Origin of the sequence: Streptomyces sp. NPDC048484, assembly GCF_040651415.1 — a bacterium.
GTDB lineage: Bacteria > Actinomycetota > Actinomycetes > Streptomycetales > Streptomycetaceae > Streptomyces.
The window spans coordinates 115343-173013 of sequence record NZ_JBEZJY010000009.1; the positions used below are offsets into that span (position 1 = coordinate 115343).

The following is a 57671-nucleotide window of genomic DNA, read 5'->3' on the forward strand; positions in this document are numbered from 1 at the left end:
GCGCGGTGATGTGTCCGGAGACGCCGTCCTCGAATCCGAGCCGCCCGAAGAGCCGCAGCGCGCCCGCGAGACGTTCCTTGCGGTGCCGGCGCTCGTCGTCGAGCGATTCGTGCATGGGCGGCATGGCGAACCGCAGCCTGTCGGTGGGAAGCGGCAGGGGCGGCGTGGGCCCGTGCATATGTCCTCCAGTCCTGAGATAGGACTCCGTACGGTGGTTACGGGCGGGAAGTTACCGGCGGTCAGCGCAGGAAAACAGAGATGTCGAGGAAGAGAGTGCACAACCGTTGTACGGGGCTACTGGTCTGCCTGACCGGAGCCAACACACCCGTCGGGCACCTGCGCCGACGCCCCTTGGAGGGACCCCCCGTGCACCGCCTTCCCCACAAGCTGCGCGGACCGCGCCCCGCGACCGCATCCCCGTCCCCAATTCCGTCCCCGTTTCCGTCCCCATTCCAGTCCCCGTCGCCGTCCCTGTTCTCGCCCCTGTCCTTGTCCCCTTCCCCTTCCCCTTCCCCTTCCCCTTCCCCGTTCCGCCCATGAAAAGAACCGAGCGCCTCATCACGGACATGCTCAGGCAGATCGCCACGCGCGATGTGGTCGTCCTGGACGACCTCGGCGGATCCCCACGCCGCCTCGCCGCACTCACCTACATCGCCGTGCAGTACGGCTTCCGGTACGAGAAGACGAGCAGACTCGGCCAGACTCTCCAGGTCCGGCTGGTCCGCGACCCCCGCCCCGAGGCCCGCGAGCGCAGTACGGCGGCGCTCGGCCGGCTCGCCGCGGGCCGCGCCCCCGGCATGCGTCCCGGCACGCTGAAGCCTCTGCCGGACGTGGCGCCGGCGGTGAATCTGCTCAAGGCCCGCATCGAGTTCGACGCCCTGGACGACGACCTCGACTGGCGCCGCAAAGCCGTCTTCATGACCGCGAGCGCGGCCTTGATGGCACTGCTTCTGATCCCCGCGGGCTGGAGGGCCTCGCTCGCCGCGAGCGCCACGATGGCCGCGGTGTTCGCGCTCTTCCTGCGCCTGGAGGTGCTACGGAAGGACCGGCTCGCCCGGCGGCTGCGCTCGGCGGGACTGGTCCTCAGCGGGAGCCGGCCGCGGAACTCCCCGCCGAAAAGGCGCCACTAGACGTCGGCTATCGGGGCCAGACTCGGCGTATGACTCACACGACGTCGAACTGGGCGGCTCTCGTCGCTGCGGAACCCGACCTCGCCAAGATCGTGGAGGAACGGTTCGCCGCCTTCACACACCATGTCGTGGCGACCCTCCGTAAGGACGGGTCGCCCCGCACCTCCGGCCTGGAGGTCCGTTTTCTGCACGGGGAGTTGTGGCTCGGCATGATGCCGGACTCCCTCAAGGCGCTGGACCTGCGCCGGGACCCGCGTTTCGCCCTGCAGGCCAATCCGGGTTCCGGCACCGGGCCGGCCGGCGGCGACGTACGGATCGCCGGGCGGGCGGTCGAGATCCACGACTCGGCGGAAAAGGCCCGGTACACCGAAGAGGTGGAACCGCCGGAGCCGTTCCACCTCTTCCGCACCGAGTTGACGGAGGTCGTACGGACCTACGTCGAGGACGACACGTATCTGGTCGTCGAAATCTGGAAACCCGGAGTGCCGGTGCGCACTCTCAGGCGGACCTGAAAGCCCGTGTCACATCCCCGGGGACACCCGGGGCGCGGGGCCTCAGGGCGCAGGGACTACTCCCACTCGATGGTGCCCGGCGGCTTCGACGTCACGTCGAGGACCACTCGGTTGACGTCCGCGACCTCGTTCGTGATCCGCGTCGAGATCTTCGCGAGGACGTCGTACGGCAGACGGGACCAGTCGGCGGTCATCGCGTCCTCGGAGGAGACGGGACGCAGCACGATCGGGTGGCCGTACGTGCGGCCGTCGCCCTGGACCCCGACGGAGCGGACGTCGGCGAGGAGCACGACCGGGCACTGCCAGATGTCGCGGTCGAGGCCGGCGGCCGTCAGCTCCTCGCGGGCGATGGCGTCGGCGTCGCGGAGCAGGTCGAGCCGCTCCTTGGTGACCTCGCCGACGATCCGGATCCCGAGACCCGGGCCGGGGAACGGCTGGCGCTGGACGATCTCGTCCGGCAGGCCCAGCTCTTGGCCGACCATCCGGACCTCGTCCTTGAAGAGCTGGCGCAGCGGCTCGATCAGCTGGAACTCAAGGTCCTCGGGGAGCCCGCCGACATTGTGGTGGGACTTGATGTTGGCGGTGCCCGTGCCGCCGCCGGACTCGACCACGTCGGGGTAGAGCGTGCCCTGGACCAGGAAAGCCACCTCCGGGCCCGAGTCAGCGATGATCTCCGCCTGTGCCTGCTCGAAGACCCGGATGAACTCGCGGCCGATGATCTTCCGCTTCTCCTCGGGGTCCGAGACGCCCTTGAGGGCCGTGAGGAAGCGCTCCTGCGCGTCCACGACCTTCAGCTGGACGCCGGTCGCCGCCACGAAGTCCTTCTCGACCTGCTCGGTCTCGCCCTTGCGCATCAGACCGTGGTCGACGTACACGCAGGTCAGCTGCGTGCCGATGGCCTTCTGCACGAGGGCGGCGGCGACCGCGGAGTCCACACCGCCGGACAGGCCGCAGATGGCACGCTTGTCGCCCACCTGCTCCTGGATCAGCGCCACCTGCTCCTCGATGACGCTGCCGGTGGTCCAGGACGGGGTCAGGCCCGCGCCCCGGTACAGGAAGTGTTCGAGCACCTGCTGGCCATGTGTGGAGTGCATGACCTCGGGGTGGTACTGGACCCCGTACAGCTTCTTCTCGTCGTTCTCGAAGGCCGCGACCGGGACGACATCCGTGGAGGCCGTCACGGAGAAGCCTTCGGGGGCCGCGCTGCACGCGTCGCCGTGCGACATCCAGACGGACTGCTCGTCCGGGGTGCCCTCGAACAGGGTCGAGCCCGACTTCGAGACGTGCAGCTGCGTACGGCCGTACTCGCGGGCGCCCGTGTTGTCGACCGTGCCACCGAGGGTGGTCGCCATCAGCTGGAAGCCGTAGCACATGCCGAAGACGGGGACGTCGGCCTCGAAGAGCGCGCGGTCCAGGCGGGGCGCGCCTTCCGCGTACACCGACGAGGGGCCGCCGGAGAGGATGATCGCCGCCGGGTTCTTGGCGAGCATCTCCTCGACCGGCATGGTGCTCGGCACGATCTCGCTGTAGACCCGGGCCTCACGGACTCGGCGGGCGATGAGCTGGGCGTACTGCGCGCCGAAGTCGACGACCAGGACGGTGTCGGGGGCGACGGGGGACACTTCTGGCACGGTTTGCCTTCCGGCGGTTCAGCAGGGATGTGCTCCCGAGTCTAACCGGGCGCCCGGAGCCGACGTCCCGTCCCTGGGGGCTCCGCCCCGGCCCCGTGCTACACCGGGGCTCCGCCCCAGACCGCGTGGGGTGCGATTTCGGGTGCGGGTCCGGCTGTGGCTTGTCGCGCAGTTCCCCGCGCCCCTTGGGTAGCTCGGCCCTGAGGTATTTCAGCCTCTCCGGCGTTTGCGTCTCAGCATCCGAGCGCGCTTGGCGGGCGGCCCGCGGCCGGGCATACTGCTCCCATGCTTACGCACGAGACCTTCGTCTTTACCTATGGCAACCGGCCCACCGGCTGCCATGGTCGTGCTGCTTGAGCAACTGACAAGCGACTTCCCAGGCGCCCCGGGCCGACAAGGCCCGGGGCGCCTGCGTTTTCCGGACCTTGCCGCTCCGGGGCACCCCATCCGAAGAGGAGCCCACGAGATGAGCACAGCAACGCCGGGTACCGCCGCCACGACGGACAGGGCCAGCGCCGACAGGACCGGCGCTCGCACCGAAGAGGCCGCCGATGTGATCACCGGCGCCCGCGAACGCATCGACGCCCTCGACGACCGCATCATCGGCCTCGTCCAGGAACGCATGGCCGTCTCGGCCGTCATCCAGGAGGCCCGGATCACCTCCGGCGGCCGCCGCGTCAACCTGTCACGCGAGATGGAGGTGCTGGGCCACTACAGGGAAGCCCTGGACAGGCCGGGCACCGCGCTCGCGATGACGCTGCTGGAACTGTGCCGGGGCCGCGTCTGAGCACGTGTGCAGCTGCGCGGAGGGCGGTGTGTGCAGCTGCTGCAGGGAGGGCTGTGCGTACGGCGGCGCGCACGGCCGTGTGTACGGCGGCGCGTACGACATCACGTACGACCTCCGGCTACGACGTGCGTCCGGTGCACGCACGTACGCATGCCCCCTCACCCGTACGGCACGTGACCGTCCCGCGGCGGACTCCGTTGTCCCGGTGTCCGTGTCGGCCAGGGGCGGGCCCGAAGAACCACGCGTGGCTCCACTGGAACAAGAGGCGTACGGATGTGTGCCGTGGGACCTCATTCCGGGGAAGTGACCGGACTGCAGGGGACAGCAGCCCGGTCACCCAACAGAAGGTCGGCTCCGGGGACGCCCGGAGCCGACCGGTGGAATCTGCGCGAGGGCCGTCGAAACGCTTGCGGAGGCCGCGGCCCATCGAGCACGATGCTGGAACAACCCCGAGCCCCACAGCAGACATTCGCATTGCACCGTCCTACCGCCAATGGTCTACACCATATGCACTCCCCCGGTGCGCCGGGCGCGGACCGGCGGACAAGCCAATAAGCGGCGCTACCCCCCCCCAGCGCCGTCCCAAAGCACCGGCGCTGCCCTGACGTCGGTGCTGATGACGAAGGGCCCCGCGGTTCGCCCCGCGGGGCCCTTCGCTCTTCTCCTGCCTTTCGCTCCGTGCTCTTCGCTCCGTGCTCTTCGCTCCGTGCTCTTCACTCCGCCTGCCGCGGCCTGCTGGGCCTGCTGCGGCCGGCCGAGGCGGGTCAGCCCGTCGTCTTCGCCAGCTTGGTGAGCTGCGCCTCGACGAGCTTGGCCGGAACCTTGACCTTGTCCGCGTCGAGCATGTTCATCGAGCTGAGGGCCACCAGCGTCGTACCGGCGCGGACGACCGTGTACGCGACGGGGACCTTCGCCCCCTCGATCGAGGCGAGCAGCCTGAACGCGACGGATTCGTCACCCAGGTCCGGGTCGGCCAGCGCCTTCACGTTCTTGTAGTCGTAACCGGCGTGCCGATAGGCGGTGCAGGTCTTCGTCGCCGAACGCAGACCCTCGATCACTTCTTCGGTCTCGCCCGACTCGTACGACAGGAGGGTAAGCGTGGTCACCGAGGCGTCCAGTTCGTCCTTCGCGCTGACACCACGGCTGACTCCGGCCTCCGAGGCCGGGTCGGTGGTGAACAGGAACATGTCGGCGATCGGCCGGCACTTCGACGGTGCCGCCGGGACCGACTGTCCCAGGAGGTCCGCGGCTCCCGACTTGTTGACCTCGAAGCCCTTGACGTCACCCGTCACGAGCGCGGCCTTCTTCAATTGCGCCTCGTCCAGGGGCCCGGCCCCTTTCCGAGCGTCCGGGCTCTTCTCAACGTCCGGGCTCTTCTCAGCATCGGGGCTCTTCTGCGCGGGTGTCTTCGCCTTCGCCCCGTCGGCCGTCCGTTCGCTCACCGTCGGACGCGACGACTTCCCGTCCTGTCCGCTGCCGCCCGAGCCGCACGCCGCGACACTGCCGAGGGCAGCCACGGCCGATACGGCCACGAGAGGCCGCGAGATCCTTGCCTTCACCCTTGCGTTCGCCCTCGTGCCCACCCTTGCGCTCATCGTTGCCATCATATCCGCGACGCCGTCCCACACGGCTCCGTACCGGAGTCGTCGCCGAGGTCCCGGCTGCGGTCGTACGGGTCGACCGCGGGCCCGCTCGGGGGCGCACCCGTGGGATCGGCCGAGGCCAACAGCGGGTGCAGGAAGCCGTCGTAGACGAAGCAGGCGGAGTTGGCGACGTCGTCGTCGTAGCGGATCACCGCGAGCTTGCCGGGCGTGACCCGGATCTTCGCCGGATCGCCCATCCGCAGGTCGATGACGCGGCGGACGATGGTGCGGGCCACCTCGGTGGAGTCCGGGTCGGCGGGGGCCAGCGCGTAGACGAAGGTGTAGTCGGTGTGGATGTCCACCGCCCCGTCCGGGCCCGCCTTGAACGTCGTACGGCCACGGGTCTTGACCACGTCACCGACGAGCCGCACCTCGTCCGGGTCGAAGCGGCTGAAGAAGCGCAGCGGATCACGGTCCTTGCCGGGCTTGCGCAGCGAGGACTCCAGGTCGTCGACCAGGTCGGGCTGCTTGGGGTCGAGCACGGAGTCGAGCACGGTCTCGGGGGTGCCGCCGAGCAGCGTCCCGCGGTCGAGGTTCGCGTCGACGAGCAGGGTCTTGGTCTGCTCCAGGGCCAGGGCGACCTGCTCCTTCGAGAACACGCCGACCGCCTTCGCGTCCGGCGGCACGATTCCGGCGGCGCCGTCGGCGTACCGCGCGGCCGGGGAGCCGGCGAAGGGCTCCTCCAGGGTGGGCGTCCCGGACACGGAGCCCGGAGCCGTCGTCTCGGGCGCGGTCTCCACGGGCAGCGGGGCCGCGGACCGCGCGCCCGCGCCGGAGCCCGAGCCCCAGCCGGAGTCCATGCCGAAGGGGTCGCCCGGCAGCAGGGACGGTTTCATGGCCACCACGGCGACGGAGACCGCGACCACGATGCCGATGACCGTCCACACCTTGCGGCGCCGTGCTCTGCGCCCGTACGCCTCCGGGCCGACCGGGTGCGCACGCCAGCCCGGGGGCAGTTCACCGCGGGCCTCCTGCTGTCGCAGCCGCTCGGTCACCATGCGGGCGCGCGCGGACGGCTCCTTGGGTGCCTCTGAGGCTCGGATGTCCCGCTCGCTGTCCTGGACGAACCGCGCCCAAACGGCGTCCGGTATGGACTCCCCGGACTCCCCGGACTCCCCAGGCCTCTCGGGTGATTTGTCGGACGGCTTCTCGGTCACGGCGCTTGCGCCTCTCCCCCATCGTCGGCCTGCCGGCCGGCTCACTCCGCAACTCGCGATCGAATTCTGATCGAATTGCTGATCGACTTGCTCGACAGCCGACCGAGAGTCAGTTCTAAGGCGTGGGCACAGGAGTTCACAAGTCGATCCCACGTGTGACCCAGGCCACATAAAAATTCTGTGAGTTCCAGGACAACCCTTCACAGGGGTCACCGGTCTCACTCACGCAACCAACGGCCACACCCGCGCCCGCCACGCGGAGGCCTCACCCACATCTCGTGCCGCGACGTCGCGGCGCGCCGGACTTTCCGAGGTCTTCATGAAGCTTCGCCGTGTCATGGCCGCTGCGGCCACGACGGCTGTCATAGCCCCGCTCGCGCTGCTGTCGGCTCCCGCCGCGTTCGCCGAGCCCACGCCCACCGGGACCGAGAGCTCGGCCACGACGCCGGCCCCGGCTCCGACCACTCCCGAGGCCACGCCGCCCAGCGAGACGCCTCCGACGACGCCCGGCACCGAGATCCCCTCGGACACGCCGCCTGCGACGCCACCCGCCAGCACGACGCCCCCCGGGACTCCGACGGCGACGCCGCCCGAGCCGAGCGAGGAGCCGGGCGACCCGGACGCTCCGTTCTGCGAGGACCTCGACGAGAACTACGGCGCCGCCAAGGTCTCCGCGGACATCAAGGGTCTGCCCGGCAAGATCGTCGCGGGCGACGGCAGCCACGACTTCGAGTTGGTCGTCACCAACGAGTCGAAGGAAGCGATCAAGGGCGTCGCTTTCTACGCCGAGATCGAGAACTTCGAGATCGACGAGTCGAAGTACCTGAGCCCGTACGTCACGCTGGAGTTCAAGAACACCGAGTCCGGCAAGTGGGAGCGGATCGGCGACGAGAACTGGGCCGGTGACTACTTCTTCTACGTCGAGGAGCTGAAGGCCAAGGCGAGCCAGGAGGTCGACCTGCGCTTCAGCGTCGACAAGGGCGCCCCGGCCGGCGACTCGTACTCCTTCGGCTCCGGTGCCTACGTCGACAACGTCGACGGCCAGGACTGCATCGCCGAAGGCTGGGCGCAGTACGACTTCGAGGTTCTGAAGGCCGGCGCGGCCAACCCGAAGCCGGGCACCGCCACGCCGAACGACGACGACGGCAAGGACCCGGTGAAGAAGCCGCAGGGCAACGTCGCCGCGCTGCCGACCGGCAACCTCGCCGAGACCGGTTCCAACTCCGCGCTGCCGACCATCGGTCTCGTCGGCGGTGCCGCTCTCGTCGCCGGTGCGGGTGCGGTGTTCGTCGCTCGTCGCCGTAAGGCCGGCTCCGACGCGTAGCTCCACAAAGCGCTCCACTGGAGTGCGGTGATCGACTGCGGGCCGGCAGAGCCGGTCGCGCAACAGACGTAAGGACCTGCGCTCGGAGGGGGGCGCAGGTCCTTCGTCTTTTCTGACGCCCACGTTTCCCGGCGTCGCGTTACCTGGCATCGCGGGCAGCGTGCGGTTACTTCTTCGGTTTCGGTGGCACCGTCGGCATGCCCAGGAACGGCAGCTTCAGAGCGCCGAAGGCGTCCGCCGGGACCGCGGGCGCGAGCGGCTCGACCGGCTTCAGGCGCTCGTACGCGGCTCCCTGCGCCGGACGCGGGTCCGCCTCCCCGTTGTTGGGCCAGTACGACATCGCGCGCTCGGCCTGTGCGGTGATGGTCAGGGACGGGTTCACGCCCAGGTTCGCCGAGACCGCGGCTCCGTCGACGACGGAGATGCCCGGGTGCCCGTACAGCCGGTGGTAGGGGTCGATGACGCCCTCGTCCGCGGACGCGCCGATCGGGCAGCCGCCCAGGAAGTGGGCGGTCAGCGGCATGCCCATCAGCTCGCCGACGTTCGAACCCGCGAAGCCGTTGATCTCGGCCGCGATCGCGGAGGCACCCTCCGAAGCGGTCTTGATCTGCTTAGGGTTGGGGGCGCCATGGCCCTGCCGTGCCGTCAGCAGGCCCTTGCCCGCGCCCTTCGGCTTCAGGTACGTCGTCAGGGAGTTGTCGAGGGACTGCATCACCAGGCCGATGATGGTCCGCTCCGACCAGCGGCGGTTGGAGAGCGAGCGGGCCACGAGGGTGGGGTGCCTCACCGCGTTCACCAGCCAGGCGAGAACCCTCGACGAACCTTCCGTGTACGGGACCTGGAGGATCGACAGGCTGCCCATCGAGTTCGAGCCCCGGCCGTAGCGGACGGGCTCGATGTGCGTGTTGGCGTCCGGATGGATCGAGGACGTGATGGCGACACCGCGGGTGAAGTCGACCTTCGCCTCGCCGGTGGCCTTGCGGTAGCGGCGGTTGTCGGTCTGCGCACCGACCAGCGCCTCGGAGTTCGTACGGGTCAGCTCCCCGAGCCTCTTCGACAGGTACGGGAGCTGACCGCCCGCCCTCATCCGGTGCAGCAGGGTCTGCGTGCCGTACGTACCGGCCGCGAGAACGACCCGGCGGGCCTTGAAGACGCGTCCCTCGCCCTTGCGCCCGCGGTCCGTCGGGAGCGTCGAGACGGCGTACCCGCCCTGCGAGTCGTCCGTGACGGACACGACGGTCGTCAGCGGATGGACCACCGCGCCCGCCTTCTCGGCGAGGTACAGATAGTTCTCGTTGAGGGTGTTCTTCGCGCCGTGCCGGCAGCCCGTCATGCACTCGCCGCACTCGGCGCACGCGCTGCGGGCGGGGCCCGCTCCACCGAAGTACGGGTCGTCGGCCTGCTGTCCCGGCTGCGCCTTCGTGGTCCCGTCGGCGTCCTCACCGTCACCGAAGAAGACGCCGACCGGCGCCATGTGGAAGGTGTCGCCCACACCCATCCGCTGGGCGGCCGCCTTGAGATGGACGTCCGACGGGGTCATGGTCGGATTGAGCCGTACGCCGAGCATGCGCTGCGCCTGGTCGTAGTACGGCTTCAACTCCTCCTGCCAGTCGGTGATGTCCTTCCACTGCGGGTCCTGGAAGAACGGCTTCGGCGGTACGTAGAGGGTGTTGGCGTAGTTGAGGGAACCGCCGCCCACACCCGCGCCCGCGAGCACCATGACGTTGCCGAGCAGGTGGATGCGCTGGATGCCGTACATGCCGAGTTTCGGCGCCCAGAGGTAGTTCTTGAGGTCCCAGGAGTTCTTGGGCAGCGTGCCTCGGGTGAAACGGCGGCCCGCTTCCAGGACGGCGACGTTGTAGCCCTTCTCCGTCAGACGGAGGGCTGTCACCGAGCCGCCGAAGCCGGAGCCCACGACGATGACGTCGTAGTCGTATGTGTCCTGAGGCACGTGTGCTCCTCGTTGAGTGTCCGTGCGGGTGGTGTGGCGCCCCTCCGGGGCACGGGGCGCTGTCAGCGGAACCGGAGTGTCTTCATCAGGCGGAGGCTGCGGCTCATGAAAGCCGCGTACTTCTCGTCGTCCATGCCCAGGGAGGGGGCCATCGGCAGCAGGCGCTGCTGGGCGACCGTCTGGGCCTCCGTGTACTTGAGGATGCCCTCGGAGCCGTGGCGGCGGCCGAGGCCGGAGTCCTTCATGCCGCCCATCGGCGACTGGACGCTGCCGTACGCGGGAACGTACCCCTCGTTGATGTTGACCGTTCCGGTGCGCAGCCGGGCCGCGACCTCGGCACCACGGCGGCCGTCCTTCGTCCAGACCGACGAGTTGAGGCCGTACGCCGTGGCGTTGGCGGACTCGATCACCTCGTCCTCGTCCTTGAACCGGTAGATCGAGACGACCGGCCCGAAGGTCTCCTCGCCGCAGACCGCCATGGGCGCCTCGACGCCGTCGAGGATGGTCGGTTCGAAGAAGTACGGGCCGATGTCCGGGCGCGCGACACCGCCCGCGACGACGGTCGCGCCCTTGGCGACGGCCTCCTCGACGTGGCGGGTCACGGTCTCCAGCTGGCGTTCGCCGACCAGGGAGCCCATGTCGGCGCTGTACGCGAGGGAGGTGCCGAGCCGCATCGCCCTGGTCCGCGCGGCGAACCGCTCCAGGAACGTGTCCGCGACCGACTCGTGGACGTACAGCCGCTCGATGGAGATGCACAGCTGGCCGGCCGACGAGAAGCAGGCGCGGACCGCGCCGGCCGCCGCTTTGTCGATGTCGGCGTCCTGGAGGACCAGCATGGCGTTCTTGCCGCCGAGTTCGAGGGACACGCCGACCAGCCGGGCCGCCGCGCTCTGGGCGACCTCGCGGCCCGTGCGGGTGGAGCCGGTGAAGGAGACGTAGTCGGCGTGCTTGACGACCTCGGGGCCGATGACAGGGCCCTCGCCGAGGACGACCTGGAAGACGTCGGCCGGCAGGCCCGCCTCGATCAGCAGGTCACGGGCCCACAGGGCGGTGAGGCAGGTCTCGGTGTCGGGCTTCATCACGACGGCGTTGCCCGCGACGAAGGCGGGCAGCGCGTCGCCGACGGAGAGCTCCAGCGGGTAGTTCCAGGGAGCGATCTGGCCGACGACGCCTCGCGGGTGGCGCAGCTCGGTGACCTTGGTGAGGGTCGGCATGGCGCCCGCGTGCCGCTTGGGGCGCAGGTAGAAGGGGGCCCGGCGGCCGTAGTGGCGGGCCGCGACGGCGACCGCCTGGACCTCCTCGTGGGCGTGCAGGCGGGCTTTGCCGGTCTCCAGCTGTATGAGGTCCAGCACCTCGGCCTGGCGGGCGAGCATCAGGTCGTGGAAGCGGAGGAGGACGGCCGCGCGCTGCCTGACGGGGATCTGGGCCCAGACGGACTGGGCCGCGCGGGCCCGCTCGTAGGCCTGTTCCACGTCCTGCGGGGTGGACTCGGGCAGGTCGGCCAGCTTCTCGCCGGTGAACGGCGTGTGGTTGGCGGTGCGGCCCGAACCGACCACGCCACGGGTGAGCTGAGCGATCAGCTCCGGCGTGACCACGTCAGCGGCCGTGCGGGCGCCTTCGGGGGCGGGCGCGAGAGGGTTGGTACCGGTCTTTTCCGGGGCCTGTGCCGGGGCCTGCGAGTCCGTCATGAGCCGCAGGGTATGCCCGCCCGCGCTCTTTGGGTACCCGTCGGTAACAGGGTTTCACCGACTACACACACAGCGCCAGTGACCACTGGCGGCAAATGGCCTGATCAGGGGGTTGTCCGTCACGGCTCGATCCGACGCGGGCCGTGTCAGGGAGCGTCAGGCCGTGGGAGGTGTCCGATTCTCGGGCAGGGTCTCCTGCCGGGGCGGGGTCCGGTGTCTGGGCAGGGCCGTACGTCCCACCGCCGCCGCGAGCTTGCGCAGCCGGCGCCAGTCCAGCGGAGGCTTGGTCTCCGGAACGCCCGGCCGGTTCCCCGGGACGCGCACGCGCAGGGCACCGGGTTCGATCCGGCACCGTACCGGCGTGGGAAGCATGAGGGCCTCGCCGTCCACGCCGACCTCGATCTCGGGGCGGTCGGCGTCGACGACCACCTCGCGGGCGGTCAGCACGGTGAGCCCGGTGGAGTGCCGGCCCAGCAGCAGCCCGGCGGCCTCGGCGGCGTTCGCGACCCTGATGCCGAGGACGCCCAGCACACCGGACTCCAGCCGCTCGCGATAGCCGAGCCCCGCCGGATCGTCCATGCGGTAGGGGTTGTTGCTCACGAGGAGGGCCTGGGGCGCGTCGATGACGGCGGCCGCTTCGGCGCCGCCCTCCCCCTCCGCACGGGCGGTCCCGTCGGCCTTCTCCGCACGGGCGGTCCCGTCGATGTCCTCCAGGCGGGCGGTCAGCCGCGGCCCCCGCTGGTGCGTGAGCAGCTCGGGCAGCAGCTCCAGCGTCGTACGGACCTTGTCGTCCCGATACTCGGGGCTCTGCACGACCACCGCGTACGCCCCGAACGAGGCGTTGTTGACGAAGGGATACGTGTCGGCGAAGCCGAGGTCGACATGGAGTTCGACTCCGTCGTCGGTGAGCGCGTCGAGGCTCGCCGCCGGGTCGCCCCGGTCGAGCCCGAGGTCCATGGCGAAGTGGTTGCGGGTTCCGGCGCAGACGACGAGGAACGGTATGCCGTGCTCCGCGGCGACGGCGGCGACGAGCGCCTGCGTACCGTCACCGCCCGCGACGCCGAGCAGATCGGCGCCGTCCACGACGGCCTGCCGGGCGAGTTCGGTCACGTCCTCCCGCCGCTCGGGGTCGAGCAGATGGACCCGCGCCCCGAGTCTCTCGGCCTTCTCCTTCAGCCCGAACCGCTCGACCTTCCCGCCACCGGACCGCGGATTCATGATGAGGAAGGGCCTCGTGGGGGCGGGAGTCCGGTGCTCCCGCACGCTGACGGCATGCGATCTGGTGCTGCTGAGTGCGAACTTGCCCGCCCAGACGGCGAATCCCCACAGGACCAGGGACATGACAACGACCCACAGCAGGTTCGCGGCGGCGAAGAGCCAGACGACGACGGCCGGCGTCACGACGGCCAGCGCCCCGGCCGCCGCGCGGGCCGTCCCCCGGAGGGTCAGCACCCACCACAGCGCGGCCACGGTCACCGCCGTGCCGAACACTCCGACCGCGACCAGCAGCAGACTCGCGACCCTCGCGTACCCGAGCGGCAACAGCACCGCGACGCCGCCGGCGGCCAGGGCGACGCGCGCCGCCCAGCGCTGGCGGGCGTGCGCCCGCCCGTCAAGATCCAGGCCCATGCCTGCCGCCCTTCTTAAGGTGTGAGGCAGCAGTATGCGCCAAGGACCGGCAGGGGCAGCGAGCCTGTTCGGGGGAGGGGAAGGGGACGGGAGGGGGGGGCGGCCCGGGTTCAGTGGCTGCCCTCCCGCCGCTTCACAGCTTGTCGATGTCCAGATTCGCGATGGCCGTCTTTGCCACCTCGCGCCCCCGCTCGGTGAAGTCGCCCTTGCCCGGGTAGCCGATCATGAGCTTGTACATGTCGCCGGACTGGGTCTTGTAGTACAGGACCTGCAACTCGCGCGGACGCGGGTTCTCGGTGTCCGTGCTGGAGTAGACGACGGTGTTCCGGGCGGCCTTGCGGTCCTTGTACTTGGCGTCGTTGGGGTCGCTCTCGGGCACGGGATCGGAGTCCATGTCCAGGCCGTAGGCGCCGCTCTGCTTGTAGGCGGCGTCGTCCTCGTACATCTCCGCCGAAGCCGTCCCGGCGATCTCGTCCGAGGTGCCCTCGCTCTTCCTGTCCAGCGACAGGCTGATCCAGAGGGTGCCGCTCGGGTCGGTGAACTGGACCCAGTGTTCGTCCTTGGCCACGGCGGGCTTCGGCACGGTCTTCTGGTAGCCCTTCGGTATCGCCACCGTCGCACCGAGGGCCTTCAGGTCCGCCTTCCTCCAGCTGTCCGGCAGGGGGGCCGCGAACGGGTTCGCGACCGTCAGGTACGCCGCCACCGCCGCCGCGACGACCACGGCACCGATGCCGATCCATCCCCTGCGGCCGACACTGATCGCCCTGCCGCCGGTGCTGAGGGTGCCGCCGGTTCCGCCGGGCACCGGCGTCTGAACGACCTGTGTCGGCTCCTGCTGGGGCGGCCGCGCGGTCTGCTCCAGGAGCGCGCGCACCCGCGCGGCGTTCGGGCGGCGGTTCGGGTCCTTGTCGAGGAGTCCGTTGATGGCCTCGGCGAGCGGCCCCGTGGCCGCGTTGGGCGCGGCCGGCGTGGCGTTGAGGACGGACTGGAGCGTCGCGGGCGTGTTGCTGCGGCGGAACGGCGAGACGCCCTCCGTGGCCGCGTACAGGACCACACCCAGCGACCAGAGGTCCGACGCCGGACCCGGACGCTGTCCCAGCACCCTCTCGGGCGCGATGAACTCGGGCGAGCCGACGAAGCCGCCCGTGTCGGTCAGATTCGTCTCGCCCTCGATCTGTGCGATGCCGAAGTCGGCGAGGACGACCCGGTCGCCCGTGCCGAGCAGGACGTTGTCCGGCTTGACGTCGCGGTGCAGGATGCCCTCCGCGTGCGCGGCCTCCAGCGCGCCGAGCACCTCGATGCCGATCCTCGCCGCTTCCCGTGCCCCGAGCGTGCCCTCCTGCAGCGCCGCGCCGAGCGAACGCCCCCGGACCAGCTCCATCACGATCCACGGCTGGCCGTCCACGACGGCGACGTCGTGGACGTTCACCACCGCCGGGTGGTCGAGCCGGGCCGCCGCACGTGCCTCGCGGCGCATCCGCTCGAAAACGTTGGCTCGTTCACGTTCGGGAAGGTGGTCGGGTACGCGCGGCTCCTTGACCGCGACCTCCCTGTCCACCGTCTCGTCCTTGGCCCGCCATACGGTGCCCATGCCACCGTGGCCGAGCTTGCCGAGCAGCCGGTACCGGCCCGCAATGAGCCGACCGGAGCCGGGGTCCTGCGGCGTCTGTGACACCGGGGAGGCCTGGGATGCCTGGGGCTGCTGAGGCATCTGCGGCTGCTGGGGCGTCTGCGGCTCGGGCACGACCTGGGTGGGCGTGGGCGCGGCGTACGGGTTCCCGGGGTGCGGCGACACGGCGGACGGCGGGCGCGGCGGTTGCAGGCCGAAACTGGTTGGTTCGTCGGGTCCGTAAGGGGCTCCCCCGTTGCTGCTCATGGGTCCATCCTTATCGCGGCAGCCGCTCCCGCTCCACCCTGGGCGCTTTCCAGTCACAGACCCGTGACGCGCGACGCGCCTTATACCCCTTTTGCGGCATGCGCCTGTTACGGCGCCGCGCGGCTCATGAGCCCTTGCGGACGAACGTGTCGACCGCGACGTCGAAGTACTCCCGCGCCTCCCGCGCCTGGCCGACCGGCGCCGACACCAGCACGTCGTACATCCGGCCGCCCTCCTCCCAGCACAGGTCGTAGGTGTGCCGCGCGCCCTCCGCCTTGCTGAAGCCGTTCCAGGTGAACTCCCAGAGCGCGGCCGTGCGCCCGGAGCGGGTGGTCTCGGTGACACGGCCGTCGCGGTACCCGGGGTTGCTGTCCGGTCCCTTGGCTGCCTCGCGTTTCAGCACCGCGAGCGGGCCGCCCGGTTCCGGGTCGGACACCTTGACGCCGATACGGAAGGTCTTTCCCGCCGACAGGTAGTAGATCCGCTCGCCCTGCGTCTCGCGGGTGAAGCCCACGGGGACCGCGAGGGAGAAACCCGCCGCGTCGTGGACGAGGCGGTACCCCGCGGGAACGGTACGGCTGGCGGAGGCCGACGGCCGGGAACCGGAAGCGGTGGCGGTGGGCGCGGGGCTCGCGGTCGTGGCGGTCGTACGGGGCGAGGAGGCCGATCTCGTGGGCAGTCCGGGCCCGCTGCCGCCGTCACCCATCAGCAGCGCGGCCGCCGACACGCCCGCCACGGCCACCGCCGCGACGAGGGCAGCCGCGATCAGCACGTTGCGCATCGACGAGGAGACGGCGAAGGAGGGGCGCAGCGGGAGCCGCACGGCGGGCTCCGGAGTCGGCGGCGCCGTCGTACCGGGGTCCCGCCCCGTAAGGTCCCGCTGTGCCGGCGGGTGGCCGGGCGAGACCGGCGGCATGCGGGCCGGCATACGGCCCGTGTCGAGGAACGCCCGCAGCAGCCGATCCGCCTCGGTCGCGTCGATCCGCCGTTCGGGGTCGCGTTCGAGGAGGCCCAGCACGACGGGGAGCAGGGGTTCGGCGGCCGCGGGCGGAGAGATGTCGTCGACGACGACCGCGTGCAGGATCCCGCCCAACGAGTCGCGGCGGAACGGCGACTCACCGCTCAGGGCCGTGCAGAGCAGCGCGCCGAGCGACCACAGGTCCGATTCGGGCCCGGTCCTGACGCCCGACATCCGCTCGGGTGCGGTGTACTCGGGCGACCCCACGAACGCCCCGCTCTCGGTGAGCGTCGTCGCGCCCGCGACCTGCGCCGTCCCGAAATCGGTGAGTACGACCCTGCCGTCCAGGTTGAGGAGCACGTTGCCTGGCTTCAGGTCGCGGTGCAGGACACCGGCGCCGTGCGCCTTGCTCAGCGCGCTGAGGAGGTCGATCCCCATCCGGGCCGCCTCCGCGGCGTCGACGGGGCCCTGCCGGGAGATCCGGTCGGCGAGGGAGCCGCCTTCCAGCAGGTCCATGACGATGTAAGGCCGTTCGTCCTGCTCGACGACGTCATGCACGACGATGATGTGCGGATGCCGCAGTTGCGCGATCGCGCGCGCCTCACGCAGGGTGCGCTCGCGCTGCAGCCGGGACTCCTCCGCCGAGAGCGAGGCGTCGACGGCGAGTTCCTTGACCGCGACCTGCCGGGCGAGCAGCTGGTCCGTGGCCTGCCACACGACACCCATGCCGCCCCGGCCGAGCCTGCTCCCCAGGCGGTAGCGGCCCGCGATGACACGGGCGTTGCCCTCCGGTCTCTCGCCCTCGGCACCCATGCGCCCCATCATGCCGCACCGGACTTGAGCCCTCCGGGGTCGCGCGACGGGGGTGGCCGACAACCGACGTACGCGAGCACGTACGCGTCACGCTGCGGCACGCCGCTGCGCGGAAACGAGCCACCGGGAGCCGGGGGCTGTCACCCGCTGAGGACCGCGGGGAGCTGGAGGGGCGTCACTGTGCGGGCGGGGGCTGCCAACCGCGCAGGACCGTGTCGAACTGCTCCCGGGCGGTGTCCCAGTCCGCGGCGGGCGCGGACATGTAGATCACGTACTCGACCCCGTCACGGCTGAAATACGACTGTTCGGTGGCCCGGCGCGGGCCCGGGAACTCCGTGTCCTTGGGCTGCGCGTTCCAGGTGAAGTCCCACAGCGCCCCCGGGCGGTCGCGGAAGGTGTTGGACTCCAGGCTGACCTGCTGGTAGTTGGTCAGCCGTTGCAACTGCGTTTCCAGGTCCAGGAGATGCCGGTACGGGGTGTCGAAGTCCGGGGAGTCGTCGATGGCGATGCGCACGAAGTGCTCGCCGCCGTCGGGCGTGTAGTCGATCTGCTCTCCCTCGACCTGTCGCTTCCAGCCCTCGGGCAGCACGAGGCTGAAACCCTTGACGTCGTTGACGCGCTCCCAGCCGTCGGGCACATCACCGGCCTCGGCCTCCCCGGTCTGTTTCCCGTCGTCCTCACCGGCCGAGGCGGGCGGGTCCGCGGGAGACCCGGAGGAACCCGAGGACGTCGACGTGTCATCGCTCCCTCCCCTGTCCGCCAGCAGCATCGCCGCGACGCCACCGCCGCCGAGGAGCGCGGCCGCGAGCACGACCATGACGAGGGTGCGGGCCCCGCGGCGCCGGGGCGGGCCGACCACCGCCGGCTGGTTCGTGGTGGCGCCGGCCGGGTCGGGCACGGGCCGGCCGCGGCTGCCGTAGGTGTCGTGGGCGTCCGGCCTGTCATAGGGGCCCTGCGGATACTGATGGCCCGGATATTGGTTCCCCGGTTGCTGATTGCCCGGATGCTGGTTGCCCGGAAGGTGGTTGCCCTGAGACACATGCGTTCCGTACGGCCCGGGAGAGCCGTACGCGCCGGCGGGGGTGCCCACCTCAGGACCAGGAGCCACAGTCTGCCCCGACCCGTACGTGCCCTGGGCCTCCTGTGTGTTGCCCACATGTTGCGTCGGCACATAGGCCTGCGCCGAGTTCGGTGTCCGCCCCTCCGCCGCCTCGGCGAGCATCTGCTCGGCCTCCTCCGGCCCGGGCCGCTCGGCGGGATCCTTGCGCAGCAGGGCGGTGATGACGGGCGTGAGCGGGCCCGCGTTCTCCGGGGCGTCGAGCTCCTCGGCGACCACGGCCTGCATGGTGGTCAGGGGTGTCGTGCGGCGGAACGGCGATCTGCCCTCGACCGCCGTGTAGAGCGTCGCGCCGAGCGCCCACAGGTCGGCGGACGGGCCGGGGTCCTGGCCGCGAATGCGCTCCGGCGCCAGATAGTCGACCGAGCCGACTATCTCGCCGGTGCGCGTGATCGTGGTGTCCCCCTCGACCTGCGCGATCCCGAAGTCCGTGAGCAGCACACGCCGGTCGCTGGAGACCAGTACGTTGCCCGGCTTGACGTCGCGGTGCAGTACACCGGCGGAGTGCGCGGCCCGCAGCGCGCGCAGGACCCACAGCCCGATCCGGGCCGCCTCCCTGGGCTCGATGCGTCCCTGCTCCTTGACGGCGTCGGCGAGCGAGCCGCCCTCGACGAGCTCCATCACGATCCACGGCCGGCCGTCGTGTTCCAGCACGTCGTGCACGGTGACCACGGCCGAGTGGTTGATACGCGCCGCCGCCCGGGCCTCGGCCCGTGTACGGGCGAGGAGGACGGCCTGTTCGCTCTCGGACACGTAGAGCGCGGCCGTCAGCTCCTTGATCGCGACGGCGCGGTGCAGCACTTCGTCGCGCGCACGCCACACCCGGCCCATGCCGCCGCTGCCGATGGAGTCGGCGAGCCGGTAGCGACCCGCCAGAAGCAGGCCCTGCATCTGATTCACGTTTCCCCGCAATGCTCTTGACAGGGCCAGACTATGGACCGGCACCCGCCCAGGGAACCGGCGGGGTCCCACGGAAACAGCACTGTGACGGTTGCCGCGCACCCGAATGAGCGGCTGTGGCCCGGTGATCAGGCGTCCAGCACCGATCCGGTGTCACAACCGTGCAGATACCTCGACGCAACCGATGTCAGTTCTTTACAAAGCCCCTGGCTGCACAGGGTCATGACGCCATATCAACCAGTGATCTGGTACATCGTCAACCAGTGGTCCAGTACGTCGTCAACCAGTGATCTGGTACGTCGACGACGCCTGCTCGTACAAGCGCGTCACCTCGTCCCGCTCGGCCTCCGGACCGCGCATCTGCACCACGTGGTACCGCCCACCGGCGATGATCACGAGGTTGCGTACGAAGACCTCACCGCCCGTGGAGTCCTGCCAGGTGAACTGTCCCTCGGCCATGGCCCGTCCGCCCACGTCGATCCGCCGCATCCCGCTGGACGTGGCCCATGTCGAGTCGCGGAACGGCTGCAGCTCGCGCTCGTCCTCGCGCTGGTAGTTCATCGGATCGCTGCCGTACTTCCCGGTCGTGTCGCGTCCGGGGACGACCAGCAGCTCGAAGGCACCGTGCGAGTAGACGACCTGGCCGCGTCCGTTCTTCCCGGTGCGCTCCCAGCCGTTGGCGACCGCCACGCGGAACCCTTCGGAGTCCTTGCGCAGTGTGAAGCCCTGGGGAAGCTCGGGGCCGGTGGTCTGGGTCGTGGAACTGGACGAGCTCGTCGGGCTGCTGTCCTTGCTCGGCGTCTTCTCGTTCTGCGGGTCGGTGCCCGCTTTCCCGTCCGGACCGGCGCCGGTGTCCGAGGAGTGTCCGGGGGCGGGACTGACGACATCGCCCGCGGAACCGGTGCGCTCACCGCCGGAGCCGTTCCTGGGCATGAACGCCACGGCGTACGCGACAGCGGCGGCCATGGCGAGCAGTATCAGCAGGAGCAGCGTGCGGCCGAGCCGGCGGGGCTTGACCTCCCTGCCCTGCTTGCCCCGCTTGTGACGGCCGTGGGGGCTGGTGGCGGGCAGCCCGGCGCGACGCCGGCGGACGATCTCGCCCCGACGACGTACGACAGGCAGCCGGGTGGGGTCCACGGGCGGCGCCGCGACGACGTACGTACCCGCCTCCGGCTCGGGCGCCGACCGCACCAGCGAACGCAGCCAGCCTCGAAGCTCCTCGAAGTCGAGCCGCTCTGTGGGGTCCTGACGCAGCAGGGATTCCACGACCGGCCTCAGCGGACCGCACTCCTCCGCGAAGGCGGGCGGCTCCGCGCACACCAGCTGCACCAGCTCGGCGGTGCTCTCCTCGGGGTAGGGCGCATGGCCCTGAACGGCGCGGAAGAGCAACGCGCCCAGCGCCCACAGGTCGGTCTCGGGAGCGATCGGCGCCGCCAACTGCCAGTTCTCGTGCACGGGCCCGGCCTGCTCGGGCGCCCAGCGCTCGGTGACGGGCCCCACAACGGCCATCCGCGCCTGCCGGGCCCGGTCCGCCGCCAGCGCGGTGGCCGGGCCTCGCCGGGTGGTGACAGAGGCGGGGGCGCGCTGAGCAGGGGTGCGCTGGCTCCCCTGGGTCGGAGCCGGGGCCCCGCCCGCGCCGGGGTCCGCGGAAGCGTGGTCGGCCGACGGCGCGTACCCGGCGCCGTACGCGACGGCCTCCGTCACCCATCCCCCGGCCGCACCGCCGCTGTCGCCCTGCAGCGCGGGAGAACGGTCCTGCCCGGGGCCCGCCACCACGGAGGCACCGCCGCGCGGCGCGGCGCCGTGCCAGGCGCCCGGCAGCCCCACCCCGTACGGGTCGGCGATCTGCCCCGGTGGCGACGTGTGCTCCACCCCTTGACCGGCTATCTGCCCCGAGATCGGACCGGAGGTCTGACCAGATGTCCGACCGGATGTCCGACCGGCTTCGGTGCCGCTTCCGGCCGACCCGGGCCGCGCAGCGGGCAACTCCGCGTTCCGGCCGTCCCGCTCCTCCTCCTGCACCCGGGCCGCCGCCCGCGCGCCCGCGCGGTAGGCCGCGATGGCTCCGGCCCGCGCGGCCCGTACGTCTTCGCCCGTGTCCAGTGCCCGCCGCGCCATGTCCTTGGCCCGCGACTGGGCCTGCGTGACGGGCAACGCGCTCCCGCCCCCGCGCACGGCCTCTACCGCGGAGCGGCCACTGTCCGGCCCAGGCGCCCCGGATACGGCCTGTCCACCGAAGCGCCCGGAGGCACCGGACCGACCGAGCTGCCCGGACGAACCCGCCCGACCTCCTGGACCCGCCGGGCCGCCCGTCTCACCTTCGCCTTCGGCGGGCGGCACCGGGTCGTATCCGCACAGCGCCTCCTCCGCGGCTCCCGAGGCAAGCCCCGTGAGCATCACCCGTCCGTCGTCGCAGACGAGCACCGTGCGGGCGGTGATGTTCCGGTGCACCCATCCGTGCGCGTGCAGCACCCGCAGCGCGGTCAGCACGTCGGCGGCCACCTCGGCGGCCCGATACGGACTCAGCGGCCCCTCGGCGAGCAGCGCCGCGAGCTGCCGCGCGGGCACCGACTCGCTCACTATCCACAGCGACCCGCCCTCGGCGAACACGTCGAAAACCTGGTCGAGCCGAGGGTGGTCGGGTATCTGCGCCGCGGCCTGCGCGGCCTCGATCGCCCGTCGCACGGCGGGCTCGGCGGGCCGCCGCGTGGTCCGCGCGGAGGGTCGCCTGACACCGTCGTCCCGCGCGACGAACCCGTCGGGCAGCCCGTCCGCGTCGAGCACCTCCGCCTCGACGACCTCGGGCAGCGGCACCTGACGGACCACGACCTCCTGGCCGCTGTACGTGTCGAAGGCCCGGGACTCGGCGAACTCGTACTCGTCCGACGGCGGGAGCGGCAGGCGGTAACGATCGGCGAGTACCCGTCCCGCATAGTCGTCCACGATGCCTCCCCCGGCCGCCCGGTTGGTCAATTCCGTTCGCCATGTGTCCCGTTGTGGCTGCAGTTGTGGCTGCATACGGTCCACAACCACTCACGATACGTGCCGGAGGCAACCCATCATGAGGAGATACGAGATCTCAGTTGTCTCGTGCCCCTCAGGACTTCGGTTTGAACGATTTCGTCAGCGTCCGCCACGTGTCTTTACGCAGCCCGGTGTCCCATTTGGAGGCCTTAGCGGTATACATGAGCGCATATCCCTGGCTGCCGTTGACGACGAACCCGCGGTCTATGGAACGGTATTTGGTGCCGCTCTCCACGTAGGTGAATTCCCAGTCGGCCGTGTTCCAGCCGCGGTAGTCGGCCTTCTCTATCCGGATCCGCTGATACTGCGACCGCTGCATGAACTGCTCTTGGTTCTTCCAGTCGGCCACCGGGTCGTCCTTGGGCGTCGTGGTCCAGCCGACCAGCAGACTCTGCCCGTCGGGGCCGGAGAACCGGGCACCGGCCGCACTCGTGGACAGGTATTTCCAGCCCTTGGGCAAGCCGATCGAGAACCCCTGCCCGTCCTTGTGCGTCGACTTCACTCCGCTGACCGAACCGCTGTTGGAGCCGCCCTCCGACCCACTCGATCCGCTCGATTCGCTCGATCCGTTCGACTCACCGGAAGCGCTCGCGCTGGGCGAGCTCTCCTTCTTCGCGCCGCCGCCGGAGGAGGAGTCCGTCTTCTCGTCGTCGTCCGTGTCCGTGCCGCTGTTCTCGTCCTGCTTGGTGCCGCTTCCCGCGTTCGCCCCACTGGACGTGGACTTGTCGTCGCCGCCCTTGTTCCCCTTGGAACTCGAATCGTCGTCGCCACCCAGCGTGAGGGCGAGGATCGTGCCCAGCACGGCCAGCGCCACGACGACGGCGATGATCGCCAACGTCCGCCGGGACACCACATCGGTGAGCGGCGCCCTGGGCGCGGTGGTCCGCGGAGACGACCCGCCGGACGGCCCGCCGGCGGAACCGCCCGAGTTTTCGCCCACCGCACTGGAGTTCAGTACGGAAGCGGCGTCGTCCCCGGTTTTCGCGGAAGCAGGCGCATCGGCCCCCGCGGCAGCAGCGGTGGAGCTGGACCGGGCGCCGGGAGCAGCGCCCGAACCGGACCCGGAGCCAGGACCAGGGCCAGGACCGGAAGTCGAACCCGGAACGGCGGGAGCCTCCGGCACCGAAGGCGCGGGCGCGGCAGCCTTCCCGCTGGACGCCTGCGCCGACCGGTCCGCAGCGATCCCGGTACCGGCCGCGGCGGCAGCCCCGGCCGCCGCCGAACCCTTGCCCTTCCGCACGGAGCGCAACGCCCCGCGCAGCCGGTCCACCGGCTCCTCGCTCTTCTTTCCGCCGCCCGAACTCCCCTTCTTCGACGGCTTCCCCGAAGGGACGTCCGGCAGCGGCACGACCTTCGTCGCGTCCGCCGGCTCCGGGTCGTCAGTGGGCTCGGGCGCGTGGATCACCTCGGTGAGCATCGCCCGTGCCCCGGCGTCGTCGAGCCGCTCCTCGGGGTCCTTGACGAGCAGGCCGTAGATGACGTTCTCCAGCGGACCCGCGTTCTTCGGCTGCTCCACCGGCTCCGTCATCACCGCGGTGAGCGTCGCGATGGCGGACCCCTTGTCGTACGGCGGCACGCCCTCCACCGACGCGTACAACAGGCCGCCGAGCGACCACAGGTCGGCCGCGGGTCCCGGCTTGTGTCCGCGCGCCCGCTCCGGCGAGATGTACGAGGGGGCGCCGACCAGCATGCCGGTCGAGGTGATGGACGGGTCGCCCTCGACCTGGGCGATGCCGAAGTCCGTGAGCACGACCCGGCCGTCCTCGGATATGAGCACGTTCGACGGCTTCACGTCGCGGTGCAGGATGCCCTCGCGGTGCGCCGAACGCAGCACGTCGAGAATGGCCAGCCCCACCTCGGCCGCGCGCTTGGGTGTGAGCAGCCCGTCCTCACGGATCACCTCGGCGAGGGACTTGCCCTCGACGAGCTCCATCACGATCCACGGCCGGTTGTCCTCGTCGACGACGTCATAGACCGTCACCGCGCCGTTGTTCCGGATCCGCGCGATCGCCTTGGCCTCGCGGAAGGTCCGTGTGATCAGTCGCCGCTTCTCTTCCTCGTCGGTGCGCGGCGGCAACCGCAGTTCCTTCACTGCGACCGTGCGGCCCAGCGTCTCGTCCTGCGCCCGCCACACGGTGCCCATGCCGCCGCGGCCGAGGACTCCTCCCAACCGGTACCGCCCGGCGAGGAGACGTCCACCCTCGTCCTTATGGGATTCTCCCGCCCGCTCCGCCTCCGACATGCGTCCCCTCATACAACCCGCCCTGACAGAGCCTTCATTGTCCCCCACTCGGACACCGTCCGGTGCCCCGGGTGCCTCTCGCGGAAGCAGCGCTTCCCCGAGAGGCCCTTCATCCGGCCCCCACCTGCCGTTCGGCCCGGACAGCCGCCCGTCATGAGCTGCGACAAGGGGGATTTGGTCCCCGGCTGCCGCCCCGCCGGCCTGCCGGCCTGCCGGCCTGCCGGCCATCGTGGGGGCACGACGGCCGTCGCGTCCTACAGCGGCACGATGTCCGGTGCCCCCAGCCGGGCCGCGTCGGCCGTCAGGTCGTCCGGCTGGCGCTGCGACTCCCGCTCCGCCTCCACCCGCTTCTGGTAGTGCTCGATCTCGCGCTCGATCTGGTCCTTGTCCCAGCCCAGTACCGGCGCCATCAGCTCCGCGGCCTCCCGCGCGCTGCGCGTGCCCCGGTCGAAGGTCTCGATCGAGATGCGCGTCCGCCGCGTCAGCACGTCGTCCAGATGGCGCGCCCCCTCGTGCGAGGCGGCGTAGACGATCTCGGCGCGCAGATAGTCGTCGGCCGCGGGCAACGGATCGCCCAGTGAGGCGTCCGCGGCGATGAGGTCGAGCACCTCCTCGGCGAGTGACCCGTACCGGTTCAACAGGTGCTCCACGCGCACCACGTGCAGGCCGGTCCGTGCGGCCATGCGCGCTCGCGCGTTCCACAGGGCCCGGTAGCCCTCGGCGCCGATCAGCGGGATGTCCTCGGTGACGCACTCGGCGACCCGCTGGTCGAGGCCGTGCACCGCCTCGTCCACCGCGTCCTTGGCCATCACCCGGTACGTCGTGTACTTACCGCCCGCCACGACCACGAGCCCCGGCACCGGGTGGGCGACGGTGTGCTCACGCGACAGTTTGCTCGTGGCGTCCGACTCCCCGGCGAGCAGCGGCCGCAGTCCCGCGTACACACCCTCTACGTCGTCACGCGTCAGCGGCACCGCGAGTACCGAGTTCACATGCTCCAGCAGGTAGTCGATGTCCGCGCTGGACGCCGCCGGGTGCGCCTTGTCCAGGTCCCACTCGGTGTCCGTCGTCCCCACGATCCAGTGCCGGCCCCAGGGGATCACGAAGAGCACGGACTTCTCGGTGCGCAGGATCAGCCCGCTCGTCGAGGTGATGCGGTCCTTCGGCACGACCAGATGGATGCCCTTGGACGCCCGGACGTGGAACTGGCCCCGCTCCCCGACCATCGCCTGGGTGTCGTCCGTCCACACCCCGGTGGCGTTGACCACCTGCCTGGCGCGGATCTCGTACTCGCCGCCCCCTTCGACGTCCTGCACCTTGGCACCGACGACCCGTTCACCCTCGCGCAGGAAGCCGGTGACCCGCGCACGGTTGGCGACCTTCGCTCCGTAGGCCGCCGACGTGCGCACCAGGGTCGCCACATAGCGGGCGTCGTCCATCTGGGCGTCGTAGTACTGCAGGGCCCCGACCAGCGCGTCCTTCTTCAACGCGGGGGCGACGCGCAGCGCGTGACGCCGTGAGAGGTGACGGTGCCTCGGCAGTCCGCGCCCGTGGCCGCGCGCCATCGACATCGCGTCGTAGAGCGCGACGCCCGAGCCGGCGTACAGCCTCTCCCATCCCTTGTGCTGCAAGGGGTACAGGAACGGGACGGGCTTCACGAGATGCGGCGCGAGCCGCTCCAGCAGGAGTCCGCGCTCCTTCAGCGCCTCCCGTACGAGCGCGAAGTCGAGCATCTCCAGATAGCGCAGGCCGCCGTGAATCAGCTTGCTCGACCGGCTCGACGTACCCGACGCCCAGTCACGCGCCTCGACCAGACCGGTGGACAGGCCGCGGGTCACGGCGTCCAACGCGGTGCCCGCGCCGACCACGCCCGCTCCCACGACGAGCACATCCAACTCGCGCTCGGCCATCGCCGCGAGTGACTCGGCGCGCTCCGCCGGTCCCAGTGTCGCTGTCCGCACAGTTGCCTCCAGCTGTCTGTCGCGCCGGGCTCACCCGTACGGCGAGGCCCTGCTCACATCCCCCATGCCCAGATTCTGACCGCGTTGCCCGCCATCGGCCACCACCGGCGGTCCACCTGTGGATATCTCTCGGCGACTTCCTGAGAAACGCAACCAAACAATCCCGCAAATCGGTCATATTTACTCCTAGTCTGACATTGCGCTCGCCCGTTCTGTCCACAGGGCTTGCGCCCTCGTCCCACTCCGGCTACATCACACCGGCTACAGGGAAGGACGGCCCACCGCCATGCCCGCAGATCTCGCCGTCATCGGCCTCGGCCAGCTCGGCCTGCCCCTGGCCCAGGCCGCCGCAACCACCGGCATCCCCACCCTCGGTTACGAATGCGGCGACCCCGCACCGCTGGCCGCCGCGGGTCTGCGCCGGATGCTCTCCACAGGATTCCGGCAGGCCACCGACCCGGCCGAACTCGCCCGCGTACGCACCGCCGTCATCTGCGCTCCCACCCCGCCCGGCGCGGACGGAACGCTCGACCTGGGGCAGGTGGCCGCCGCCGCCCGCACCCTGGCCGCACACCTGCGCCCCCACACCACGGTGATCCTGGAGTCTCCCGTATACCCGGGGACCACGGAGGAATTCCTCCGTCCGCTCCTCGAAAAGGGCTCCGGGCTCCGCGCGGGCCGCGACTTCCATCTCGCGTACTCGCCCAGCCGGGTCGACCCGGGCAACCGCGACCACGGTCCCGCCAACACCCCGAAGGTCATCGGCGGCCTCACCCCCGCCTGCACCGAGTCGGCCGCCGCGTTCTACGGCCGCCTCACCGACAAGGTCGTACGCGCGCGTGGACCCCGCGAGGCGGAGACCGTGCAGCTCCTGGAGACCAACTACCGGCACGTCAACATCGCCCTGGTCAACGAGATGGCCGTCCTCTGCCACGACCTGGGCATCGACCTGTGGGACGTCATCCGCTGCGCCGAGACCAAGCCGTTCGGCTTCCAGGCCTTCCGGCCCGGCCCCGGCCTGGGCGGCCACGCCGTCCCACGGGACCTCGCGGGCCCGCGGACCCGAGCCCTGCGCATGGTCGAACTGGCCCAGCAGGTCAACGACCACATGCCCAAGTACGTCATCCAGCGCGCTGCCGCACTCCTCAACGAACACGGCAAGTCGGCCCGCGGCGCGCGCGTGCTGCTCCTCGGGGTCACCTACAAGTCCGACCACGCCGACCAGCAGGGCTCACCCGCCCAGGAGATCGCGACCCGTCTGATGGAACTGGGCGCCGCCGTCAGCTACCACGACCCGCACGTCCCGTCCTGGAGCATCCTCGGCCGCCCGGTCCCGCGCGTGGACTCCCTCTACGAGGCAGCCGCCGACGCGGACCTGACGATCCTGCTCCAGCAGCACCGCACATACGACCTCCAGGGCCTGTCGGTGAAGGCGCAACTGTTGCTGGACACCCGGGGGGCCACACCCACAGGGGCGGCGCACAGATTGTGAAGGGGGGCGCCCGAGCAGGCCGGAGCCCCTGTCGCTGGTGGCGAACGGCTCCCACCGCCGGTACCGTACGGAAACAGGTGGAGCCCACCGCAGGGGCACTGCGGCAGGCTCCAGGATGGTTCACGGAGTGTCCGCCCCTAGTTGAGTTGGGGGCGGCCGCTCAGCATCCGAGAATCCGCAGGATTCACCTACTGCGGTGCCGTGCCGTTCGTCGGCGGTATCAGGTACCGTGCAAAAAAGGGTGGAGCCCACCGCAGGGGCGCTGCGGCAGGCTCCAGGATGGTTCACGGAGTGTCCGCCCCTAGTTGTTTTGGGGGCGGCCGCTCACCATCCGAAAATCCGCAGAATCCACCTCCTCCGGCACTTCACCGTCCACAGACGGATCCGGTCCCAGCGGGTGGGCTTTGCGGTGGCGCCCCATGGGCGGCCCCCTTCCACGACGCCGCCCAGAGGCCCGGTGGGCGGCTCGTCGGAACTCGGGCCGGGCCCCGAGGGCCGGGGTCCGGAACCATGTCCTTGGAAGGGGGCGCCCACACAACTGGAGCGCCGAACACGGACGTTATCGCCTCGACACGGCCGTTTCCCGCGCATTCGCCCCGAAGGCAACCGTGCGCCCCCTGACGCGAAACGCGCCCCCACCAGGGCAATCACCAGGGGGATGTGGGCACACGAAGGGGCCCGGTCACTCATCCGTGTGAGTGACCGGGCCCCTTCGTGTGCGTCCGCTCAAGCCGAGCCGGGCCCAGCCGAATCCGGCCAGGCCCAGCGCGGCGTCACGTCACCGCTTGTGCTGCGAGTCCGCCACCGTGACCTCGACCCGCTGGAACTCCTTGAGCTCGCTGTAGCCGGTCGTGGCCATCGCGCGGCGCAGGGCGCCGAAGAAGTTCATGGAGCCGTCGGGCGTGTGCGAGGGGCCCAGGAGGACCTCCTCGATGGTGCCGACGGTACCGAGGTCGACCTTCTTGCCGCGCGGCAGCTCTTCGTTGACGGCCTCCATGCCCCAGTGGTGGCCCCGGCCGGGCGCGTCCGTCGCGCGCGCGAGCGGGGAGCCCATCATCACCGAGTCGGCGCCGCAGGCGATCGCCTTGGGCAGGTCGCCGGACCAGCCGACACCGCCGTCCGCGATCACGTGCACGTACCGGCCGCCGGACTCGTCCATGTAGTCACGGCGGGCGGCGGCCACGTCGGCGACGGCGGTGGCCATCGGGACCTGGATGCCCAGCACGTTGCGCGTGGTGTGCGCGGCGCCGCCGCCGAAGCCCACCAGGACACCGGCGGCCCCCGTACGCATCAGGTGCAGGGCCGCCGTGTACGTGGCGCAGCCGCCGACGATGACCGGGACGTCCAGCTCGTAGATGAACTGCTTCAGGTTCAGCGGCTCGGAGGCGCCCGAGACGTGCTCCGCCGAGACCGTCGTACCGCGGATGACGAAGATGTCGACGCCCGCGTCCACGACGGCCTTGGAGAACTGGGCGGTGCGCTGCGGGGAGAGCGCCGCCGCGGTGATCACGCCCGAGTCGCGCACCTCCTTGATGCGCAGCCCGATCAGCTCCTCCTTGATGGGAGCCGCGTAGATCTCCTGGAGGCGGCGGGTCGCGGTCCCGGCGTCCAGCTCCACGATCTCGTCGAGGAGCGACTGCGGGTCCTCGTGCCTCGTCCACAGGCCTTCGAGGTTGAGGACGCCCAGACCGCCGAGCTCGCCGATGCGGATGGCGGTCGCCGGAGAGACGACCGAGTCCATGGGAGCCGCCAGGAACGGCAGCTCGAAGCGGTAGGCGTCGATCTGCCAGGCGATCGAGACCTCCTTCGGGTCCCGCGTACGGCGGCTCGGGACGACGGCGATGTCGTCGAAGGCGTACGCCCGGCGGCCGCGCTTGCCGCGCCCGATCTCGATCTCAGTCACGTGTGTGGCCTTTCCCTCTTCGTTTCTGCGCGTTCCAGTATCCCCGACACATACGACGAGGGCGGCCCCGGAGCCTCCGGGACCGCCCTCGGGCGTGCTCCACGCGCGCGTGGCACCCGCTTCACGGCTTCGCCTGCGGCTACTGGCCGCGGCTGTAGTTCGGTGCCTCGACCGTCATCTGGATGTCGTGCGGGTGGCTCTCCTTGAGGCCCGCCGACGTGATGCGTACGAAGCGGCCCTTGGTCTCCATCTCGTCGATGGAGGCGGCGCCGACATAGCCCATGGTCTGGCGCAGCCCGCCGACGAGCTGGTGCAGCACGTTCGCGAGCGGGCCGCGGTAGGGCACCTGGCCCTCGATGCCCTCGGGAACGAGCTTGTCGTCCGAGGCCACCTCGGCCTGGAAGTAGCGGTCCTTCGAGTACGACCTGCCCTGGCCACGGGACTGCATGGCGCCGAGGGAACCCATGCCGCGGTACGACTTGAACTGCTTGCCGTTGATGAAGAGCAGTTCGCCGGGCGACTCCTCGCAGCCGGCGAGAAGGCTGCCGAGCATCACCGTGTCGGCGCCGGCGGCCAGCGCCTTGCCGATGTCTCCGGAGTACTGCAGACCGCCGTCGCCGATCACCGGGACACCCGCGGCGCGGGCCGCGAGGGCCGCTTCGTAGATGGCGGTGACCTGCGGGACGCCGATGCCGGCGACCACGCGGGTCGTACAGATCGAGCCGGGTCCCACGCCCACCTTGACGCCGTCGACACCGGCGTCGACCAGCGCCTGGGCGCCGTCACGGGTGGCCACGTTGCCGCCGATCACGTCGACGCCGACGCTCGACTTGATCTTCGCCATCCAGTTGAGGGCGTTGCTGTTGTGCCCGTGCGAGGTGTCGACGATCAGGAAGTCCGCACCGGCCTCGGCGAGCGCCTGGGCCCGCTCCAGCGCCTCGGGGCTGGCGCCGACGGCGGCGCCCACGAGGAGACGGCCCTCGGCGTCCTTCGCGGCGTTCGGGTACTTCTCGGCCTTGACGAAGTCCTTGACCGTGATGAGGCCCTTGAGGATGCCCGCGTCGTCGACCAGCGGCAGCTTCTCGATCTTGTGGCGACGGAGCAGTTCCATCGCGTCGTTCCCGGAGATACCGACCTTGCCGGTGACCAGCGGCATCGGGGTCATGACCTCGCGCACCTGACGGGAGCGGTCGGTCTCGAAGGCCATGTCGCGGTTGGTGACGATGCCGAGCAGCTTGCCGTTGCCGTCGGTGACGGGGACGCCGCTGATGCGGAACTTGGCGCACAGCGCGTCGGCCTCGGCGAGCGTCGCGTCCGGGTGCACCGTGATCGGGTCGGTGACCATGCCGGACTCGGAGCGCTTCACCAGGTCGACCTGGTTGACCTGGTCCTCGATGGACAGGTTCCGGTGCAGGACGCCGACACCGCCCTGCCGGGCCATGGCGATCGCCATCCGGGACTCGGTGACCTTGTCCATCGCGGCCGAGAGCAGCGGGATGTTCACGCGCACGTTGCGGGAGATACGGGACGAGGTGTCGACCGCGTTGGGCAGTACTTCCGATGCGCCCGGCAGCAGCAGCACGTCGTCGTAGGTCAGCCCGAGTGTCGCGAATTTCTCGGGCACTCCGTCGACGTTTGCAGTCATGACACCTTCCCCAAATGGCCTTGATCGGTGCGGATGCCCATGCTAACGGGAAGCACGGCTCTCTCATTCCACGGCTACGGACGCCCCTGGGCTTCGTAGGTTCGTACGGGCCGGATGGTTGCTCTGTTCACCGCGCGCCGCCGCGCACCGATGCGTACTGACGAGTGCCGACGCGTACCGACGCCCCTACCGATGAGTAAGGCCGCCCTGACCGGCCTGGCGGGAAACTCGCACGGCGCGGCACCGGCCCCACCGGTGCGAGCCGCCCGCGAAAGGAGAGCCCGCCTACTGCTCCGCCAGTGCCCGCAAGCGGCTGAGAGCGCGGTGCTGGGCGACCCGGACGGCGCCGGGTGACATTCCCAACATCTGCCCCGTCTCCTCGGCCGTGAGACCCACCGCGATCCTCAGCAGGAGAAGTTCCCGCTGGTTCTCGGGGAGGTTGGCCATGAGCTTCTTCGCCCACGCGGCGTCGCTGCTGAGGAGGGCACGCTCCTCGGGGCCGAGCGAGTCGTCCGGCCGCTCGGGCATCTCGTCCGACGGCACGGCCGTCGAGCCCGGATGGCGCATCGCGGCCCGCTGCAGATCCGCCACCTTGTGCCCGGCGATGGCGAAGACGAATGCTTCGAAGGGGCGCCCGGTGTCCTTGTAGCGCGGCAGTGCGAGCAGCACCGCGACGCAGACCTCCTGAGCCAGGTCCTCCACGAAGTGCCGTGCATCGCCCGGAAGCCGGGACAGACGCGTACGGCAGTAGCGGATGGCGAGCGGATGGACATGGGCGAGCAGGTCGTGCGTGGCCTGCTCGTCACCCTCGACCGCGCGATGGACGAGCGCACCAATCACCCCGTGGGCATTAGCCGCCTCATCGTCACGCATCGGTCCATGGTGCCTTGGCGTCGTTCGATCCGTGGCACCGCGTCCGTAGTTGTACACCGAAGCGTTATGAGCAGGTGCGCCGGAACTCATCTCCTGCGCCCTCCCCTCCCGCTCGACCGACTCGTTCCCGAGGAACTCCACACCTCAAGGATGCGGCATCCGCCGGGAAACGGGGATCGGGTGCCCGAACAGCTCCATTCGATCCCCTGTCGGGCCCTGCCCCACCCGCCCGACGGCGGGCGGGGAAACCCGCGCCCCCACGGCGGTTCACCTACCGGACCAGGCCCCATCGGAACCCGAGCGCCACCGCGTGCGCTCGGTCCGAGGCGCCGAGCTTCTTGAAGAGCCGGCGGGCGTGCGTCTTGACCGTGTCCTCGGAGAGGAACAGCTCACGGCCGATCTCCGCGTTCGACCGGCCGTGGCTCATGCCCTCCAGGACCTGGATCTCACGCGCTGTGAGCGTCGGCGCCGCACCCATCTCGGCCGACCGGAGTCTGCGCGGGGCGAGCCGCCAGGTCGGGTCGGCGAGAGCCTGGGTGACGGTCGCACGCAACTCCGCGCGGGAGGCGTCCTTGTGGAGATAGCCGCGGGCACCGGCGGCGACCGCGAGTGCCACACCGTCCAGGTCCTCGGCGACGGTGAGCATGATGATGCGCGCACCGGGGTCGGCGGACAGCAGCCGCCGGACCGTCTCCACGCCGCCCAGACCGGGCATGCGTACGTCCATCAGAATCAGGTCCGAACGGTCGGCACCCCAGCGGCGGAGGACTTCCTCGCCGTTGGCCGCCGTGGTCACGCGCTCTACGCCGGGCACGGTCGCCACCGCGCGGCGGAGCGCCTCTCGGGCAAGCGGGGAGTCGTCGCAGACGAGGACGGATGTCATGGCCGTCCTCCGCAGCTGATGCGCGTCACCTTGGGCCTCCAGGCTGGTACGAAATCGTCACCTGTGCGGTCGACCGTCTCGGACGCTTGCCCGAGCGCTTGTTCTTTTCAACCGCCTCGCACACTCAACGACGGTCACTCGAAAGAGTTACGGGGCCTTGAACCACCTTCGGCACTCTACGTGAGGGCGCGGACACGGCGCAGACAGCGCGGCAGACCCTCAAGGTTTCATCACAAGCTATGCCCCATTTAGCTGCTTTTCCTTCTATTTGATGGCATTTGAGGCTAGGTTCTCAATGAGTCATATTTTCATCTCCTTAGATCGTAGATGTACGGTGATGGGCACGTAACCGACCAAAACGGCTACAAGGGGACAAAGCAATGGCAGATTTCTCCCGCCTTCCCGGACCCAACGCGGATCTGTGGGACTGGCAGCTCCTCGCGGCCTGCCGCGGGGTCGACAGTTCGCTCTTCTTTCACCCCGAGGGCGAACGCGGTGCGGCACGGAGCGCTCGCGAGAACTCGGCCAAAGAGGTCTGCATGAGGTGCCCGGTGCGAGCCGAGTGCGCGGCGCACGCCATGGCGGTACGCGAGCCGTACGGCGTGTGGGGCGGCCTCACCGAGGACGAGCGCGAAGAACTCATGGGGCGGGCGCGCAACCGCCTGGTCTCGGCGTCGAGCGGGGGCGACCCGTCAGACCCCTGACGCACACCACCGGACACTCCACTGAAGGAACGTTTCTCCAATGGGTGCGCCCACCCGAGCCCCTACTTTTCGTCCCCCACTGCGTACCTCTCACCCCTCTCGCCCCTCTTGCTCCTCTCGCTCCTCTCGCTCCGTAGACGGGCCGCGGCTCGCTCCAGCTGGTCCAGCGTGGCCGCCACGGCGGGCACCTGTGCCAGATCCGGCAGTGTGAGCGCGACGATCTCGCGTCGCAAAGCGGGCTCCACCGTCACCGTGCGTGCGCCCTTGGGCCGGACGGACTCGATGGCCAGCTCCGGCAGGACCGCGACCCCGAGCCCGGCTCCGACCAGGCCGACCACCGCCGGATAGTCGTCGGTCGCGAAGTCGATACGGGGTGTGAAGCCCGCGCTCTCGCAGACCTCCACCAGCTGGCCCCGGCAGCGGGGGCAGCCGGCGATCCACGGCTCGTCGGCGAGATCGCCGATGGCGACCACTCCCGCCCGGGCCAGCCGATGCCCCTCGGGGACCAGACCGACGAGCCGGTCGGCGAGCAGCGGGCGGATCACCAGGCCGTCCCACTCCTCGGAGCCCGCCGCGATCGCGTACCGGAAGGAGAGCGTCACGTCGCAGTCGCCCTCGCGCAGCATTTCGACGGAGCGCGGCGGCTCGGCCTCCTCCAGGGAGACCCGCGTGCCGGGGTGCGCGGCGCGCAGTGCGGCGAGCGCGGTCGGTACGAGCGTGGAGCTGCCGCTGGGAAACGAGACCAGGCGCACCCGGCCCGCCCGCAGGCCCGCGATCGCGGCGACCTCCTCCTCCGCGGCGGTGAGGCCGGCGATGATGCCCGCGGCATGCCGGACGAGGGCCTCGCCGGCCTGGGTCAGACGCATCTCACGGCCCGTGCGGATCAGGAGCGGCGTACCGACGGAGGACTCAAGTGCCTTCATCTGCTGGCTGACGGCGGGCTGCGTGCAGCCCAGTTCGCGCCCCGCCGCCGAGAAGGAGCCGGTGGCGGCGACGGCGCGCAGGACGCGCAGATGGCGGGCCTCGATCACTCTCCGAGCATAAGCGAATCTTGGGTATGGCGACGAATATCGCGTCGCCGCTTTGGCTCGCATCGCCTAGCGTGCCGTCATGAAGCTTCTCTCTCTGAATCTGGGCCGGCCCGAGGCCGTCGACTACACGAGCCAGGCCGAGGGCCTGACCGGGATAGACAAGCGGCCGGTGGACGGTCCGGTGCGGGTGACCGCTCCCGGCCCCGCGGGCGTCGGCGGGAGCGGTCTCGCCGGGGACGCCGTGTGCGAGCTGCGGCACCACGGCGGGGACGACCAGGCCGTGTACGCCTTCGCGCGCGAGGACCTGGACGACTGGCAACGCGAGTTGGGGCGGCCCCTGACCAGCGGAATGTTCGGCGAGAACCTCACGACGGAGGGGATCGACGTGTCCGGGGCGAAGATCGGGGAGCGCTGGCGCGTCGGCTCCGAGGTCGTTCTCGAAGTGACCTCCGGGCGGATTCCCTGCCTCACCTTCCAGGGCCACCTCGGTGAGAAGGGGTGGGTCAGGCGGTTCACGCAGAAGGGGGCGACCGGCGCGTACCTGCGGGTGATCGAGCCCGGGGAGATACGGGCGGGCGATCCGATCGAGATCGTGCACCGGCCGGACCACGAGGTGACCACCGCCCTCCAGTTCCGCGCGGTCACGATCGAACGGACGCTGCTGCCGCGAGTGTTGGCGGCGGGGGACGCCCTGCACCCGGCGGCGCGTGAGATGGCGCTGAAGTACATCGAGAAGCACGGCGAGCAGTACGGCCAGTAGTACGGCCAGTAGTACGGCGGTGGCGGGGCGTGACCGTGGCACCCACGCCGACAGCGCATGCTCTTCCGGCTCGCGCGCGACAGGGAGAGCATGCGACAGGTCACTAACCTTGGGCCATGACAACGGCTCTGATTACGGGATCGACCGCAGGCATCGGTGCCGCCTTCGCACGGCGGCTGGCCTCCGACGGGCACAACCTCGTGCTGGTGGCGCGGGACACCGAGCGGCTCGGCGAGCAGGCGACGGAACTGCACGACCGGCACGGCATCGAGGCGGAGGTACTGACGGCGGATCTGGCGACGGACGAGGGCATCGAGGCGGTGGCCGCCCGCCTCTCGGACCGCAAGAGCGCGGTCGACCTGCTCGTCAACAACGCGGGCTTCGGCAACAAGGGTCTCTACCTGGACGTACCGATGGCGGACGAGCTGCGGATGCTCAAGGTGCACTGCGAGGCGGTGCTCCGGCTGACGTCGGCGGCGGCCGAGTCCATGCGGGAGCGCGGGCGCGGCGGTGTGGTCAACGTGGCGTCGATGGCCGCGTTCACGCCGCGCGGTACGTACGGGGCGTCGAAGGCGTGGGTCGTGCAGTTCACGCAGGGCGTGGCGAAGGACCTGGCGGGCAGCGGAGTCCGGCTGATGGCGATGTGCCCCGGCTTCGTGCGGACCGAGTTCCACGAGCGGGCCGGGATGGGCACGGACAACATCCCCGGCTGGATGTGGCTGGACGCCGACAAGGTGGTCGCGGCCGGACTGGCCGACCTGGCGCGGGGCAGGTCGTTGTCCATTCCGGACACGCGCTACAAGGTCCTGGCGGGCCTGACGAAGGTGGCCCCGCGGGGGCTGGCGAGCGGGATCAGCTCGAAGGCGGGCCGGAAGTACGGGCCGAAGTGAGCCTGGTGTTACGGACCGGAGCGAGCCCGGTGCTACGGACCGGAGCAGGTCCGGTGTTACGGACCGAAGTGGCCCCCGTATTGCCGTTACCCGGTGACATCGACGCGACAGCACGAAGGCCCGGCCCCCGCCGAGACGGGGTACCGGGCCTTCGCCGGGCGCCTACCTGGACGTACAGCCCGAGCAGGTGTCCGTAAGTGCCTGGCGGCGCTTAGTGGGAGTGGCCGTGACCGCCGTGGCCCGCGTCGCCCTCTTCCTCGGCCGGCTTCTCGACGACCAGGGTCTCGGTCGTGAGGAGCAGGGAGGCGATGGAGGCAGCGTTCTCGAGCGCGGAACGCGTGACCTTGACCGGGTCGATGACGCCGGCCTTGACCAGGTCGCCGTACTCGCCGGTCGCGGCGTTGAAGCCCTGGCCCTTGTCGAGCTCGGCGACCTTGGAGGTGATGACGTAACCCTCCAGGCCGGCGTTCTCGGCGATCCAGCGCAGCGGCTCGACGGCGGCCTTGCGGACGACGGCGACACCGGTGGCCTCGTCGCCGGTCTTGCCGAGGTTGCCCTCAAGGACCTTCACGGCGTGGACGAGCGCGGAGCCACCACCGGAGACGATGCCCTCCTCGACCGCGGCGCGGGTCGCGGAGATGGCGTCCTCCAGGCGGTGCTTCTTCTCCTTCAGCTCCACCTCGGTGGCGGCGCCGACCTTGATCACGCACACGCCGCCGGCCAGCTTCGCGAGGCGCTCCTGGAGCTTCTCGCGGTCCCAGTCGGAGTCCGTGGACTCGATCTCGGCCTTGATCTGGTTGACCCGGCCGGCCACGTCGGCGCTGTTGCCGCCGCCGTCGACGAGCGTCGTGTCGTCCTTGGTGACGGTCACGCGGCGGGCGGTGCCCAGCACGTCCAGGCCGACCTGGTCGAGCTTGAGGCCGACCTCCTCGGCGATGACCGTGGCGCCGGTGAGCGTGGCGATGTCACCGAGCATGGCCTTGCGGCGGTCGCCGAAGCCCGGGGCCTTGACGGCCACCGCGTTGAAGGTGCCGCGGATCTTGTTCACGACCAGGGTCGACAGGGCTTCGCCCTCGACGTCCTCGGCGATGATCAGCAGCGGCTTCGAGGCGTTGGTCTGGATGACCTTCTCCAGGAGGGGCAGCATGTCCTGGATCGAGGAGACCTTGCCCTGGTGGATCAGGATGTACGGGTCGTCGAGGACGGCCTCCATACGCTCCTGGTCGGACACCATGTAGGGCGACAGGTAGCCCTTGTCGAAGGCCATGCCCTCGGTGAAGTCCAGCTCCAGACCGAAGGTGTTGGACTCCTCGACGGTGATGACACCGTCCTTGCCGACCTTGTCCATCGCCTCGGCGATGAGCTCGCCGACCTGGCTGTCCTGGGCGGACAGACCGGCGACGGCCGCGATGTCGGACTTCTCGTCGATCGGGCGCGCGGTCGCGAGGAGCTCCTCGGAGACCGCGGCGACGGCCGCGTCGATGCCCTTCTTGAGGAGGGCGGGGGACGCGCCGGCGGCGACGTTCTTCAGGCCCTCGCGTACGAGCGCCTGGGCCAGCACGGTGGCGGTGGTCGTACCGTCACCCGCGATGTCGTTGGTCTTGGTCGCCACCTCCTTCACCAGCTGGGCACCGAGGTTCTCGTACGGGTCGTCGAGTTCGACCTCGCGGGCGATGGTGACGCCGTCGTTGGTGATGGTGGGGGCGCCGAACTTCTTGTCGATGACGACGTTGCGGCCCTTGGGGCCGATCGTCACCTTCACCGTGTCGGCAAGCTTGTTGACGCCGCGCTCGAGGGCACGACGGGCGTCCTCGTCGAACTTCAGGATCTTCGCCATGGAGCTGATTCAGTCCTCTCGAAAAAACGAACAGCGCCCCCAGCACCCGGCTTTTTAGTACTCGTGTTCAGTACTCGCGGGGGCCAGGGGCGCAGTTCAAAGCAAACCTGGGTGAATTACTTCTCGATGATCGCGAGCACGTCGCGAGCCGAGAGGACGAGGTACTCCTCGCCGTTGTACTTCACTTCGGTGCCGCCGTACTTGCTGTACAGCACGATGTCGCCGGTCTTGACGTCGAGCGGAAGACGCTCGCCGTTCTCGAAGCGGCCCGGGCCTACGGCAAGGACGACGCCCTCCTGGGGCTTCTCCTTCGCGGTGTCCGGAATGACCAGGCCAGAAGCCGTGGTCTGCTCGGCGTCGAGCGGCTGGACCACAATGCGGTCCTCGAGCGGCTTGATGGCAACCTTGGAGCTGGTGGTCGTCACTATCCGACCTCCCCCTTCGGAGATTACGGGGTTAACTGTCTGAGGTGGCGACCAGGTGGATCCGTCGTCGCGGGTGCCGGACCTGCCCGTCGCTATTGGCACTCTCCTGCGGTGAGTGCCAGAGCTGACACTATGACCGCGATTAGCACTCGGTCAAGCGGAGTGCCAGTTGCCTCCGTCGGACGGGGAGGATTCGGCGGGCCTGAGCGGCCCTGCGGACAGTGGAGAACCGGTTGCGGAGAACCCGCTACGGAGAACCGGTTGCGGAGAACCCACTGCGGAAAACCGGCTACAGGTAGTCCTCCAGGCGCGCCACCGTGAGGCCGTCCTCCTGGATGCGCTTCAAGGTCGCGGTCGTCGTCCCCGTGAGACTCGTACCGTTCCGGCCCTCGGGGCAGTGGAGGATGTCGCCCGGGCGGAGCGGGTCCTCGTCGCGCCAGAGGACGATCGCGGCGATCCCGCAGTCGGCCGCGGCGCGCAGGGTGTCGTCGTTGTAGTCGCCGTAGGGCGGCCGGAAGAGGCGGGGGCGGATACCGAAGCGCTGTTTGAGCTTCTCCTGCTGGCCGCAGATCTCGGCCCGCTGGCCCGCGTACGGCAGGCCCGGCAGGTACGGGTGGTCGAGGGTGCGGTTCTGCACGCTCGCGCCGACCGCGCGCAGCCGCCCGAAGTGGGCGTATCCCGGCCCGACGACGCTGTCCGTGAGGAACACGCTGACCGGAAGCCGCAGTTCACGCACCATGTCGACGAACCGCGGATCCTTCTCGACGCCGTCTTCGAAGGTCAGGAAGACGACCTTGTCGCGGGTCGGTACGCGGTCCACGACAGGCGGCAGGCCGGGCCCCGCGGCGCGTGCGGCGGGCCGCCGGCCGGACGGGTCCGGTGCCGGGGCGAGCGGGTCGCTCAGGCCCCAGCGGCGGTACGCGTCCACGGGGGGCCCGTGCGTGCGTACCTTCTGCGCGGCCTTCTTGCCCAGTCTCTCGATGGGGTCGACGGACTGGGCACAGCCGGAGAGACAGGCGGAGAGGCAGAGCGCGCCGGCGAGCAGTGCGGCGGCGGTCCCCCGCTGCCTCACAGGTAGTCCTCCAGGCGTGCCACCGCGTACCCCTTGCCGGTGACCAGTTTCATGAAGCGGCGGACCATGTCGGGCATCGTGCCCTCCCAGTCCTCCTTGCCGCGGAAGTGGCTGAGAACGATGTCTCCGGGGTGCAGGTCGCGGTCCCACTCCCGGTACTCCCAGTGGTCGACGAAGACCTCCTCGTTCCAGAGGGGCGCCGCCTTGATGCCGCAGGACCCGGCCGCACGCAGGGTGTCCTCGTTGTAGTTGCCGAAGGGCGGGCGGAAGAGGGCCGGGCGTTTGCCGTACCGCTTTCTGATCACCTTCTGCATGCCGCAGATCTCGTGTTTCTGCGCGGCGTACGAGAGGTCCGGCAGATAGCGGTGGTGGAGAGTGTGGTTGTTCAGGACCACGCCGTTGGCCTGCATCTTCTTGAAGTATCCGTAGTCCTCTTTGATGAGGTAGTCGCTGAGGAAGGCGGTGTACGGGATCTTCAGTTCGCTCATCATGCGCAAGAACACGGGGTCCTTCTCGGCGCCGTCGTCGAGGGTGAGGAAGACGACCTTGTCCTTGGTGGGGATGGTCGTGAAGACGGGCGGCAGCCCTTCGTGGTCCTCCACCGCGAAGCCTTTACGGGTGTCGATGTGCGGCTTCCTCGCCGGGGCGGGGGGTGCGGGCAGCGGGGGTTCGGCCAGCCCCCACTTCTTCGCCGTGGCGGCGCGGGAAGTCCGCTGCCGGCCTGGCCCGGAAGCTGTCTGCCGGCCCGGCTCGGCGGCTGCCTCCTGGCCCGGCTCGGTGGCTGCCTGTTGGCCTGCGGCCGGGTCGACGCCGGTGGGGCCGGGCCTCGTGTCCGAGCAGCCGCCGGCCAACGCGGCGACTGTCAGCAGGACGAGAGTGGCGCGTCCTGCGCGGGACGGCCGGATCGCAACCCCCCGCGGCCCTTTGGCGGGGCCTACCACGCCCCTTTCTTCATTATTACTGTCGTTTTGTCGTACAAGTCGCATGGGGCCGGATACTCCCAGGTCAAAGCCCCCTCCCCTGCTCCGACACCGCCGTCGCGCGCGTGCCGTCCACCGACTGGCTCACAATGGGGCGGTGAACGACCTCGATCCACTGGCCTCCTTCGCCACCCTGCTCACGTCCGAGGGGCGTGCCCTCCTCGACGAGGTGCGCGACACCGAACCGGCCCGGGAACTGGCCGTGGCGACCCGGCTGCGGCGCGAGCACCCCGTCGGACTCGTCTCGGCCGCGCTCGCGCAGGCGCGGCTGCGGCAGCGGGCCGTCGCGAAGTTCGGCGCGGCGGACGCGGCCCGGATGTACTTCACGCCGAACGGCGTGGAGCAGTCGACCCGGGCGAGCGTGGCCGCGTACCGTGCCGCGCGTTTCCAGGAGCTCGGGGTGCGGTCCGTGGCCGACCTGTGCTGCGGCATCGGCGGTGACGCGCTCGCGCTCGCCAGGGCCGGCATCCGGGTCCTCGCCGTCGACCGGGACCCGCTGACCGCGGCCGTGGCCCGGGCGAACGCCGAGGCGCTCGGGCTGGCCGGACTGATCGAGGTGCGCGAGGCGGATGTCACGGCGGTCGACACCACCGGGTACGACGCCGTGTTCGTGGATCCGGGGCGCCGGGGCGGGCGGGGGCGGATCTTCGATCCCGAGGCCTACTCACCGCCGCTGTCGTGGGCGGTCCAGGCTGCCCGGAAGGCACCTCTCGCCGCGCTGAAGGTCGCCCCCGGCATTCCTCACGAGGCCGTCCCCGCCGAGGCAGGGGCCGAGTGGATCTCGGACTCCGGGGACGTGAAGGAGGCGGTGCTGTGGTTCGGTACGCGGGAGGCGGGATCCGTCCGCGCGACCCTGCTGCCCGGACCGCGCACCCTCCTCGGCCGCGGACTGCCCGATCCCGGAGTGCGGCCCGTGGGGCGTTTCCTGTACGAGCCCGACGGCGCCGTCATCCGTGCCCATCTCGTCGCCGAGGTCGCCACGGAACTGGACGGCGGAGGGCTGGTCGACGAGACGATCGCCTACGTCACCGCCGACTCCGCGACGGCCACCCCGTACGCCACCGCCTACGAGATCACCGACCAGCTCCCCTTCGGCGTCAAGAAACTGAAGGCCCTCCTGCGGCAGCGCGAGGTCGGCATCCTGACCGTCAAGAAGCGCGGATCGGCGGTCGAGCCGGAGGAGCTGCGGCGCAAGGTGAAGCCGCAGGGACCCCACTCCGCGACCGTGTTCCTCACGCGCGTGCAGGGCGCCCCGACCATGCTCCTGGGGCACCCGGCCACACTCGACACCTAGGGTCCAGGACGGCTAGCCGTCCAGTTGCTCCAGGGTCGCGTTCGACGGGCCCCTGCGGGACTGCTCGTCGCGTGCCACGTCCTCCGCCGCGCCCAGCACCCGTACCGAGTTCTGCCAGGTCAGCTTGGCGAGGTCCGGCTTCGACCAGCCGCGGTGCAGGAGCTCCGCGATCAGATTCGGGTAGCCGGAGACGTCGTTCAGGCCCTCAGGGGTGAACGCCGTGCCGTCGTAGTCGCCCCCGATGCCGAGGTGGTCGACGCCCGCCACCTCGCGCATGTGGTCGAGGTGGTCGGCGACGGTCGAAGCGGTCGCGACGGGGCGGGGGTTGGACTCCTCGAAGGCGCGGTGGACCTTCATCGCCTCGGCGGTCGAGTCGAGGTGGTGGAAGCCCCGCTCGCGCATGTTCTCGTCCGCGGCCTCCGTCCAGTCGACGGCGGCCTGGAGGACGAACTTCGGCACGAACGTCACCATCGCCACCCCGCCGTTGGCAGGCAGGCGCTCCAGTACGTCGTCCGGGATGTTGCGCGGATGGTCGCAGACCGCGCGCGAGGACGAGTGGGAGAAGATCACCGGCGCGACCGACGTGTCCAGCGCGGCCCGCATGGTCGTGGCGGCCACATGGGAGAGGTCCACCAGCATGCCCAGCCGGTTCATCTCGCGTACGACCACGTGGCCGAAGGGCGACAGGCCGCCGACGGCCGGGTCGTCCGTCGCCGAGTCCGCCCACGCGATGTTGTCGTTGTGGGTGAGGGTCATGTAGCGGACCCCCAGCTCGTACAGCCCCCGCAGCGTGGCGAGGGAGTTGTCGATCGAGTGCCCGCCCTCGGCGCCCATCAGCGAGGCGATCCGGCCCTCGGCACGCGCCGCCTCCATGTCGGCGGCGGTCAGGGCACCGCGCAGGTCGGCCGGGTAGCGCTCGATCAGCTGCCGTACGCAGTCGATCTGTTCGAGCGTCGCGGTGACCGCGCCGGGCAGGTCCGAGCGCACGTAGACCGACCAGTACTGCGCGCCGACGCCGCCCGCGCGCAGTCGGGCCAGGTCGGTGTGCAGATGCGCGCTCTGGTCGTGGGCGATGTCGCGGGCGCCGATGTCGTAGCGGACCTGCTCGCGCAGCGCCCAGGGGAGGTCGTTGTGCCCGTCGACCACGGGGAACTCGGCGAGAAACGCGCGGGCGCCGGAGAGGAGTGCGTGGGTGTCGTCCAGAGAGGGCATGTCCGTCACTTCCCGAAGCCGAAGCCGTTGCCCGCGCCGCTCTCCACCTTGGAGCGCAGTCGCCTGCCCTTCTCGGTGGCCTGGTCGTTCAGTTCCTGCTGGAAGTCACGCATCTTGCCGAGGAGTTCCTCGTCGTGCGTGGCCAGGATGCGTGCGGCGAGCAGACCCGCGTTGCGCGCGCCGCCCACCGACACCGTGGCGACCGGGACACCGGCCGGCATCTGGACGATCGACAGCAGCGAGTCCATGCCGTCCAGGTACTTCAGCGGGACCGGTACGCCGATCACGGGCAGCGGGCTGACCGAGGCGAGCATGCCGGGCAGATGTGCGGCGCCGCCCGCACCCGCGATGAGCACCTTCAGGCCGCGTCCGGCCGCCTCCTCGCCGTACGCGATCATCTCGCGGGGCATCCGGTGCGCGGAGAGCACGTCGACCTCGTACGCGATCTCGAACTCGTCGAGGGCCTGCGCGGCCGCCTCCATGACGGACCAGTCGGAGTCCGACCCCATGACAATGCCTACGACAGGGCTCATTCGGTGATCGTTCCTCTGAGGTAGCCGGCTGCGTGACGGGCGCGCTCCAGCACGTCGTCCAGATCGTCGCCGTAGGTGTTGACGTGGCCCACCTTGCGGCCGGGCTTCACGTCCTTTCCGTACATGTGGATCTTGAGCTGGGGGTCGCGCGCCATGCAGTGCAGGTACGCGGAGTACATGTCGGGGTAGTCGCCGCCCAGGACGTTCACCATGACCGTCCACGGCGCGCGCGGGCGCGGGTCGCCCAGCGGCAGGTCCAGGACCGCGCGGACGTGGTTGGCGAACTGGGAGGTGCTCGCGCCGTCCTGGGTCCAGTGGCCGGAGTTGTGCGGGCGCATGGCCAGTTCGTTGACGAGGATGCGGCCGTCCCTCGTCTCGAAGAGCTCCACGGCGAGGTGACCGACGACGCCGAGTTCCTTCGCGATGCGCAGGGCCAGCTCCTCCGCCCGGAGCGCGAGCCCCTCCGAGATGCCGGGCGCGGGCGCGATCACCGTGTCGCAGACCCCGTCGACCTGCTGGGACTCGACCACCGGGTAGGCCACGGCCTGGCCGTGCGGCGACCGTACGACGTTGGCGGCCAGCTCGCGTACGAAGTCGACCTTCTCCTCGGCGAGGACCGGGACGCCGGCCCGGAAGGGGTTCTCGGCCTCGGCCGCGGACCGTACGATCCACACGCCCTTGCCGTCGTAGCCGCCGCGGACGGTCTTGAGGACGACCGGGAAGCCGTCCCCCTCGGCGCCGCCGGGGAGCCCTTCCGCCGCGAAGGCCGCCACGTCCGCGGGATCGCTCACGATCCGGTGCCGTGGGCACGGCACGCCGATCTCGACGAGCTTCGCGCGCATCACCCCCTTGTCCTGGGCGTGCACGAGCGCGTCGGGGCCGGGGCGCACGGGGATGCCGTCCGCCTCCAGTGCCCGCAGATGCTCGGTGGGTACGTGTTCGTGATCGAAAGTGATCACGTCGCAGCCCCGCGCGAAGGTCCGCAGCGTGTCGAGGTCGCGATAGTCGCCGACGACGACCTCGCTGACCACCTGCGCCGCAGAATCCTGGGGGGTGTCACTGAGGAGCTTGAACCTGATGCCGAGCGGGATGCCCGCCTCGTGTGTCATACGAGCGAGCTGCCCCCCGCCGACCATGCCGACTACCGGGAACGTCACACCCCCAGGGTATCGGCCATATCGAGCCACCCCTGTCGCACGCATGATCATCGGAAGTTCCGCAGGTCCGTCGCCGCATTCGTCACCATGTTCGTCACATCACGGACACATCTTCGAGTGCGGGCCGGGCACCGTGGGAATCCGCTGGTTAGCATGGCGGAGTCGACGAAGGTTGACGAAAATGGCGTATCCGACGAGACGGGGGCTGGGCGACACCATGGGCAAAGGTGATAAACGCAGGGCTCATGCCCGGCCGGCCAGCGCCGTCCGTATGCGAATCGACCGTTTGACCAGGGAAGCCGCCAAGTTCGGCGCGGTCGGCGGGGCCGGCCTGCTCGTCAACCTGATCATCTTCAACCTGGTACGCAGCACCACTGATCTCCAGGTCGTCCGGGCCAGTGTGATCGCCACGGTCGTCTCGATCGTCTCGAACTACATCGGTTTCCGCTACTTCACGTACCGCGACCGTGACAAGAGTGGCCGCACCAAGGAGCTGACGCTGTTCGTGCTGTTCAGCGCGGTCGGCCTCGTCATCGAGAACGGCATCCTCTTCGCCGCCACGTACGGACTGGGCCTCGACAGCCCCCTGGCGAGCAACGTCTTCAAGTTCGTCGGCATCGGGATCGCGACGCTCTTCCGCTTCTGGTCCTACCGCACCTGGGTGTTCCGGGTCGTCCCCGCCCGTGAGGCCGTGGCCGGCGCCGAATCATTCCTGGAGGACCCGGGGGCCTACCTCGACAAACCCCGTCAGGCCTACGCGCAGGAACAGCAGGAACAGCAGGAACAGGAAGAGGAAGAGGACCGCACGACCCGCCCGTTCCGCCAGGTACAGCGCGTCCGCTAGGGCGTGTTTCGAAAGTCCCGTCTGCCCGGCCACAGCGGCCCCGTGGAGCCAGAGCGGTGCTGCAGCGGAACCGCAGTGGAGCGCTAACGCACCGTGGGCTCCTCCCCTTCCGACGGTCGCCGAAGAGGCGTACGCGACAGGAACAGCCCGAACACCGGCGGTTGCGCCTGGAGCATCTCCAGACGCCCCCCGTCGGCCTCCGCGAGGTCGCGGGCCACGGCGAGACCGATGCCCGTGGAGTTGCGCCCGCTGATGGCCCGCTCGAAGATCCGCGCACCCAGGTCGGCCGGCACACCCGACCCCTCGTCGGTGACCTCGATCACGGCCTGGTTGCCGGTGACACGGGTGCGCAGGGCGACCGTGCCACCGCCGTGCATCAGCGAGTTCTCGATCAGCGCGGCAAGGACCTGGGCCACGGCTCCGGGCGTCCCGACGGCCTGCAGATGGTGCTTGCCGGAGCTGACGATGGCGCGGCCCGCGTTGCGGTAGGCCGGGCGCCACTCCGCGAGCTGCTGCTTGATGACCTCGTCGAGATCGAAGGTGACGGCGGAGCCGGTGCGCGGGTCGCGGGCGTTCGTCAGCAGCCGTTCCACCACGTCGGTGAGGCGCTCGACCTGCCCCAGCGCGATGGCCGCCTCCTCCTTCACCGTGCTCAGGTCGTCGGTGAGCGTGATCTCCTCCAGCCGCATGGACAGCGCAGTCAGCGGCGTCCGCAGCTGGTGCGAGGCGTCCGCCGCCAGACGCCGCTCGGCCGTCAGCATGCGGGCGATGCGCTCGGCCGAGCTGTCCAGCACGTCCGCGACCCGGTCCAGCTCCGGAACTCCGTACCGCTTGTGACGCGGCCGGGGGTCCCCCGAGCCGAGCCGCTCCGCGGTCTCAGCGAGGTCGGTCAGCGGAGAGGTGAGCCGGTTGGCCTGGCGCACCGCTAGGAGTACGGCGGCGATCACCGCGAGCAGGGCCACCGCGGCGATGATCAGAAGCGTCCGGCCGACCTCACGGGTGACCGCCGAGCGCGCCTCCTCCACGATGACCGTCTCGCCCTCCTCGCCCTTGCGGGTGGACGTGATGACGTCACCGGTGGGCTCGGTGCCGATGTTGATCGTGTCGCGGCCCGGGATCTTGATGCGCGCGAACCGGTCCCCCGTTACCTGGTCCTTGAGGACAGCGGCGTTGATCTGTTCCTTGCCCAGGATGCGGCTGTCGACGATGCTGACCAGCCGTACCGCCTCGGAGTCCACCCGTTCCTGGGCGCTGTTGCTGATCGTGCGGGTCTCGACGATGACGAGCGAGACCCCGAACACGGCGATCACGACCAGCACGACGGCCAGCGTGGAGTTGATGAGACGGCGACGCACAGGGCCCTCCGGGCAGATGACTGGGCGAACCGGTGTGGCTCGCGGCGCCCCTTGGGGGCGCGGGGGACCGCGCGACAAGCCCTCACCGGCCCGCAGCCGCCCCGCCTCCCGAGACACACCGGCGCCTAGGCGACCCCGGCCGAACCCAGCGGAGCGAAGCGGCTAACTCTTCTCGAAGCGGAAACCCACTCCTCGTACCGTCGCGATGTACCGCGGATTCGCGGCGTCATCGCCCAGCTTCTTGCGCAGCCAGGAGATGTGCATGTCGAGGGTCTTGGTGGACGACCACCACGTGGTGTCCCAGACCTCGCGCATCAGCTGGTCGCGTGTGACGACCCGGCCGGCGTCCCGGACGAGCACCCGGAGCAGGTCGAACTCCTTGGCCGTCAGCTGAAGCTCCTCGTCGCCCATCCACGCCCGGTGCGACTCGACGTCGATACGCACCCCGTGCGTGGCGGGCGGCTGCTGGGGCTCGGACGCACCGCGCCGCAGCAGGGCCCGGACCCGGGCCAGCAGCTCGGCGAGGCGGAACGGCTTGGTGACGTAGTCGTCGGCGCCCGCGTCAAGACCGACGACGGTGTCCACCTCGTCGGCGCGCGCGGTCAGGATGAGTATCGGCACGGTCTGCCCCTCGGCGCGCAGCCGCCGGGCCACCTCCAGACCGTCCATACCGGGCAGCCCGAGGTCGAGTACGACCAGATCGATACCGCCCTGGATGCCGGCGTCGAGCGCGGTGGGTCCGTCCTCGCGTACCTCAACCTCGTACCCCTCTCGGCGCAGGGCGCGAGCCAGGGGCTCCGAGATGGACGCGTCGTCCTCGGCGAGCAGTACTCGGGTCATGAAGTGATGGTAGTCCGCTGCGGACCAGCGCAGTGAGGGTGATCGACATCCGTGACCGTCCAGGACCGCACGGGACGTGCGATGAGCCTGCGACGGACACGTGATGGAGGCGCGATGGGCGCCCGACGGACACGTGATGGAGGCGCGATGGGCGCCCGACGGACACGTGATGGAGGCGCGATGGGCGCCCGACGGAGGCACGGTGGAGACGCGATGGGCATGCAATCCTGGGGGTTGAGGATGTAAATCCATGAACAGCCTTCGATTCAGATGCATGGTTCCATCCACACCTGTGATCCATCTCTCAAGTCATGCCATATGCGGCATTGCCCCAGCGTGTGGCCTTATGGTGGCCAGACGCCTGTAGCACCACACAGGGACCTTTGGCGGGAGCTTCACGCTGAAGGTCTCTTTTGTGTGCGGGCTGGTGTCTACCAGCCTTGAAAGGAATGACCTGTGGGCCGGCCCCCGAGCGCGAGACCGCGCGACGGGCGTGGATCCCGGTGGTCGTCGTCCACCGCTCCGACCTCGAAGGAGCGGACTCCCCGTGGGCGTGGGGCGGGACGGACGTCCCGCCGGTGCCGGCCGCCTCCCCCCACCGGGCGCGCAATCCCATCCGCTCCAGCGGCGCGTCCCGACCAGCAAGGAACGACCATGGCGTCCAGCCTGACGAAGGACTCGGTCTCGCCGGGTACCCCCGGTTCCGGAAAGACCTTCTTCGGCCACCCCCGCGGACTGGCCACACTCTTCATGACCGAGATGTGGGAGCGATTCTCCTACTACGGCATGAGGGCGCTGCTTCCGCTCTACCTGGTCGCACCCGGCGGCCTGAACCTGAGCGCGACCACCGCGACCGCGATCTACTCGGTGTACCTGTCGCTCGTGTACCTGCTCACCCTCCCCGGTGGCTGGTTCGCGGACCGCGTGCTCGGCCCCCGCAAGACCGTCGCCGTCGCCGGACTGGTCATCATGCTCGGCCACCTGACGCTGGCGCTGCCCTCCTCCGGCACCTTCTACGCGGGCCTCGGTCTCGTGGCGATCGGCTCGGGTCTGCTGAAGGCCAACATCTCGACGATGGTCGGCCACCTCTACCGGGGCCCCGACGACCCGCGCCGCGACGGCGGTTTCACCGTCTTCTACATCGGCATCAACGTGGGCGCCTTCGCCGCTCCGCTGGTCATCGGCACCATTGGCGAGAACGTCGACTGGCACCTGGGCTTCGCGCTCGCCGCGCTCGGCATGGCACTGGGCCTGGCGCAGTTCCTGATGGGCCGCCGCCACCTCGACTCGCGCTCCGACGTCGTCCCGACGCCGCTTTCCGCCGAGGAGAAGGCCTCGACCCTGCGCAAGGGTCTGCTGTGGCTGGCCGTCTCCGTGGTCTTCTACGGCGTCGTCGGCTTCTCCGGCCACTACACGCTGAACTGGATCCTGGTCCCGCTCACGCTCATCGGCCTGATCATCCCGATCTGGGTCATCGCCCGGATCAAGCGCGACAAGTCGCTGGACCGTGACGAGCAGTCGAAGATGTCCGCGTACATCTGGTTCTTCGTCGCAGCGGCCGTCTTCTGGATGATCTACGACCAGGGCGGCTCCACGCTGTCGATCTTCGCCGAGTCGTCGGCCGAGAACAGCATCTTCGGCTGGGAGTTCCCGGTCTCCTGGTACCAGTCGGTCAACCCGGTCATGATCATGGCGCTCGCCCCGGTCTTCGCCTGGGCGTGGCTGGCGCTGAACCGGGCCGGCCGGGAGCCGAGCACGATCGTGAAGTTCGCGTCGGGTCTCGTCCTGGTCGGCGCCTCGTTCTTCCTCTTCCTGGCCCCGCTGTCGATCGCCGAGGGCGGTCACAAGGCCGCCGCGATGTGGCTGGTCGCCATCTACTTCGTACAGACCGTCGGCGAGCTGACGGTCTCCCCGGTCGGCCTCTCCGTCACCACGAAGATGGCCCCCGCGAAGTACGCCTCCCAGATGATGGGCGTCTGGTTCCTCGCCGTCACCGCCGGCGACGCCACGACCGGCCTGCTCTCCATCGCGGGCGTCGACCTGAACGGCATGGGCATCGTCGCCATGGAAGCCTCCCTCGCGGTGATCGCCGGAGTAGCGGTCTACATGTACCGCACCAAGGTCAAGTCCCTGATGGGCGACGTCAACTGACCCCCTCCCACCGAACGGCCGAAGGCCGTTCTCCCAGCCGCCTCACCGTCGGGTGTTCCGTGCGGCAGCACGCCCCGGCCGGCTCCGCGGACCGGTCCCAGGTAGCGCATGACCAGTTCGTCCCGTGCGGCGTAGGGCGCCGCCGGATGCGGAAGCCCATCGACGGTGGCGCCTCTCCCCGTCGCTCCTCGTGGAGATCAGGTGCCTGCGCGGCGGACCGATGAGTGCACGGTTCGACCCGTTATCGCGGGTAGCCCGGTATCGCGGGTAGGTCCTGTCGTCTCACGTCTGGGCGGTCAGAGCGAAGGCCAGCAGTGCTGTCGTGGTGAAGTCCAGTGCCGGCTCCACGGTCTGCCAGGCGCCCACGTTGTCCAGGTAGCGCGCGCCCTTGCCGTCGAAGTCGGCCCACGCCCCTGCCGGCGGGGCAGCCGTGCACTTCTTCATGGTCGGGAAGCTGTTCAACTCCTCCAGTTTCGCAGCGGTGTTGGGGCCGTTGACCACGCCGCCCCGCAGGATGGCGCCTTTTCCGGTGAGGCTGCCCCCGAGGTTCGCCAACTGATGTTCAGGGCAGTGCGGGTAGACCTCACCCGCGCCGATCACGAAGCTGGAACCCCAGGGGTTGGCACCGAGGGCCCAGCCCCGCTGACGGCCCGCGAACGCCGCGTAGCGGGTGTCTCCGGTCGCCCTGGCGTAGAGGCGGGCGGTGGCCACCAGCCCGAAGGTGTGGGGCACGGCGTCGAAGTCGTCGTAGACGGCTCCGGCTCCGAACGGGTCGTGCCCGGCGCGGGCGAGACCGTCCTCCAACTGGCGGCGCAGGTCCTCGTACAGCTCCTCGGCCCCGATCCCGTTCGCCCGGTCGCCGTCCAGGACGGTGGCCAGGTCGACGTGGGCCAGGGCACTGACATCCGCCACGCCGAGGGTGCCCTGGACGTCGGAGCGCAGATACGCGCCCGCCCATCGAGCCGCGTCGTCGGCCCAGTCGCTCTCCCGCTCGTCCCCGAGCTCCCGGGCGGCCAGCGCCAGTTCCGCACCGCCGAACTCCATGTCGTCCTGCCAGGAATCCTCGGGATAGAAACTGTTCGGGAACGCGGTGAGGGGCGGCTCGTCGGTGTCGGTGTCGGTGTCGGTGTCGGCCAGGGCGTAGACCGCGGCGGCCTTGCCCAGCCAGTCCTGGGCCTCCTCCGGGTCCGTGTCGGCCGCCCGCTGTGCGCCGAGGGCGAAGGCCGCGGCCACCCGTCCCGCCAGGCTGGCGCTGATGGCCTCACCCGGTTCGGCCGCGCGGAAGACCGGCCGGTGCTTGATCGTGTAGTCCGGGTCACCGGGTGACACGTCGAGGCGGTCGTCGGCCTCCGGTAGTCGCCACACGTCGTGATCCGTCCGTACGGCGTCGTTGCCGACGCCGATACCGACCTGCGCGTAGAGGGTCTCGCTGTCCTCGTCCCACATCCTGTCCAGCCAGGACAGCCCGTGCGAGGCCTCGGCGGACAACTCCGCCATGTCCGGCACGTCGCGCTGCGCGAGAAGGAGTTCGGCGACCGAGTAGGACGTGGTGCCGGTGAACTTGAGGAAGTCGCCCGCGTCGAACCAGCCGCCCGAGACGTCGACATGGTCGCCGGTCGGGGTCAGTCGCTCGTCGAGCAGTTCGGTGCCCTCCTTGTCGTACTCCGGCGGGCCGTAGACGGTCGCGTCCTGGTCGGCGAGATGGGAGGGCCCGTGTCGCAGGGCACCGCGCACATCATCGGAGAGTACGTCGGCTCCGTCGCGCTGCGCCTGCAGGAAGCGGACGTTGTCCCGGACGAGCGGGGTCATCAACTCACGGCCACCCGCTACCCGGAAGGCGGGTGAGCGGCCGGCCGCGGTCCCGGACAGGATGATGCGGTACGTGCCGGGAGCGTCCAGTGCAGAGAGGTCGACGGTGCGCACCGAGGGGTACTTGGCGTTCCAGCGGCCGGTGGAGACTCCGAGCCTGCCTGCTGTGACCACGCTGTTCTCAGCGCTGTTCTCAGCGTCGACGACCTTGAATCGCGCTCCCGCGAGCGCTGCCTCGGGTCCCATGACGTAGGCCCGTTTCGTCTCGCCGCGTACGTAGCCGACCTGGTCGACCCTGACAGCCACCTCGGTCGGGGGAGTCTCGGTGCCCCCGCCGAAGGGCAGTCCGTGCAGGCCCGCGGCGACGAGCAGGGTGCCGAGTCCCACGGCTGCGATGACCGGCAGCCCGGGTTTGCGCGGAGAGTTCATGCGCCTACGGTGCCGGACCCTTCATGAGACGAGGATGAGGATGAGTGTGAGGGTGTCGTGGCCGGGGGCGCCGGCAGCCGGAGTTCGGCGACCAGGCCGCCTCCCGGAGCGTCCGCGAGGCGAGCGGTGCCATGGTGCAACTCGGCGACCCAGCGGACGATGGCGAGCCCGGCCCCCGTTCCGGCCCGCGGTTCGAGTCCCGTTCCGGCCCCTGGTTCGGGTCCCGTTCGGGCCACTGATTCGACCCCCGGTTCGGGTCCCGTTCCTGAAGTGGCTCCGGAACCCGCGGTGACGCCCCGCGCGAAGACTCGCTCCCGGTCCGCGAGCGGCACGCCCTCTCCGTGGTCGCGAACCGTGACGAGGCCCGGGGCGACGGTGACCTCCACCGGCGACCCGGGAGGACCACCGTGCCGCTGAGCGTTCTCCACCAGGTTCCGTACCGCCTGGGCCAGGAGGTCGGGATCCCCGAGCACCACCACCGCTTCGGATCTCACCGTGACACTCTCATGGTCCGGCAACTCCTCGACCGTGGTCTCCACCAGCTGGTCGAGCCGCAGGGGAAGCAACTCGGCCCGCTGCGCACCGGATTCTGTACGGGCCCTGGTGAGCAGCCCGGTGACCAGCCGGCTCAGCCGGTCCACCAGCCGCAGGGTCTCGAGGGAAGAACCGTCCCGCTCCGCCACGAGCCGCAACGTCGCCAGCGGTGTACGCAGCTCGTGTGCCGCCTCGGCCAGGAACTGCTCCTGCTGACCGAGGCCGAGCAGAGCGGGACGCATGGCCCGGCCGGACAGCAGATGGCCGACGGCCGCCGCGCAGCAGACCAGAGCCGTGCAGCCGAGCGCGAGCCAGCGAACCAGGACGTCGTGATCGTGTTCGCCGCGCGCCAGCTCCGTGCCGACGAGCACGGCCGCACCGACCCGGTCGCCGTCCCAGACCGGAGCCGCCGCCCATCTCAGCCGCTCGCCGTGCACGGACGGCGCGCTGACGACGACGGTCTCCTGCTCTTCCAGGACGTTCCGCCAGACACTGCCGAGCCGCTCCTGGTCGGGCAGCGCCGAACGTGCGGGAACGACGTTGCGCACCGACGGCGACTCTCCCGGCGCCGCCCGCAGCACGGCCAACACAGCTGCGCCCCGGGCGAGTTCGTCCTCACGCAGTGGCTCCAGGTGCAGCGCCCCCGCGTCGAACCAGACCGCCCGCGACAGGCCGACGGCGCGGCTGCCGACCTCGTGGTCGAGCCCGGACCGGCGGGATCCGGCGTCGATGCGGACCGCGACCGAGGCGAGTACGACGAGACAGACCGCGGTCGTCGCGGCGAACAGGAGCGTCATCAGCCGGCGGGTGCGTCGCAGTCGGGCCGCGGCGGGGGACATGGAGGACATGGCTGCCGGGCCGTCGCGGCGGCCATCAGGCCGACCCCGTTGCAGGCGGGCGCCCGGCCCGACAGCTGGGCGAACGGCTGGACCGACGGGCGGATCAGCGGGCGGCCCCGCGGCTGGGCGCCCGGTCGGGCGGGTCACGTTCGGGCCTCGCGGGCCGGTTCCTGATCGGATACGCGGAACCGGTAGCCGACGCCGCGCACCGTCCCGATCGGATCGGGCGGCCCGAGCCGCCGTCGCAGCTGGCCGATCAGGACATCCACGACGTTGGACATCGGTTCGCTCGCCTCGTCCCAGCAGCTCTCGATCAGCTCGGTGCGCGTCACCACATCTCCCGCGCGCAGCATGAGAACCTCCAGCACCGAGAACTCCTTGCCCGACAGACTGAGCAGTACCCCGGCTCTGGAGACACGGCGCCGTGGCAGATCGACCTCCAGGTCATCCACCCGCAGGACCGGCAACCGCGCGGGTTGCTCCCGGCGGCACAGCGCACGTACCCGTACGACCAGTTCGGCGAAGGCGAAAGGCTTGACCAGGTAGTCGTCCGCCCCGTGTTCGAAACCGGCCACCCGGTCGCTCACCGCGTCCAGCGCCGTCAGCAGCAGATAGGGCAGCGTCGATCCCGCCCGCCGGTGTTCGGCGAGCAGCGTGAGCGAGTCGCCGTCCGGCACCGAGCGGTCGGCCACGACACAGTCGTAGCTGTTGACCGACAGCTTGAGATCCGCTTCGGCCAGCGTCCGCGCGAGGTCCACGGCGAACCCCGCACCACGCAGCTGAGCTGCGACGACGGGCCCGAGCTCGGGATCGTCCTCCAAGACCAATACACGCATGGCCGGAGCTTAGCTTTGATCCACCGACGTGGTTCGGGGAGTGATCTTCGGGCCGGTTTCAGGTCGACGGTTGGGCCTGGGCAGGTTCTAGCAGCTGGTCTGCCCAGCTTTTCCACGGTTCGGTTCCGGTCGTGCCCTGGCGGGCGGGGTGGGCAGGGGCTGTTCGTAGTCAGCCGGGTGGGCTGTGGACGGTGTCGAACACAAGGCTTAGAGGCGCGGGGAACTGCGCAATCTTTTAGGGCGCGGCGAGCTGCGCAGCCTTTCAGGGGCGCGGGGAACTGCGCAGTCTTCAGGGGCGCGGGGAACTGCGCGACCAGCCACAGCGGTGGCGCAGCTCCCCACGACGCTCAACCCCTACGACGCCCTCCGCGAACCCCGCTTCAAAGCGCCCCGCGGCAAAGCGCCCCGCGGCATGAACGTGAACACGGCCCCGCCCAGCAGAATCGCGGTCCCGGCAATCAGCCCGAGCGCCCGCAACCCCCCACTGTCATCGGCGCCCGTGGCCGCCAGCCCTCCCCCGGAGCCACCGGCCCCCGACGTCCCGGCTCCCCCGGCGGAGCCACTGCCCGCGGAGCCACTCCCACCGGCGGCACCCCCCGGCTGCGCCGACGTGTCCAGCGTCAGCGACACCACGGACTTCGTCGGCGTACACGTCGTCGTCGTACCGAGCGCCTTCACCGTCAGCATTCCCGGTGACAGCGTCGACTCCCCGTCCGCGCCCGGCTTGTACGTGCCCGTCATATCGGAGATCACCATGGGGTCCCCCGACTTGATCGCCTTGGCGTTCGTCGGCCCCTCGACGGGAACCGAGCCCTTGTCGGCGCCGCCCAGCACGACCTCCATCGACGGCTTGACGGAGTCCGCCGGGATGTCGGCGGGACTGTCCATCACAGAGCCCTTGAACTGGACGGTGAGGTCGAAACTCCCGCCGTTCTTCTTGGCGTTGATCTGCACCGGAGAGGTCACGTTCTTGTCGCCGATCGGCGTCTTGCACGCGTAGGGAATCGCGACCTCCTTGCCCGTGAAGTCGGTTTCACCACTGCCACCGGTGGAGCCTCCCGTGTCACTGCCCCCGCTGTCGCTCCCGGTCTCACTCCCGGTCGGGCTCGGGGGGCCGGTGGGCGGCGGGCTGGTGGGATCGGGTGGGCCGGAAGGCGGATCGCCCACCCCTGCAGTGACCTTGATGGTCGCCGCCGATTTCACCGTCTCCGTAGGCGCGCACTTCGTGTCCGTCGACATGACGTTGATGGCGTACGCGTTCGGTGTCAGAGTGACCTCGCCCGCCGTCGTCAGTTTCAGTTTGCCCTTCATGTCGGCCAGGACCATCGCCCCGCCCTTGGGGATCGCCGGGTTCTCGCGCGGCCCCTGCATCGGGACGGACGCGGTCTGCGCACCGGCCGCCTTGAGGGTGCCGGAGGGCTGAACGGAGTTCGCGGGCAGGTCGATGAGGTCGGGGTTCTTCGACGCGGCCTGCGCGAACTTCCACACCACCTCGACCTCGTCACCGACCTTCGCCGTGGCCGGCGCGGTGATCTCCACCTTGGTCGTCCCTTTGACCGTCGGCAGCCCGGAGACCGGAGGCGGTACGCAGTCGGTCGCGTAGGACACCTCGGCGGCGTGGGCCGGCGCCGCCGCCACGCCCAGCAGGACCCCCGCACCGCCGAGCATCATCGCGACTCCGGCCGCGCTCGCTCTCCGGCCTCCTCCGGGTCCTTTCCTACCGGGCCGGACTCTCCGTTGCATGATCACGTGTTTCCCTTCCTGAGGGGGGTCGTCGAAGTGTTCTCGTGCGGTGCGGAGAGCCGGTCGGCCTCGGCACTCCCCGGATCGGTGTCCGGGGTGAACCAGGGCAGCGCCGGATTCGTACGGGCCCGTGTACGCGTACCGGCCTTGATGTCGCCGGCGGCGTCGGCATCGGTATCGGTATCGGTATCGGTATCGACTGTGATGGCGGTGGTGACGTCGTCGCCGGACTGTTCGGAGGCCGACGGACGGTTCAGTCGAGGCATCCGCAGGGTGACTTCGGGCAGTCGCAGCCCCCCGCGGCGGACGCCGTGCACGCCACGGCCGGGACGTCCCGGCCGACCACCCCTGGCACCTTCGGCACCCCTGCCGTCCCTGCCGTACCTGCCGTCCCTGCCCGTGCCGAAGGGCCCGCTACGAGCGGAGGGCCCGCGCGGCCGTATCCGATCCACCACGGCCATCCCGATCCGGAACAGCGCGGCCGGTACGACGACACAGACCAGGATCCAGAAGAGCGTCACGCCCCAGGGGCGGCCCACACCCCACGGCTGCTCGGCGAGCACCTTGCCGCCGAACTTCATCGAGACCGTGTAGTCGCCGTGCGCACCGGCCGTCAACTCCACCGGCAGGGTGATCCGCGCCTTCTTGCCGGGGCCGATGGTGCCGCGCCACTGCTGTTCCTCCCACTGCGGGGCGAACACGCCGTGCGAGGTTCCCACCTGGAAGACCGGGTTCTTCACGGCTGCGGTGCCGACGTTGCCGACGGTGAAGACGAGCTTGCGGGACGGCGGCGCGCCGAACCAGGCGAGCAGGCCGCTGGACCCGTCGAGCCGGGTGTCGGTGAGCACCGACAGCCGCCCAGCGCTCTCCTGCTTCGGCAGCGGTTCGACCTCGTGTCCCGCGACCAGGAACGAGGCGTCCGCCGCCGCCTCCGCCCCCGTGACCGTCGCGACATGCACCACGCAGGGGCACGGTTTGGGCGGTTCGGCGACCGGCAGTTTCTTGCTGAACCGGCCCTTCGCGTCGGCGGTGACGGCCCGCCCGTCCGCGTTGGCACAGGAGTTGGTGCCGCCGATCACCCCTCTGTCGGTCGAGGACTGGCCGCAGATGAGCATCATCAGCAGCGCGTTCGCCCGCCACCCGGTACCACTCACCGTAATCGAACCGCCCGTCCCCGCCTGGGACTTGGACAGTTCCACCTTCGGCTTCTGTGCCGCGTGGGCGGTGGCCCCCGACAGGGGGAACAGGAGGAGCGCG

43 protein-coding genes and 1 pseudogene (2 of these 44 running past the window's edge) are annotated in these 57671 nt (G+C 70.3%); 11 read left to right on the top strand and 33 right to left on the bottom strand.

What is annotated here, in order from left to right:
• Positions 1-178, bottom strand: partial view of a class II aldolase/adducin family protein gene (locus AB0D14_RS11625; RefSeq protein ID WP_362777224.1) — the 5' end (the start) only. The gene continues 617 nt to the left of window position 1, outside the view; only the first 178 of its 795 coding nucleotides appear in the window; the start codon lies at positions 176-178; the stop codon falls past the left edge of the window.
• Positions 179-536: 358 nt separating this feature from the next.
• Here AB0D14_RS11625 and AB0D14_RS11630 point away from each other — a divergent pair, with 358 nt between their 5' ends.
• A complete protein-coding gene (locus AB0D14_RS11630; protein ID WP_362777226.1) occupies positions 537-1130 on the top strand; it encodes a hypothetical protein in 594 nt (197 codons plus the stop codon).
• Between the two features lie 29 nt (positions 1131-1159).
• Entirely contained in the window at positions 1160-1642 is a 483-nt protein-coding gene (locus AB0D14_RS11635; protein WP_362777229.1) for a pyridoxamine 5'-phosphate oxidase family protein, read from the top strand.
• Positions 1643-1698: 56 nt separating this feature from the next.
• Here AB0D14_RS11635 and guaA read toward each other — a convergent pair whose 3' ends face one another.
• Positions 1699-3273: a glutamine-hydrolyzing GMP synthase gene (gene guaA / locus AB0D14_RS11640; RefSeq protein ID WP_362777231.1), complete on the bottom strand. Its 1575-nt coding sequence runs from the start codon at positions 3271-3273 to the stop codon at positions 1699-1701.
• Between the two features lie 466 nt (positions 3274-3739).
• Between guaA and AB0D14_RS11645 the strand changes: the two genes are divergently transcribed.
• A complete protein-coding gene (locus AB0D14_RS11645; protein ID WP_362777233.1) occupies positions 3740-4060 on the top strand; it encodes a chorismate mutase in 321 nt (106 codons plus the stop codon).
• A 764-nt stretch (positions 4061-4824) separates the two neighbouring features.
• Here AB0D14_RS11645 and AB0D14_RS11650 read toward each other — a convergent pair.
• Both AB0D14_RS11650 and AB0D14_RS11655 read right to left on the bottom strand, forming a co-directional pair.
• Positions 4825-5592 carry a hypothetical protein gene (locus AB0D14_RS11650; RefSeq protein WP_362777235.1) on the bottom strand — a complete coding sequence of 256 codons (768 nt, stop codon included), beginning with the start codon at positions 5590-5592 and terminating at the stop codon, positions 4825-4827.
• A 71-nt stretch (positions 5593-5663) separates the two neighbouring features.
• Complete coding sequence (locus AB0D14_RS11655; RefSeq protein WP_362777237.1) at positions 5664-6860, bottom strand: hypothetical protein; 1197 nt, start codon at positions 6858-6860, stop codon at positions 5664-5666.
• A gap of 319 nt (positions 6861-7179) precedes the next feature.
• On the opposite strand from AB0D14_RS11655, the gene AB0D14_RS11660 reads away from it, so the two are divergent.
• Positions 7180-8184, top strand: coding sequence for an LAETG motif-containing sortase-dependent surface protein (locus tag AB0D14_RS11660; protein ID WP_362777239.1), 1005 nt, complete (start codon positions 7180-7182; stop codon positions 8182-8184).
• Between the two features lie 166 nt (positions 8185-8350).
• On the opposite strand, the gene AB0D14_RS11665 is transcribed toward AB0D14_RS11660, so the two are convergent.
• The 9 genes from AB0D14_RS11665 to AB0D14_RS11705 all read right to left on the bottom strand — a co-directional run bounded on the left by AB0D14_RS11665 (position 8351) and on the right by AB0D14_RS11705 (position 26343).
• Positions 8351-10135: a GMC family oxidoreductase gene (locus AB0D14_RS11665; protein WP_362777241.1), complete on the bottom strand. Its 1785-nt coding sequence runs from the start codon at positions 10133-10135 to the stop codon at positions 8351-8353.
• A 62-nt stretch (positions 10136-10197) separates the two neighbouring features.
• On the bottom strand, positions 10198-11823 hold the full coding sequence (locus tag AB0D14_RS11670) for a succinic semialdehyde dehydrogenase (RefSeq protein ID WP_362777243.1): 1626 nt from the start codon (positions 11821-11823) through the stop codon (positions 10198-10200).
• A gap of 156 nt (positions 11824-11979) precedes the next feature.
• Positions 11980-13452, bottom strand: a complete 1473-nt coding sequence (locus AB0D14_RS11675; RefSeq protein ID WP_362777245.1) for a diacylglycerol kinase family protein — start codon at positions 13450-13452, stop codon at positions 11980-11982.
• A 133-nt stretch (positions 13453-13585) separates the two neighbouring features.
• Positions 13586-15328, bottom strand: a complete 1743-nt coding sequence (locus tag AB0D14_RS11680; protein ID WP_362777247.1) for a serine/threonine-protein kinase — start codon at positions 15326-15328, stop codon at positions 13586-13588.
• 124 nt (positions 15329-15452) lie between these two features.
• Entirely contained in the window at positions 15453-17099 is a 1647-nt protein-coding gene (locus tag AB0D14_RS11685) for a serine/threonine-protein kinase (RefSeq protein ID WP_362777249.1), read from the bottom strand.
• A gap of 175 nt (positions 17100-17274) precedes the next feature.
• A complete protein-coding gene (locus AB0D14_RS11690; protein WP_362777421.1) occupies positions 17275-19107 on the bottom strand; it encodes a protein kinase in 1833 nt (610 codons plus the stop codon).
• A gap of 288 nt (positions 19108-19395) precedes the next feature.
• Positions 19396-22059 carry a protein kinase gene (locus tag AB0D14_RS11695; protein WP_362777250.1) on the bottom strand — a complete coding sequence of 888 codons (2664 nt, stop codon included), beginning with the start codon at positions 22057-22059 and terminating at the stop codon, positions 19396-19398.
• A 154-nt stretch (positions 22060-22213) separates the two neighbouring features.
• Complete coding sequence (locus tag AB0D14_RS11700; protein WP_362777252.1) at positions 22214-24382, bottom strand: serine/threonine-protein kinase; 2169 nt, start codon at positions 24380-24382, stop codon at positions 22214-22216.
• A 254-nt stretch (positions 24383-24636) separates the two neighbouring features.
• A complete protein-coding gene (locus AB0D14_RS11705; protein ID WP_362777254.1) occupies positions 24637-26343 on the bottom strand; it encodes a glycerol-3-phosphate dehydrogenase/oxidase in 1707 nt (568 codons plus the stop codon).
• Positions 26344-26629: 286 nt separating this feature from the next.
• On the opposite strand from AB0D14_RS11705, the gene AB0D14_RS11710 reads away from it, so the two are divergent.
• Positions 26630-27835, top strand: coding sequence for a nucleotide sugar dehydrogenase (locus AB0D14_RS11710; protein ID WP_362777255.1), 1206 nt, complete (start codon positions 26630-26632; stop codon positions 27833-27835).
• 778 nt (positions 27836-28613) lie between these two features.
• On the opposite strand, the gene AB0D14_RS11715 is transcribed toward AB0D14_RS11710, so the two are convergent.
• The 4 genes from AB0D14_RS11715 to AB0D14_RS11730 all read right to left on the bottom strand — a co-directional run bounded on the left by AB0D14_RS11715 (position 28614) and on the right by AB0D14_RS11730 (position 33139).
• Positions 28614-29738, bottom strand: a complete 1125-nt coding sequence (locus AB0D14_RS11715) for a GuaB3 family IMP dehydrogenase-related protein (RefSeq protein WP_362777257.1) — start codon at positions 29736-29738, stop codon at positions 28614-28616.
• A gap of 139 nt (positions 29739-29877) precedes the next feature.
• Positions 29878-31383 carry an IMP dehydrogenase gene (gene guaB, locus AB0D14_RS11720; RefSeq protein WP_362777259.1) on the bottom strand — a complete coding sequence of 502 codons (1506 nt, stop codon included), beginning with the start codon at positions 31381-31383 and terminating at the stop codon, positions 29878-29880.
• A gap of 285 nt (positions 31384-31668) precedes the next feature.
• Complete coding sequence (locus AB0D14_RS11725; protein ID WP_362777262.1) at positions 31669-32256, bottom strand: sigma-70 family RNA polymerase sigma factor; 588 nt, start codon at positions 32254-32256, stop codon at positions 31669-31671.
• 271 nt (positions 32257-32527) lie between these two features.
• The gene (locus tag AB0D14_RS11730; RefSeq protein ID WP_003948568.1) at positions 32528-33139 is read right to left on the bottom strand and encodes a response regulator transcription factor; all 612 of its coding nucleotides are present in this window, start codon (positions 33137-33139) and stop codon (positions 32528-32530) included.
• Positions 33140-33519: 380 nt separating this feature from the next.
• Between AB0D14_RS11730 and AB0D14_RS11735 the strand changes: the two genes are divergently transcribed.
• On the top strand, positions 33520-33843 hold the full coding sequence (locus tag AB0D14_RS11735; RefSeq protein WP_362777265.1) for a WhiB family transcriptional regulator: 324 nt from the start codon (positions 33520-33522) through the stop codon (positions 33841-33843).
• Positions 33844-33905: 62 nt separating this feature from the next.
• On the opposite strand, the gene AB0D14_RS11740 is transcribed toward AB0D14_RS11735, so the two are convergent.
• A complete protein-coding gene (locus AB0D14_RS11740) occupies positions 33906-34874 on the bottom strand; it encodes a LysR family transcriptional regulator (RefSeq protein ID WP_362777268.1) in 969 nt (322 codons plus the stop codon).
• 79 nt (positions 34875-34953) lie between these two features.
• On the opposite strand from AB0D14_RS11740, the gene AB0D14_RS11745 reads away from it, so the two are divergent.
• Both AB0D14_RS11745 and AB0D14_RS11750 read left to right on the top strand, forming a co-directional pair.
• Positions 34954-35634, top strand: a complete 681-nt coding sequence (locus AB0D14_RS11745; protein WP_362777271.1) for an MOSC domain-containing protein — start codon at positions 34954-34956, stop codon at positions 35632-35634.
• A gap of 116 nt (positions 35635-35750) precedes the next feature.
• On the top strand, positions 35751-36524 hold the full coding sequence (locus AB0D14_RS11750) for an SDR family oxidoreductase (RefSeq protein WP_362777274.1): 774 nt from the start codon (positions 35751-35753) through the stop codon (positions 36522-36524).
• 211 nt (positions 36525-36735) lie between these two features.
• Here AB0D14_RS11750 and groL read toward each other — a convergent pair whose 3' ends face one another.
• From groL to AB0D14_RS11770, 4 genes are all read right to left on the bottom strand, one after another.
• Entirely contained in the window at positions 36736-38361 is a 1626-nt protein-coding gene (groL, locus tag AB0D14_RS11755; protein ID WP_362777275.1) for a chaperonin GroEL, read from the bottom strand.
• Between the two features lie 116 nt (positions 38362-38477).
• Complete coding sequence (groES, locus tag AB0D14_RS11760) at positions 38478-38786, bottom strand: co-chaperone GroES (RefSeq protein ID WP_003998759.1); 309 nt, start codon at positions 38784-38786, stop codon at positions 38478-38480.
• Between the two features lie 289 nt (positions 38787-39075).
• The gene (locus tag AB0D14_RS11765; RefSeq protein ID WP_362777277.1) at positions 39076-39858 is read right to left on the bottom strand and encodes a polysaccharide deacetylase family protein; all 783 of its coding nucleotides are present in this window, start codon (positions 39856-39858) and stop codon (positions 39076-39078) included.
• Positions 39855-40709 carry a polysaccharide deacetylase family protein gene (locus AB0D14_RS11770; protein ID WP_362777279.1) on the bottom strand — a complete coding sequence of 285 codons (855 nt, stop codon included), beginning with the start codon at positions 40707-40709 and terminating at the stop codon, positions 39855-39857. Before AB0D14_RS11770 ends, AB0D14_RS11765 begins: the two co-directional genes overlap by 4 nt.
• 226 nt (positions 40710-40935) lie before the next feature.
• Here AB0D14_RS11770 and AB0D14_RS11775 point away from each other — a divergent pair, with 226 nt between their 5' ends.
• On the top strand, positions 40936-42132 hold the full coding sequence (locus AB0D14_RS11775; protein WP_362777281.1) for a class I SAM-dependent methyltransferase: 1197 nt from the start codon (positions 40936-40938) through the stop codon (positions 42130-42132).
• 12 nt (positions 42133-42144) lie between these two features.
• Here the strand turns inward: AB0D14_RS11775 and AB0D14_RS11780 are convergent, their stop codons facing one another.
• From AB0D14_RS11780 to AB0D14_RS11790, 3 genes are read right to left on the bottom strand one after another with little or no spacing between them, the layout of a single operon-like run.
• The gene (locus AB0D14_RS11780) at positions 42145-43344 is read right to left on the bottom strand and encodes a dipeptidase (protein ID WP_362777284.1); all 1200 of its coding nucleotides are present in this window, start codon (positions 43342-43344) and stop codon (positions 42145-42147) included.
• Positions 43345-43349: 5 nt separating this feature from the next.
• Complete coding sequence (gene purE / locus AB0D14_RS11785) at positions 43350-43877, bottom strand: 5-(carboxyamino)imidazole ribonucleotide mutase (RefSeq protein ID WP_362777286.1); 528 nt, start codon at positions 43875-43877, stop codon at positions 43350-43352.
• A complete protein-coding gene (locus AB0D14_RS11790) occupies positions 43874-45085 on the bottom strand; it encodes a 5-(carboxyamino)imidazole ribonucleotide synthase (RefSeq protein WP_362777287.1) in 1212 nt (403 codons plus the stop codon). The genes purE and AB0D14_RS11790 overlap by 4 nt, the downstream gene beginning before the upstream one ends.
• A 220-nt stretch (positions 45086-45305) precedes the next feature.
• Here AB0D14_RS11790 and AB0D14_RS11795 point away from each other — a divergent pair, with 220 nt between their 5' ends.
• Complete coding sequence (locus AB0D14_RS11795) at positions 45306-45878, top strand: GtrA family protein (protein ID WP_362777289.1); 573 nt, start codon at positions 45306-45308, stop codon at positions 45876-45878.
• 83 nt (positions 45879-45961) lie between these two features.
• Here the strand turns inward: AB0D14_RS11795 and AB0D14_RS11800 are convergent, their stop codons facing one another.
• Both AB0D14_RS11800 and AB0D14_RS11805 read right to left on the bottom strand, forming a co-directional pair.
• Positions 45962-47233: an ATP-binding protein gene (locus AB0D14_RS11800; RefSeq protein WP_362777291.1), complete on the bottom strand. Its 1272-nt coding sequence runs from the start codon at positions 47231-47233 to the stop codon at positions 45962-45964.
• 162 nt (positions 47234-47395) lie between these two features.
• On the bottom strand, positions 47396-48073 hold the full coding sequence (locus tag AB0D14_RS11805) for a response regulator transcription factor (RefSeq protein ID WP_362777292.1): 678 nt from the start codon (positions 48071-48073) through the stop codon (positions 47396-47398).
• A gap of 654 nt (positions 48074-48727) precedes the next feature.
• On the opposite strand from AB0D14_RS11805, the gene AB0D14_RS11810 reads away from it, so the two are divergent.
• Positions 48728-50224 carry an oligopeptide:H+ symporter gene (locus AB0D14_RS11810; RefSeq protein ID WP_362777294.1) on the top strand — a complete coding sequence of 499 codons (1497 nt, stop codon included), beginning with the start codon at positions 48728-48730 and terminating at the stop codon, positions 50222-50224.
• A gap of 38 nt (positions 50225-50262) precedes the next feature.
• On the opposite strand, the pseudogene AB0D14_RS11815 reads toward AB0D14_RS11810, so the two are convergent.
• From AB0D14_RS11815 to AB0D14_RS11840, 6 genes and pseudogenes are all read right to left on the bottom strand, one after another.
• Positions 50263-50388, bottom strand: a pseudogene (locus AB0D14_RS11815) (SAM-dependent methyltransferase); the annotation flags it as partial.
• Positions 50389-50506: 118 nt separating this feature from the next.
• Entirely contained in the window at positions 50507-52462 is a 1956-nt protein-coding gene (locus AB0D14_RS11820; RefSeq protein WP_362777297.1) for a glycoside hydrolase family 9 protein, read from the bottom strand.
• On the bottom strand, positions 52459-53835 hold the full coding sequence (locus AB0D14_RS11825; RefSeq protein WP_362777298.1) for a HAMP domain-containing sensor histidine kinase: 1377 nt from the start codon (positions 53833-53835) through the stop codon (positions 52459-52461). The genes AB0D14_RS11820 and AB0D14_RS11825 overlap by 4 nt, the downstream gene beginning before the upstream one ends.
• A 143-nt stretch (positions 53836-53978) precedes the next feature.
• Positions 53979-54671, bottom strand: a complete 693-nt coding sequence (locus tag AB0D14_RS11830) for a response regulator transcription factor (protein WP_362777300.1) — start codon at positions 54669-54671, stop codon at positions 53979-53981.
• 354 nt (positions 54672-55025) lie between these two features.
• Complete coding sequence (locus AB0D14_RS11835) at positions 55026-56339, bottom strand: hypothetical protein (protein ID WP_362777423.1); 1314 nt, start codon at positions 56337-56339, stop codon at positions 55026-55028.
• 77 nt (positions 56340-56416) lie between these two features.
• Positions 56417-57671, bottom strand: the 3' portion of a protein-coding gene (locus AB0D14_RS11840) for a neocarzinostatin apoprotein domain-containing protein (protein WP_362777425.1). The gene runs 44 nt beyond the window's last position; the window shows 1255 of its 1299 coding nt (coding positions 45-1299); its start codon lies beyond the right edge, outside the window; the stop codon is at positions 56417-56419.

What these genes read in the sequence shown, in the direction of transcription:
- AB0D14_RS11630 (WP_362777226.1), top strand. Translation starts at nt 537, where the DNA reads ATGAAAAGAACCGAGCGCCTCATCACGGACATGCTCAGGCAGATCGCC.
- AB0D14_RS11635 (WP_362777229.1), top strand. Translation starts at nt 1,160, where the DNA reads ATGACTCACACGACGTCGAACTGGGCGGCTCTCGTCGCTGCGGAACCC.
- AB0D14_RS11645 (WP_362777233.1), top strand. Translation starts at nt 3,740, where the DNA reads ATGAGCACAGCAACGCCGGGTACCGCCGCCACGACGGACAGGGCCAGC.
- AB0D14_RS11660 (WP_362777239.1), top strand. Translation starts at nt 7,180, where the DNA reads ATGAAGCTTCGCCGTGTCATGGCCGCTGCGGCCACGACGGCTGTCATA.
- AB0D14_RS11670 (WP_362777243.1), bottom strand. Translation starts at nt 11,823, where the DNA reads ATGACGGACTCGCAGGCCCCGGCACAGGCCCCGGAAAAGACCGGTACC.
- AB0D14_RS11675 (WP_362777245.1), bottom strand. Translation starts at nt 13,452, where the DNA reads ATGGGCCTGGATCTTGACGGGCGGGCGCACGCCCGCCAGCGCTGGGCG.
- AB0D14_RS11680 (WP_362777247.1), bottom strand. Translation starts at nt 15,328, where the DNA reads ATGAGCAGCAACGGGGGAGCCCCTTACGGACCCGACGAACCAACCAGT.
- AB0D14_RS11685 (WP_362777249.1), bottom strand. Translation starts at nt 17,099, where the DNA reads ATGGGTGCCGAGGGCGAGAGACCGGAGGGCAACGCCCGTGTCATCGCG.
- AB0D14_RS11690 (WP_362777421.1), bottom strand. Translation starts at nt 19,107, where the DNA reads ATGCAGGGCCTGCTTCTGGCGGGTCGCTACCGGCTCGCCGACTCCATC.
- AB0D14_RS11700 (WP_362777252.1), bottom strand. Translation starts at nt 24,382, where the DNA reads ATGTCGGAGGCGGAGCGGGCGGGAGAATCCCATAAGGACGAGGGTGGA.
- AB0D14_RS11710 (WP_362777255.1), top strand. Translation starts at nt 26,630, where the DNA reads ATGCCCGCAGATCTCGCCGTCATCGGCCTCGGCCAGCTCGGCCTGCCC.
- guaB (WP_362777259.1), bottom strand. Translation starts at nt 31,383, where the DNA reads ATGACTGCAAACGTCGACGGAGTGCCCGAGAAATTCGCGACACTCGGG.
- AB0D14_RS11725 (WP_362777262.1), bottom strand. Translation starts at nt 32,256, where the DNA reads ATGCGTGACGATGAGGCGGCTAATGCCCACGGGGTGATTGGTGCGCTC.
- AB0D14_RS11730 (WP_003948568.1), bottom strand. Translation starts at nt 33,139, where the DNA reads ATGACATCCGTCCTCGTCTGCGACGACTCCCCGCTTGCCCGAGAGGCG.
- AB0D14_RS11735 (WP_362777265.1), top strand. Translation starts at nt 33,520, where the DNA reads ATGGCAGATTTCTCCCGCCTTCCCGGACCCAACGCGGATCTGTGGGAC.
- AB0D14_RS11745 (WP_362777271.1), top strand. Translation starts at nt 34,954, where the DNA reads ATGAAGCTTCTCTCTCTGAATCTGGGCCGGCCCGAGGCCGTCGACTAC.
- AB0D14_RS11750 (WP_362777274.1), top strand. Translation starts at nt 35,751, where the DNA reads ATGACAACGGCTCTGATTACGGGATCGACCGCAGGCATCGGTGCCGCC.
- groL (WP_362777275.1), bottom strand. Translation starts at nt 38,361, where the DNA reads ATGGCGAAGATCCTGAAGTTCGACGAGGACGCCCGTCGTGCCCTCGAG.
- AB0D14_RS11780 (WP_362777284.1), bottom strand. Translation starts at nt 43,344, where the DNA reads ATGCCCTCTCTGGACGACACCCACGCACTCCTCTCCGGCGCCCGCGCG.
- purE (WP_362777286.1), bottom strand. Translation starts at nt 43,877, where the DNA reads ATGAGCCCTGTCGTAGGCATTGTCATGGGGTCGGACTCCGACTGGTCC.
- AB0D14_RS11790 (WP_362777287.1), bottom strand. Translation starts at nt 45,085, where the DNA reads ATGATCATGCGTGCGACAGGGGTGGCTCGATATGGCCGATACCCTGGG.
- AB0D14_RS11795 (WP_362777289.1), top strand. Translation starts at nt 45,306, where the DNA reads ATGCGAATCGACCGTTTGACCAGGGAAGCCGCCAAGTTCGGCGCGGTC.
- AB0D14_RS11805 (WP_362777292.1), bottom strand. Translation starts at nt 48,073, where the DNA reads ATGACCCGAGTACTGCTCGCCGAGGACGACGCGTCCATCTCGGAGCCC.
- AB0D14_RS11810 (WP_362777294.1), top strand. Translation starts at nt 48,728, where the DNA reads ATGGCGTCCAGCCTGACGAAGGACTCGGTCTCGCCGGGTACCCCCGGT.
- AB0D14_RS11820 (WP_362777297.1), bottom strand. Translation starts at nt 52,462, where the DNA reads ATGAACTCTCCGCGCAAACCCGGGCTGCCGGTCATCGCAGCCGTGGGA.
- AB0D14_RS11825 (WP_362777298.1), bottom strand. Translation starts at nt 53,835, where the DNA reads ATGTCCCCCGCCGCGGCCCGACTGCGACGCACCCGCCGGCTGATGACG.
- AB0D14_RS11830 (WP_362777300.1), bottom strand. Translation starts at nt 54,671, where the DNA reads ATGCGTGTATTGGTCTTGGAGGACGATCCCGAGCTCGGGCCCGTCGTC.
- AB0D14_RS11835 (WP_362777423.1), bottom strand. Translation starts at nt 56,339, where the DNA reads ATGCTCGGCGGTGCGGGGGTCCTGCTGGGCGTGGCGGCGGCGCCGGCC.